This window comes from Pseudoalteromonas sp. AS71 (assembly GCF_038900275.1).
Classification (GTDB): Bacteria; Pseudomonadota; Gammaproteobacteria; order Enterobacterales; family Alteromonadaceae; genus Pseudoalteromonas.
In genome coordinates this window covers 1-57,671 of the sequence record NZ_JBBMQZ010000027.1, presented here as the reverse complement: position 1 = coordinate 57,671, position 57,671 = coordinate 1, and the positions used below count along the sequence as shown (strand labels likewise).

The window sequence follows — 57,671 nt, the reverse complement described above, 5'->3', positions numbered from 1 at the left end:
ATAGTTAACATAATAAAACCAAAAATTAACGCAATATAAACACATCTAGACTTAGGTTAAAAAATTTAGTGGATCAACTTCACTGTGTAAGTTGATCCAAGTTTACTTTAGCTAAAAACTAACCTTTTTAACTAGCTGCAATTTCCCATACCACAATAGAACCAGATATTTCATTTCCAACTATTAATAGTGCATTTCCTGTTGCACTTTGCTCTGCGGGAACAAATACCATTCCTTCAGGTGCTAAATCGCCTGTAATATTCGCTCCTTTAATTAAGCCTCTATTATAGAAGTAGTCTTCAAATTGCACATTGTATGGATTAGTAATGTCGTAAACCATAATGCCACCCATACGCTCTAAACCAATAAAGGCAAATGTACGATCGCCAATTTCACCAATAGTCAGCGCTTCGGGCTCTGCGCCTTTATCATCTGAACGTGAGTCACCTTTGTTTTCATCTTCATCATTATTAAATGACTCACCATGCACAGATGCTGTTATACGTGCTATATCGTCGCCTGAATCAAAAACCACCAGCGCGTTGCTATCCCAAATAGTAAAAGAACGTGCGCCATAGGCATAAAGCGATTCGTATCGTCGGTCGTTATTGGTATCGCCTTTTATTGTAGTTACTTTTAAGCGACCAATATCATCATCGTCATTATTTAAATAATCAAAGTTACTAGCAAGCGTTAAGTCTTCAACGCGGCTTTCATCTATATAAGCTAAGCAGCCATCGTCTTCATCGTAATCAAGTCCGCCCTTTGCTATACAGTCTGCTTCATCCGTTGTATCAAAAAAGTATTCTCTTGCGTCACCTTCGTTGGCAGTGACTATAAAGTTAGCGCCTTTCCAACTAAAGCTTGAGATAGTATCGGGCTGGTACATACCATAGAGCCCTGGGTATGATTTAAAATTAACGCCGCCATCTTTATCTGAGGCATCAAGTTGTAAGCTTGACCAATCTTTAAAACCTAAGCCCTTTAGCTCAAGACTGTTGTCTTGTAGGTTAACTATTGCAAGTGCATTGTTTTCTTGAATAGATACATAAGCATATTTGTTATCTTTAGAAATGCTAACGTACTCGGGCTCTAAATCCATAGCTACTGTGGTATTTATTAGATTACCGTTAATAGTACGACCATTTGGATTTGCAAAAACTACCCCTTGCGCTTCTAGTTCGGTTTGTTTGTTGTTATAGGCTTTAAAATCAATATTTATTGCTGTATCGGCTATTACATTATTTGTTATATCGATAATACTAATAGAACCTTCAGGATCTACGCTGTAGTCGCCACTTGGTTCACCTTCGTTAGCAACCACTGCCTTTGCGCCATCGTGGGTGAACGTCACCATGTCTGGTAAAAATCCGACCGTTACATTTTTAATAAATACAGGTGAGTCGCCGCTTATATCGTAAAAAGCAATTTGACCTGCATCACCGACATTTTCAGCAGCCATTGCAACCGCTAGTAAATTATTGTTTTCATCAATAGCAATGCTGTTTGCATCGCCTTGGTTGTGCTCGTTTAAAGGCAACGTAATGACCGAGGTTAAGTTTGTGGCGCTTATAACCCCTTCGTTATCTTTAACGAGTGCGGCACTATCAAAGGTGTCGGCGGGTAAAATATTAACAACAGCGTCATCACCTGAACTGTTAATAGCGTAAATCCATTTTTTAGATGCTTGATATGCAACTATTTCAGCTGCACCTTCAGGGCTTTGTGCATTTAATACACCTCTACCCACAAGGTTAATATTTAATGCTGAATTGGCATTTATACCATTTAACCCATTAGTTCCAGGTGTGCCCTGTTCTCCCTGTAATCCTTGAGAGCCGTTTTGACCATCGTCACCATCAAGTGAGCAACCAGTAAGAACAGATACAAGTGACAGCGCGATAATTGATTTTTTAAACATGTGATTTTCCTTAGTATTGTATTTGCTAAATATCAACACACCGGCATGACAAGATTATGGCAATTTTAATACAGCCTCTTAGCCTAAGTGATTAGCTTATACGCTAGCGGAGTTATTAAAATTAAAGCGGCCGTATAGCCAATCGTTTTTACAGTCGAGGAATACTCTCGTTTAATTGCAACCCCTAGCAAAGGTCTAAATACATCAATACGTGCAATACCCCATGCAATAACACCGCAAAAAGACCAAGTCCCTGTAATAATGATGAATGGCTCAACAACAGCCCCTAAACTTAAAGGTTGCAGTAAAAAACACAAAATAATCAATATGCTTTGATGCAATAAATAAAAGGGAAACACCCATGTATTGAGTTGCTTTAAATAGTAGATATTAAAATTTAAAAATCGGTGAGCGAGCGCAAGTACAAAAAATACACCTACAACACGTTGAATATTGTAGCTACCGCTTAAAATAAAATGAGGAAGAGTAAACACCTTCTGATAACTTAATATTATAAGTACAAACAAAACCGCAAAACTCAAAGCCAGTAATACCAAGTTTTTATTTAAGCAGTTCCAAAAATAAGTGTTTTTAGCAAGTATGTATCCTGCGAGTAGCAGTATTAAGCCGTTAGTTTCTCTGATTGAATCGCCAGTTAAGTAATGGCTTGTAAATAGTGTGGCAATAATAAGTAAGGTAATTAAAAACCCAAATGATATCCCCCCTTTAACAAAGGCTTTTAAAGGCGCAATAAAGGGCAAGCGTGCAAAAAGAGTTAAAACAATAATGATCAGCATAAATTGCCACAACGAGCGCAAATACCATAAGTGATTTACATCCACATTCGGCCACACACCAGACTGATAATTAATAAAAAGCGTATTGTTAGTCTCTATAAAAGCTAAATAAAATTGCCAATAGCTAATATCAATAACACCTTGCTGTGACATTTCTGCAAACAGCTGTAAAGGCACGACTAACCATAACCCCACCAGCAAGGGTAATAGTAAAAAAATAGAGCGGTATAAGGTGAAATGTAACCAAGACTTAAAGCTGCGTACTTTATCAATCATAAAACGCAGTGCTACGCCCGATATAAACCAAATGAGCAACATGCGCCAAGGTGAAAACACCAACATTAAATATTCAACATACTGTGATGTATAATTACTTTTAAAATGAAATCCCCAGTTTTCGCTATACAACATGCCAATGTGATAAAAAATTAGCGACGCAAATGCGATTACCCTAAGCCAGTCAAGACAATATTTACGCGAATTAATTAATGAAGGTTGTTGTACTTGAGTGCTCATGCTTTTACTACTTTATGTATGTTATGCGTTATTCATACCTAAAGATCTCGCTAAAACTATCTATAAGTGCTTATATTACAAGCAATAGTGATAAAAGGTGGTATACAGGGATAAGCGTGCCACATCAGCAATAAGCATACATTTATGAACCTACAGCACTTTCAACGTTTTCAAAGCATTTACGCATCAGTATTACTGTGTGCTTACGTATTAGTTAATAATACAGTAAACGCTACAACCCAAATAATGGAAGCCCAAAGAGAAGGGGCTTTAACTTTTTTAGTATGGGAGCCATTTGTTTGGGAGTATTCAAGTGCCTTGAGTACTTTGCTTATATTTCCTATTTTAATCTGGTTTTTAAGATACTTACCTTTTAATTGGCAAAACATTACGGCCTCATTAGGTATGTACTTTGGTGCCTCTATTATATTTAACGTGTTACACGTTGGTATTATGGTAGGAGTTCGTAAATTCATATATTTTTTGAATGATGGGTCTTACAACTTTGGACTTAGCTGGTTTGAGCTTATTTATGAATACCAGAAAGACGCTATAAGCTTTGTATTTTTCATCGTACTTATCAAAGTATATCAATATGTGGTGCAGCAGTTACTAGGTGAAGCCTCTTCAATTGAAGAAAGTGAGCTGCAAACAACATCGACCATAAACCGCTTATTAGTTAAAAAGCTCGGTAAGGAATTCATTATAAAAATAGAGGATGTTGATTGGCTTGAATCGTCGGGTAATTATGTAAACCTACATATAGGCTCACGTATATATCCGTTAAGGGCAACGCTTACAGCATTGAGCAAACAACTTGAAAAGCAGGGGTTTTGTAGAATTCACAGCAGCCATGGCGTAAAACTCGATAAAGTTGAGTCCATTACACCACTCCCCAGTGGCGACAGTGAAATAAAACTAACAACAGGTAAAGTACTTAATCTATCTAGACGCTATAAAGAGCAATTTAAACTTCAACTAAAATAAAAAGGCTACCTAAGTAGCCTCTATTGTTATTTTTTAACAGGTCGTTTCCAGCCAGTTAAATTACGCTGCTTAGAGCGTGCGATTGCTAGTTGATCATCTTCAACAGTACTGGTGATCACAGAGCCTGCACCAATTGTTGCAGTTGCACCTATATTTACTGGTGCAACGAGTGATGAATTAGAGCCAATAAAGGCATTATCGCCAATAATAGTTTTTGCTTTATTAACACCATCGTAGTTACAGGTAATAGTGCCAGCGCCAATATTCACTTTTTCGCCAATTTCAGCATCACCTAAATAACTTAAGTGGTTGGCTTTAGAGCCTTTACCTAATCGGGTTTTTTTCATCTCTACAAAGTTACCAATGTGCGAGTCTTCTTCCATTACAGCGCCAGGGCGAAGGCGAGCATAAGGACCCAGCGTACATTTATCAGCAACTGTGGCATCTTCAATCAGTGTATTAGCTTTAATGACAACGTTATCGCCAATACTACAATTTTTAAGTACGCAGTTAGGGCCAATTTGTACATTGTTACCAAGCGTGACTGTGCCTTCAAAAATAACGTTTACATCGATAAGTACATCTTCTCCGGTGGTAACTGTTCCTCGCACATCAATACGCGCAGGGTCAGCAAGTGTTGCGCCATTTAACATTAACTCTTCTGCTTGCCATGCTTGATAAGCACGCTCTAAGCCTGCAAGTTGTACGCGGTTGTTTGCGCCTTCAACTTCCATTGCATGGTCTGGCTGAGCTGAAGTGATCTCTACACCTTCACGGTGAGCCATAGCAACAATATCTGTAAGGTAGTATTCGCCTTGTGCATTGTTGTTAGATAGATTGCCTAACCATGTTTTTAAAAGCTTACCGTTAACCGCCATAATGCCGGTGTTTACTTCGCTAATAAGTAACTGCTCTGCACTTGCATCTTTTTGCTCAACAATACCAACAAGCTTGCCATTTTCACGCAGCATACGTCCGTAACCATTTGGGTTAACCAAATTAACTGTTAATACCGCTAAACCATTTTTAGGTGTTGTAGCTAATAAGCGCTCAAGCGTTGATTGCTTTGTAAGTGGTACATCGCCGTATAAAACAAGTACGGTGTCGTCGTCATTAATGTGTGGGTTAGCTTGAGCTACTGCGTGGCCAGTACCAAGTTGTTCTGCTTGGAGTACCCAATTTACATCGTTATCGGCAAGTTGTTTTTGTAATAGTTCGCCGCCGTGTCCGTAAACTAAGTTTGTAGTTGTTGCACCTAATGCCATCGCATTATCAATGACATGCTGCACCATTGGTTTACCTGCAACGTTGTGCAGAACTTTAGGTAGAGCAGAGCGCATACGAGTACCTTTACCCGCAGCAAGAATAACTGTTGTTAGAGCCATTAAAACAATTTCCTTTTTTCGTTGTTTTAGCTAAATAAGTTTTATGTTTGATCAGAAGATTACGTAAATCACTTCTTGTGCAAATACTCAGTAGGTTAGTTTATTAGTACTGAATCTTGACTGAAAAACACACTTAATTGAATGGCGTTATTGTAGCGAGGATTGGTTAAGGATATAAGTGTAAATGTGTAGATAACAATCTGATAAACCCATTATTTAGCATTTATAAAAAACGGCTATTAAATATCTAAATTATAGACACAAAAAAGCCCACTCAAAGTGGGCTTTTAAAAACCGGATAGGCTTACTTGTGACGTAATTGCTGAATTACGCGTAACTGAGCAACTGCTTCTGCCAGTCGCGTAGCCGCTTGCTGATAATCAAACTCAACAGCTGACGAATTCGCCATATGTTCTTCAGCTTCACGTTTAGCTTTTTGTACAGAATCTTCATCTAAATCTTCACCACGAACCGCAGTATCTGCAAGAATCGTGATGTGATTTGGTTGAACTTCTAATGTACCGCCAGCAACATATATCACATCTTCGTGACCAAATTGCTTAACTAAACGTACCATACCAGGTTTAAGGGCAGTTAGTAGTGGAGCATGGCCTAGGTTTACACCCAGCTCGCCTTCACTACCAGATACTTGAATCGATTCAACAAGACCAGAGAACAAGCTCTGCTCAGCGCTTACTACGTCAAGATGTACAGTCATAGCTGTCATACTACCCTCCTAGTTACATGCCTTTGGCTTTTTCTTGAGCTTCTTCGATAGAGCCAACCATGTAGAACGCTTGCTCTGGAAGGTCATCAAACTCGCCGTTTAAAATGCCTTTAAAGCCAGCAATTGTATCTTTTAGTGATACGTATTTACCAGACGCGCCTGTAAACACCTCTGCCACGAAGAATGGCTGAGATAGGAAACGTTGGATTTTACGTGCACGAGATACAAGTTGCTTATCTTCGTCAGAAAGCTCGTCCATACCTAGGATTGCAATGATGTCTTTAAGTTCTTTATAACGCTGAAGAACTGTTTGAACGCCACGTGCAATACCATAGTGCTCTTCACCAATTACTTGTGGATCAAGCTGACGTGAAGATGAATCAAGTGGGTCTACCGCTGGGTAAATACCAAGCGATGCGATATCACGTGAAAGTACTACTGTTGCGTCTAAGTGAGCAAAGGTAGTTGCTGGAGATGGATCTGTTAAATCATCCGCAGGTACGTATACCGCTTGGATTGAAGTAATTGAACCCGTCTTAGTAGAAGCGATACGCTCTTGAAGTACACCCATTTCTTCAGCAAGTGTAGGCTGGTAACCTACCGCTGATGGCATACGACCAAGTAGTGCAGATACTTCTGTACCAGCAAGTGTATAACGGTAGATGTTATCTACGAAGAAAAGTACATCGCGACCTTCGTCACGGAACTTTTCAGCCATAGTAAGACCAGTTAACGCTACGCGTAAACGGTTACCTGGAGGCTCGTTCATCTGACCGTATACAAGCGATACTTTATCAAGTACGTTTGAATCGTTCATCTCATGGTAGAAATCGTTACCCTCACGTGTACGCTCACCAACACCTGCGAATACTGAGTAGCCGCTGTGCTCGATTGCGATGTTACGGATAAGTTCCATCATGTTTACGGTTTTACCAACACCAGCACCACCGAATAAACCAACTTTACCACCTTTAGCAAACGGACATACAAGGTCGATAACCTTGATACCTGTTTCTAAAAGTTCAACTGAACTTGATTGCTCTTCGTAAGAAGGCGCTGCACGGTGAATAGACATACGGTCTTCTTCGCCGATTGGACCCGCTTCATCGATTGGCTCACCAAGTACGTTCATGATACGACCAAGTGTTGCAGTACCAACTGGAACTTGAATCGATTCACCTGTATTCATAACTAAAGCACTACGACGTAAACCATCAGTAGTACCCATAGCGATAGTACGCACTACACCGCCACCTAGCTGTTGTTGGACTTCTAAAGTCAAACCAGCTAAATCGCCATCTGTAACTCTTAGTGCGTGGTATACCGCTGGCACGCTATCTTGTGGAAATTCAATATCCACAACGGCGCCGATAATTTGGACGACCTTACCTAAACTCATGTCTATTCCTCTCGTTAATCTTTACCCGAAGCATTAAACTGCTGCTGAGCCAGAACAAATCTCACTAATTTCTTGTGTGATTGCTGCTTGGCGAGCCTTGTTATAAACAAGCTGTAGCTCATCCATAAGGTCACCTGCGTTATCAGTTGCAGCTTTCATTGCAACCATACGAGCAGCTTGTTCAGAGGCAGCATTTTCTACTACACCTTGGTATGCTTGAGACTCAATAAAGCGTACTAACAAAGACTCTAAAATAGCCTCTGGGTTTGGCTCGTATAAGTAATCCCATGTGTGAGCAGATACTTCTTCTTCAGCTTTTGGCAAAGGGAGTAACTGATCTATAATTGGCTCTTGCTTCATGGTATTAACGAACTTGTTATATACCAAGAATAAACGGTCTATTTTGCCTTCAGAAAATGCATCAAGCATTATTTTTACAGGACCAATAACATCTTGTACTGAAGGTTTATCTCCTAGGCCCGCTTTTTTAGCGAGTAGTTGACCACCAAAACGTTGGAAGAAACCAGCTGCTTTACTACCTAAAGTAGCAAATTCAGCATCAACACCTTTTTCTTTCCACGCTTTAACATCAAGTGCAACTTTCTTAAACTCGTTTGAGTTTAGACCGCCACACAGACCACGGTCTGTAGAGATAACAATATAACCAACTCGTTTTACTTCACGATCTTTTAAGAACGGGTGAGTAAAATCAAGATTTGCTTGAGCAACACGACCAATTACTTCACGTAATTTGTCAGCGTATGGACGGCTTGAAGCAACGCGTTCTTGCGCCCTTTTCATTTTAGACGCAGCAACCATTTCCATTGCGCTAGTGATCTTTTGAGTATTTTTAATACTCCCGATCTTGCTTTTAATCTCTTTTCCGCTGGCCATGACTCTCTCTCCGAATCAAGGTGTGCTTTAGTTTCCTAAAGCTCACCATTAATAACTAAATTACCAAGTTTGCGTAGACTTGAACTTCGTTAGAAGTTCTTTAAGCTGCGCTTCGATCTCGGCATTTAAGTTACCAGTTTCATTGATTTGAGCCACAAGCTCTGCGTATGTGCTACTTGCATAAGAAAGTAAAGCAGCTTCAAAGTCACCGATTTTCGAGATTTCGATGTCTTGAAGGAAGCCTTTTTCAGCAGCAAATAACGACAAAGACATATCAGCAACAGACATTGGCGCGTACTGTTTCTGCTTCATTAGCTCTGTTACACGCTCACCATGCTCAAGTTGAGCACGAGTTGCATCATCAAGGTCAGACGCGAACTGCGAGAACGCAGCTAATTCACGGTACTGAGCTAAGGCTAGACGGATACCGCCACCTAGTTTCTTAACGATTTTAGTTTGTGCAGCACCACCAACACGCGATACCGAGATACCAGCATTTACTGCCGGACGGATACCTGAGTTGAATAAGTCAGTTTCTAAGAAGATCTGACCATCGGTGATAGAGATAACGTTAGTCGGTACGAACGCAGAAACGTCGCCGCCTTGAGTTTCAATGATTGGCAATGCCGTCAATGAACCAGTTTTACCTTTTACTTCACCATTGGTGAACTTTTCAACGTAATCTGCGTTTACACGCGATGCACGCTCTAAAAGACGAGAGTGAAGGTAGAATACGTCACCTGGGTATGCTTCACGGCCTGGTGGACGCTTAAGTAGTAATGAAATTTGACGGTAAGCAACTGCTTGCTTAGACAAATCATCATATACGATTAATGCGTTTTCACCACGGTCACGGAAGTATTCACCCATAGTACAGCCCGCGAACGGTGCTAAGTACTGAAGTGCCGCAGATTCAGAAGCAGATGCAACAACTACGATAGTATTTGCTAGTGCACCATGCTCTTCTAATTTACGAACTACGTTTGCAATAGTAGACGCTTTTTGACCAATCGCAACGTACACACACTTAACGCCTGTGTCTTTTTGATTGATGATTGCATCGATTGCTAGTGCAGTTTTACCTGTTTGGCGATCCCCAATGATAAGCTCACGTTGACCACGACCAACTGGAATCATCGCATCAATAGATTTATAACCAGTTTGAACTGGCTCATCTACAGATTTACGCTCGATTACACCTGGTGCGATTTTTTCTACAGGTTCAAACCCGTCGTTATCTAGAGCGCCTTTACCATCGATTGGAGCACCTAGTGTGTTTACAACACGACCAAGTAGACCAGGACCAACAGGAACTTCTAAAATACGACCAGTAGTATATACTTTTACGCCTTCAGTAAGGTCAGCGTACGGACCCATTACTACTGCACCAATTGAGTCGCGCTCAAGGTTTAGTGCGATAGCATAACGGCTGCCAGGAAGCTCAATCATTTCACCTTGCATACAGTCAGCAAGACCGTGGATGCGGATGATACCGTCAGTAACAGATACAATAGTACCTTCGTTACGAGCTTCACTTACAACTTCGAACTTCTCAATACGTTGTTTGATCAGATCTGAAATTTCAGTGGAATTAAGTTGCATGCTCTTTTTCCCAATTACGATTGTAGTGTTGTAGCTAAGCGGCTTAATTTACCGCGAATAGTACCGTCGATTACAGTGTCGCCAGACCTAATAATAAGTCCGCCAACCACTGACGCGTCTTCACTACAATTCAGCTTAACTTTGCGTGCGAAACGTTTTTCAAGTGCCGCTACCAATGACTCTTGCTGCGCAGCAACAAGAGGAGTTGCAGAAATCACATCTACTTCGATTTCTTTATCGTATTCTGCTTTAAAATCAGCAAATAACTGTGCAACTTCAGGTAGAGCTATCAAACGTCCATTTTCAGCCATCACCTTAACTAGGTTCTGACCTTGTTCGTTGAGCTGCTCAGCACAAAGTTGAATAAATAATTCAGCTTGTGCAGTAGCTGTAGGCATACTCGCTAAAACAGATGATGCTTGCTCATTGCTGGCTACGTGGCCAGCAAAGAACAACATATCGTTCCAGCTTTCAAGAGTGCCTTTCTCAACGGCAAGTTCAAAAGCCGCTTTAGCGTATGGGCGAGCGATAGTAGTCAAATTAGACATGCTCATACCCTCCTAATTACAGCTCAGCGACAAGTTTTTCAACGATGTCACTATGTGCGGCTTGATTAATTTCACGCTCTAAAATACGTTCTGCACCAATCACTGCCAGCGTTGCTACTTGCTTACGTAGCTCTTCTGTTATGCGATTACGTTCAGACTCAACTTCAGAGTGCCCTTGAGCAATGATACTTTCACGCTCTTGCTGACCACGAAGTGTTTCTTCGTCAACAATTAGCACTGCACGCTTTTTAGCTTGATCAATGATATCAGCCGCTTGAGCTTTTGCATCTTTAAGCTGTTCAGCAGCTTTCTTTTGCGCAAGTTCTAAGTCTTTTTCGGCTCTATCAGAGGCAGCTAAACCATCTTCGATTTTTTTCTGGCGAGCTTCAATTGCACCGTTTAGTGGTGGCCATACGTATTTCATACAAAATAATACGAACACCGTAAACGCAATCAATTCACCGATAAGAGTGGCGTTTAAATTCACAACCGCTCCTCCTTAAATAGTAAGCTGTTCAAAAAATAAAATTAAAGTACGAACAACAATACCATAGCGATACCAACACCAATCATTGCTACAGCATCGATTAGACCAGCAAGAATAAACATCTTAACTTGTAGCGAAGGTGCAAGCTCAGGTTGACGCGCACATGCTTCAAGGAATTTACCGCCCATGTTACCAAAACCGATTGCTGTGCCGATTGCACCAAAACCGATTAGTAAAGCTACTGCGATGTATTTTAAGCCTGTTAATAATTCTAAAGCTTCCATTTATTTCTCCAAAGTTTCAATTGTAAAGTTAAAAGTAAAAGTAAAATTGTAAATCTAAAAATTAGTGATTATCTGAACTTGCCATGCTTAGGTATACAATCGTAAGCATCATGAATAAGAATGCTTGTAATGTAATAACTAGAATATGGAATACAGCCCAAACAAAGTGCAACGGTAGTTGCATAAAACCGATAGCGCCGATCAAGATGAAAATCAACTCGCCAGCATATAAGTTACCAAACAAACGTAGTGCTAATGAAAACGGTTTAGAAACGAGTGCAATCAGTTCAAGTAATAAGTTAAATGGTATCAAAATAATTTGAACAAACATGTTATTTGAGCTGAACGGATGAAGCGTTAACTCTTTAATAAACCCGCCAATACCTTTTATTTTGATTGAAAAACCAACCATTAGTATAAATACACCCAGCGCTAGCGCTGAAGTCATATTAATGTCAGTCGTTGGTACAATTTTCATGTACACATCGTGTGAATCCATGCCAAATGCAGTCTCACCAACGAAACCTGCAAATGCTGGAAGGAAATCAACTGGTATTAAATCCATTAAGTTCATTAAGAACACCCAAACGAAAATCGTTAAGGCTAATGGTGCAATAAGTTTGCTTTTACCATGGAAAGTATCGCGTACGTTGTCACCAACAAATTCTACGATTATTTCAATAAAACACTGAAATTTTCCAGGTACACCTAGTGTTGATTTTTTAGCGGCACTACGAAAGATCCATAAAAATATAAGACCTAAACCGATAGACCATGCAAGGGTATCTATATGCCATGTCCAGAATCCACTGTCCGTACATGCTTTATTGAAGGCGAGACCTGTATCGGTCGAACACATCTTAGCATTGGTCAAATGGTGCTGGATATGGCCAGATAGAGTAACTTCTTCTGCTGCCATGTTATATCCCAAAAGTTAATGTTTAAAAAAAACGGGTGCGAACAATCCAGTAAAGAGCGCCAGTATATAAGTACTAAAAAAGGGTAATAAAATTACCGGAAAATGCTTCAGTACTAGCGCAAACAATACAATTGTTAGCATAAACTTTAATCCGTTGCCGCGTTTCAACGAGGCATACGCTTGATTTGCTCGACTTGCACCCATATATCTGAATGCATAGAGTGCAAATACAAAGTGCGGAAGTACTGCTACAGCTCCACCAGCGAGTGATGAAAACGCGGCATTGACCCCCGAACTAAAAAAAATAATTACAGCAGCAACTAATGCTACAACACCCTGAAGGCAAATTAACTTTAATACGGCAAGTCGATATGGACTCGCTAACTTATCAGTCACGTTTAGTTAACCTTTATTGCGTTCTAATTGTTAGGGTGTGAAAACTGGCGAAATTATACTTAATCCTGCCAGTTTTGCAACTTGAGTAGATGCTTTGTAACACGAAATAGCTACAAATGTCCCTTTTTAGACATGTAGAAAACTAATGGTGGGTATTGTCGTGATTGATACGATTTAAAATGCCGTCAAGTTCATCTAGGTTAGTATACGAAATAACCAGTTTACCTTTGCCTTTTTTATTGTAGTTAATCTCTACTTTAGCACCTAGGTTTTCAGCGAGTTGTTGTTCTAACTGCTTAACATCTGGATCTTTTTCGGTTATTTCTTTGGCAGGTATAGGTTCTAAAATTGAACGTACGAGCTTTTCAGTTTCTCGAACTGTTAATGCTTTAGCGACAGCTAAACGAGCAGCATCTGACTGCGCTTCACCTTCAAGAGCCAAAAGACAACGAGCATGGCCCATTTCAATATCGCCATGCTCTAACAGAATTTTTACATCGCTATTTAGATTATTTAAACGAAGTAAGTTAGTTACTGTGGTACGTGATTTGCCCACCGCATCAGCTACTTGTTGATGTGTTAATTCAAATTCTATTAGTAAACGGTTAAGTGCAACTGCTTCTTCCATAGCATTTAAATCTTCACGCTGAATATTTTCTATCAGTGCGATTGCAACAGCCGCTTCATCAGGTACATCTTTAATAATACAAGGTACTGTTTCAAGCTTAGCTATTTGCGCTGCGCGCCAACGACGTTCACCAGCAATAATTTCAAAGCTATTATGTGCAATAGGGCGCACAACAATAGGTTGAATAATACCTTGTGAGCGAATAGAACTAGCAAGCTCTTCTAGCGCCTCTTCAGACATGTCTTTACGAGGTTGGTATTTACCAGAGTGTAAAAACTCTATTGGAAGTTTTTGTAATTCACTGTTATTTGGCCCAGCTGCATTTTTTACAGCTTCAGTCACGTTTGATGTGTCTTGTTCCTTGCTTGCGCTCGGTGCAGGCTTTGACGAACTTAAAAGTGCATCGAGTCCTCGGCCTAAACCTCGTTTTTTAGCAGACATGTTATTTTTTTACCTCAAAGTTAGGCGACAACGGACGCTGTTTTTTCTTTTCTGCGTAACATTTCACCAGCGAGTGCTAAATAAGCTTTAGCGCCACTTGATGCCCGGTCATAGTACATAGCAGGAGTACCAAAACTAGGTGCTTCAGCTAAACGAACATTACGCGGGATCACCGTACGGTATACTTTATCGCCAAAATGTTGTTTTAATTGTTCTGATACATCATTTGCCAAACGGTTACGCGGGTCGTACATAGTACGAAGTATGCCTTCAATTTGTAAGCTAGGATTCACTAACTTAGCAAGCTGCGTAATCGTATCCATTAATGCAGTTAACCCTTCAAGTGCATAATACTCACACTGCATTGGCACTAAAATAGAATCAGCAGCGGCCATTGCATTAACAGTTAACATATTTAGAGAGGGTGGACAGTCGATAAAAATAAATTCGTACTGGTCCTGAATTTTTTCAAGTGCGTTACGTAAACGCACTTCACGGGCAAACAATTCCATCAATTTAACTTCTGCAGCGGTTACATCACCGTTTGCAGCAATCATATGGTATTCACCAGACGTTTCTTTGATGATAACGTCTTCTATAGGTTTATCTTCAATAAGTAAGTCGTAAATAGTTGGCACGTCGCCATACTTATCCACGCCACTCCCCATAGTCGCATTACCTTGCGGATCGAGATCAATTAACAGCACTTTACGTTTCGTTGCAGCCATAGACGCAGCGAGGTTAACAGCGGTTGTAGTTTTACCCACTCCACCTTTTTGATTTGCTAATGCGATGACTTTTGCCACGGTGTCTCTGATCCCTAGTCTTTAGAAAGAATAATTAAATGTCGTTGTGCATCTAACTTAGGTACTTCTAATGCAATTTTTTGCTCAAACTTAACGCCTGCAGGCAGTGACTCTAGCTCTTCGCTAGGGAACACGCCTTTAAGTGCTATAAATTTACCCGAATGATCGATTAAGTGCGAACACCAGTCAACCATATCTTGTAATGAAGCAAATGCACGACTTAGTACGCCGTCTAATTTAACACTTGATTGATATTCTTCAACTCTTGACTGAACCGGGGTTACATTATCAAGACCAAGCTCATGTTTAACATGCATTAAAAATCGTACACGTTTACCTAAGCTATCTAATAACACAAAATGTGTATTAGGTAATGCAATTGCTAATACGATACCCGGTAATCCAGGACCCGTTCCAACATCAATATAATGATGACCGGGTAAGTGAGGCGCAACAACTAAGCTATCCATAATATGCTTAATCATCATTTCTTCAGGTAAGCGTACTGAGGTTAAGTTATAAGCCTTATTCCACTTATTCAATAACTCGACGTAACGAACTAGCTGTTGCTGTTGTTTTTCTGTTAGCGCAATATCAGTTTGCGCTAACAATGTAGTTAATTGTTGCTGTAACACTATGTACCCTTACCGTTACGCGGATTTGCGTAATAAGCCTTGCTTCTTCAGATACACTAATAATAGCGAAATCGCTGCTGGGGTGATACCAGAAATACGCGATGCTTGACCAATAGTGTCAGGACGCGACTCAATAAGCTTGGCAACTACCTCATTTGACAAACCAGATACGGTTTTATAATCAAACTCTTTTGGTAAAATTGTTTGCTCATGACGAAGCTGTTTGTTGATCTCATCTTGTTGACGCGCAATGTAACCTGCGTACTTAGTATGGATCTCAACTTGTTCAAGTGCCGCTTTGTTTGTAAATTCAGATCCTAACCCTTCTATAGCCATAAGATCGTTATAACGAATCTCTGGGCGACGAAGTAATTCTTCTAAACTTGCTTCACGTGTAAGCGGTGTTTTCAGTAATGCATTTACTTGATCTACAACGGCGTGATCTTTATGAATCCACGTATCTTTAATGCGTTGCTTCTCTTTTTCGATGATTTCCATTTTTTCGTTAAATGCCTGCCAGCGTTCGTCATTTACTAAACCTAGCTCACGGCCTTTTTCAGTTAAACGAATATCAGCGTTATCTTCACGAAGTAATAAACGGTATTCGGCACGACTGGTAAACATGCGGTATGGTTCTTTTGTACCCAATGTTGCTAAGTCGTCGATTAATACACCCACGTAAGCTTCATCACGACGTGGTGTCCAAGAATCTTTGCCTTGCACTTTTAGTGCAGCATTCATGCCTGCAATTAAGCCTTGTGCACCTGCTTCTTCATAGCCAGTAGTACCATTAATTTGACCCGCAAAAAATAAACCTTCAATAAATTTAGTTTCTAAAGATTGTTTTAAATCACGTGGATCAAAGTAATCATATTCAATTGCGTAGCCAGGTCGACAAATATGTGCATTTTCAAAACCTGTAATCGATTGCACAATCTCAAGTTGTACATCAAACGGTAAACTAGTCGAAATACCATTTGGGTATAATTCGTATGATGTTAAACCTTCAGGCTCAACAAATATTTGATGTTTATCTTTATCTGCAAAACGAACAATTTTATCTTCAATTGAAGGGCAATAACGTGGACCAATACCTTCAATAACACCTGAGTACATAGGTGAGCGATGTAAGTTTTTGCGAATAACATCATGTGTTTTTTCGTTTGTGTAAGTTATGTAACACGGTATCTGTTGTGGGTGATCAGATTGTTTACCCATAAACGAAAACACAGGTGTTGGCGTATCACCAGGCTGTGCTTCCATTTTTGTAAAATCAACAGTACGTGCATCAATACGTGGTGGCGTACCTGTTTTTAAACGATCAACTCTAAATGGATGTTCACGTAAGCGATCAGCTAAAGCGATTGAAGGGGGATCGCCTGCACGACCGCCTTTATAATTTTCTAAACCAATATGAATTAAGCCGCCTAAAAAAGTACCCACGGTTAAAACAACACTTGGTGCACTAAAACGTAAACCCATTTGAGTTACTACGCCAGTAACACGATCGTTTTCAACAATAAGATCATCACATGATTGTTGAAAAATCTTAAGGTTATCTTGGTTTTGTAATGTTGTTTGAATAGCCGCTTTGTACAAAGCGCGATCTGCTTGTGCTCGTGTAGCACGAACAGCAGGTCCTTTTGAAGAATTTAGTGTACGAAATTGGATCCCGCCTTTATCAATGGCCTGTGCCATTGCACCACCAAGTGCGTCGATCTCTTTTACCAAATGACCTTTGCCAATCCCACCAATTGCTGGGTTGCAAGACATTTGACCAAGGGTATCCATATTGTGAGTCAGTAGCAGGGTATTCATCCCCATGCGGGCAGCTGCTAATGCGGCTTCAGTGCCAGCATGTCCACCACCTACTACGATAACGTCAAAATTTTCGTGAAAAATCATTAATGGGATCCTACTTAAATCAAACCGGTAAACTTCAAAAGGGAGCGTATTCTACCTAGAAATTGGCAGAAGATAAATGATTAAACAAAGGGCAAGATCTAAGTATGTGATCTCTAATAATATAAAGGATCTTTTAAAGAGATCTTTTATTACTATTACTACTACTGATCGACTTTTCTGTTGATAAGGTTTAGATCTTCATTTAAAACATGAAATTAGATCAGATCTAAAGGTGTTAATATGATCGGATCATCCAGCAAATAAGCTCTGATCAAAAAGGCACTTTATGCACAGGGTTGAATCAGTTGGATCTTATCCAATGGATAAGCATGCTTTAAAACGCAGTTTATTCAATCTTTATCCACAAAACCTATTAAATTATTAGTAAATTGTGGGTAACTTTATATATAACTTTTTACTTGATCTATCTATTTTATGCCTGTTTGAGTTATCCAAGAGTCTAACCATGTTAATGCAGTGTCTTCTGGTAGTGCTTCATCGAGAATATTAAGCTCTAAACGTTCAGCTACTTTTATAGCGCCTTTTTGAGTTAATAAGGCATCTATATTACGTCCTGCTAGGTTATAAGTATCATAACTAGTGTCGCCTAAAGCGATTACAGAATATTTTAATTCAGATAAATCATCTGCTTGAGCTACATCTTCAACAAAACTAATAAGATTTTCAGGGTAATCACCTGCACCATAAGTTGATGTGCAGATTAACCAAATAGTATTTTGCTGATCAATATCGCTAAATTCAGGTTGATCATGCAGTTGCGTAGTAATACCAAGGTTATTAAGCGCGTCGCTTAATTGCTCTGCAACATACTCGGCCGATCCCATTTGGCTGCCGACAATAAGATTTACTGAACTCATGAATATTAGTGATCACATTGGTTTTAATTACCGCCTATGATAACTGAGTGAGGATAACAGTAAAGTTAAGAGTGCTTTTTTGTATAACTATTTTTGCGGTAATTTTACACTCAATCAAAATTGTCTCTTTAAGTTATTGATAATGCGATGTTTAACAAATTATCTTTAAATGTAATCTTCTGATCAAGTTGTTGATAACAGTGGGGAAAGCTCTGCTTAAAGTGTTTTTTTAGGTTGTTTTATATTCGCTAAGTTATTGATATTACTTGTCAGTAAAAAATTAAATTGTAAATATCCCAATTAAAAATACTTGTTGATCATAATGTGGATATAAAGCCTGTTGATAACCTTAAATTTAGATCGAAAATAATTTTTAAAAATGATCTAATAAAGCAGATCTAATGAAATTAATTAAAAATAAGTTCATAAATAGATAAATTTCAATTGATCATGAGGTTTTTGCGGCTGATTTACCTAGTTTTGGTATTTATCTGAGTTGAAAATTAGATATTGTGGATAAGTGATCTCGGTATTTTTAATTTTATGCGAATTTAGAGCTGCTATTTTTATTAATTTTGCTGGTGGAGTTAGCAGATCAAAAGTTTTGAATACTTAACAGTTGAGTTATTTTATTTAAAAATCACAGTGATTATCAAATTATAGATTGTCAAAAGTAAGCTTTTTAGAGTACTAATCAGTGTTTTTTAGCTCTTTAATTGAGCGAATAACATCATTTTTTGCGTGTATGAGATGTGTTTTAGTGCATTTTTGTGAGCTAAAGTAAGTATAAGAAAGCCATTTATAACTACTTTTTGTACGACATATAACGCTATTAAAGCGTGCGCTTGTTTAAAAATGTAACGATTTTAACCTAATAATAGGTGTGATTTGTGCTATTAACTCCTCAATAAGCACTCTCATTATTGTCTACTCTATATAATCAGAGCTCTCTGGCACGTAATAAAGATAGTTTTGGATATGATTTTATTGGCAGTAATTTGCAGGCATCAGGTGTATAAATACATATTTTAAAATGAAATATTTTACATAAAAAAAGAGCACCTAAGTGCTCTTATAATAAAAATATATCTGTAATAGTGTGTTTATTTACCAATACAAAACGAGCTAAATATTTTGCCAAGTAAGTCGTCTGAGGTAAATTCACCAGTTATTTCGTTTAAATACTGCTGTGTTAAACGCAGTTCTTCAGCGAGTATTTCACCAGCAATGTGCATTTCTAACTGTGTTTTACCCGTTTCTAAATGATACGCAGCACTCTCTAGTGCATCTAAATGACGGCGACGGGCCATAAAGCCACCTTCTGTTGCGCCTTGGAAGCCTATACAAGCTTTTAAATGCTCGCGAACGAGTTCAATGCCGTCAGCATTTTTAGCACTTAAGCTAATGACCGGGTATTGTTGCTCTTGCTCCATTCCTACTATGTCGCCCGATAAATCAGCTTTATTTCTGATGACCGTAACCCCCATACCTTCTGGTAATTTTGCCATAAATTCAGGCCAAATTTTGTGCGGGTCTGTATCTATAGTATCAGTGCCATCAAGCATAAATAAAACGCGATCGGCTTGGTTTATTTCATCCCACGCACGCTCAATACCTATTTGCTCTACTCTGTCTGGGCTTTCGCGTAGGCCTGCTGTATCTATAATATGCAGTGGCATACCATCTATATGTATATGCTCTCGTAGTACGTCCCGAGTGGTACCGGCTATTTCTGTTACGATTGCGGCTTCACGACCGGCTAGAGCGTTAAGCAGGCTTGATTTACCCGCATTAGGGCGACCTGCAATAACAACACGCATGCCTTCGCGCATGATGCTGCCTTGCTTGGCTTGATTGGTTACAGTGTTAAGCTGAGTAATAATAGCGTCTAAGTCGCCTGACACTTTACCATCTGATAAAAAATCAATTTCTTCATCAGGAAAATCTATTGCCGCTTCTACATACATACGTAAGTGAATTACTTTTTCTACGAGTGTTTCTATGTGCTTAGAAAATTCACCTTGGAGAGACTGTAGGGCGCTTTTAGCGGCTTGCTCGCTAGTGGCATTAATTAAGTCGGCGATGGCTTCTGCTTGTGTTAAATCAAGCTTGTCATTCATAAATGCACGTTCAGAAAACTCACCAGGCTTTGCTAAACGAACGCCCTCTATTTTACTAATTTCTTTAAGTAACATATCCAGCACTACAGGGCCGCCATGGCCTTGTAATTCAAGTACGTCTTCACCAGTGAATGAGTTTGGGCCTGCAAAGTAAATGGCAATACCTTGATCAAGTTGCTCGCCAGCAAGGCTTTTAAATGGCACATAATCGGCGTAGCGGACTTTAGGTATTTTACCTACTACTTTTTCGGCGACACTTTTAGCAAGGCTACCTGAAACGCGAATAATACCAACACCACCACGTCCAGGTGCTGTTGCTTGTGCTGCAATTGTATCTTGATTGATCATGCTATTAATTTACCAACGGTGAGTAACTTTATGCCCGTATTGTAACCTATCGATTTATTGGTAGCGAATAGCTGTGGTGAAAAACAGGCAATAAAAAAGGCGACCGAAGTCGCCTTTATATAAGTAATATACTCAAACCATCTTGATGTGGCTTGGGTATAGGCAATTAGCCTCTTACTTTAATTCCTTTCTTTTCCATGCCACGGTAGATGATTAACATCTGGACAATAGAAATAAGGTTAGACACTAACCAGTAAAGAACTAGACCAGATGGGAACCATAAGAAGAATACAGAGAAGATAACCGGCATAAAGGTCATCATTTTTTGCTGCATTGGATCAGTAACCGTCATAGGTTGTAGCTTTTGCGTCACAAACATACTCGCACCAAATAATATCGGTAATACGTAGTACGGGTCTTGTGCAGAAAGGTCAGTTAACCAAAAAATAAATTCAGCATGGCGAAGTTCAGTAGACTCTAAGAATACGTAGAACAAGGCTAAGAAAATTGGCATTTGTAGCAAAATAGGGAAACAGCCACCCATAGGGTTAACTTTTTCTTTTTTGTACATTTCCATAGTTGCTTGGCCGAACTTTTGACGGTCATCACCAAACTTTTCTTTAAGAGCTGCCATTTTAGGCTGTAGGGCACGCATTTTTGCCATTGAAGTGTATTGCGCTTTAGTTAGCGGGTACATTAACGATTTTACGATAATAGTGATGGCAATAATTGCTACACCCCAGTTACCTAAAATGCTGTGTAACCATTTTAGCAATACAAATAAAGGTTGCGAAATAAACCATAACCAACCGTAATCTACAGTTAAGTCTAGGTCTGGGTGAATCGCTTCAAGAATATCTGATTCTTTCGGGCCCATATAATAAGTAGCAGTTAGTGTTTGCTCACTACCTGCTTGAATATTAACAGCAGGGTCTTTAGCACCAATAATAGCGGCATTACTTTTCGTAATTAAGCTATAAATAGTATTTGATTGATCCTGCATTGGAACCCAAGCACTTACAAAGTAATGCTGTATAAATGCAACGTAGCCACCTTGTGTGCTTTTATTTAGGTTTTTATCAGCCATATCAGAAAAACTATACTTTTCGTAAGGTTCTTCATCAGTACCGTATGCAGCACCTAAATAGTTTTGATCAACCATGCTGCCTTTTTCTTGTACAGTACGCTTAATTTGCGTGTATAGCTGAACTTGAAGAGGTGTGCTGGTGGTGTTGTTAATTTTGTATTCTAAGCCTACGTCATACTGACCTTTTTTGAATACATACGTTTTAGTAAAATTAACACCATTACTATCAGTAAACTGAAGTGGAACGCGAAGCACATCACCCGTTAAGGTATATGACTTTTGTTCGGTACTATAAGTAGGGCGACCATTCGCTGATCCGTCAGGGCCATTTAAACCAATTAAGCCACTTTGTGAAAAGTATTGTCTACCTTCAATAAGTTCACCAAGGAGCATAAAAGGCGTTTCACTGCCTTTTGTCTCTTCGTATTGAAGAAGGTCTGTTTCAACAATGTCACCGCCTTTGGTGTCAATTTTAACTTTAAAAACGTCAGTCGTAATTTCAATAACTGAACGCTTAGCTAAAGTTGCTGAAGCAGGTAACTCTGAATCTGACGATGAAGGAATATAATCATCCGACTCTGGTGAATTTGCTTGTAGTGTTTGTGTTGTGGCACTTGGATCGACTTTAGGCTTGTTGTAATCATTATCCCATTCTTGGAACAATAAAAACGACACTAGCATTAGGCCAATTAATAAAAACGTGCGTTGCGATTCCATAACAGCTCTTATTTCTCGTGTTGGTGGTTAATATGGGTTAATTTTTCAGGAACGGGGTCGTCTCCGCCTGAATGTAAAGGATGGCATTTTAGTATGCGTTTTAAAGCTAACCAACTACCTTTTATAAACCCATGCAAATTAATTGCTTGAATTGCATAACTAGAGCAGGTTGGATTAAAACGACAATGCGGACCTAACAGCGGGCTAATCCACTTTTGATAACCGCGGATAAATAACACTAAACAAAACTTCGGTAAAGCAACAAGTGGTTTAAGTAACCTCATGATGTTTATGCCCCTACTTAAGTTTAGTGAGATAGATATCATGTGTTTAAAGACTCAATTAGAAAATTTAAATGCATGATTAAAAGGTGAGCTAAAGATACATTAATTAACCCTGCAATTCTATTGCAATTAGGTTTGTTTATTAGATTTAGCTGATTTGTTTGGGCGTTTCTTAAAAGGTGGCGGTTTAGGTGCACCTGGTTTACAGCGTTCGTTAATTTTTCGCCATAATTTAGTAAGTTGTTTGGTTATTTCTTCATTAGACTGCTCATCAATACCATTTTTGACCATAAGCACAATATCAATATTATCGATGCTGTGTTGATTTAAACGAAAACTTTCGCGAGCGAGACGTTTAATACGGTTTCGTTGGCATGCCTTTTTTACACGTTTTTTAGCAACAGTAAGACCTAACCGAGGTTTTTCTTGGTCATTTGGTTTAGCTAATAGAGTAAAGAAAGGAGTTGCAGCCCGAGCGGGTTCATTAAATATGCGAGAGTAATGCGAGGGAGTTAACAGACGTAACTCCCTGCCAAAGCTAAAGTCTTCCACTTATAAATTAAGCAGAAAGAACTTTGCGGCCTTTAGCGCGGCGACGTGCTAATACTTTACGGCCATTTACAGTTGCCATGCGAGCACGGAAGCCGTGTGCACGTTTGCGTTTTAAAACGCTAGGTTGAAAAGTTCTTTTCATAACAATCTCATCCGATCGGTTAAAGTTAAAACATCCTATACAGGTCGCGATCCTGGCATAGGTGCCATTGCGAGCGCGAGATATTATAGTGTAAGTAATGTAAAGTCAATCATAATTACGTTAAGGGTATATAACCCATCTACTACTATATGAGAGATCATATAAGGCGATCTGTTAGGATCATCATAAATAAGAAGTTTTCCACAGCCCTTGTATAAAAAGTGAATAAAAGCGGGGGAAAAGTAAATTGGATCGTAAATTTGGTTCGCGATCTTGGTGTTATTTTGTTATGATCTCCTCTCAGGATCTAAAATAAAAACTGTTTTAAATCAGCTTGTTAATGATTTTATACATCGATATCAACAATTTTATAAAAATCAATCTTTTACTTGTGGATAAAGTGTCTTCATAATACGCGGTCTTGGGTCGCTTATTGGACCATTTGAACGCAATAAATGTATGATTTACAATCATTAATGATGTGCGGGAATAAAAATTATATCTCTGGGAGTTTAACTGTGTATCTGTCGGTTTGGCAAAGTTGTTTATATGTATTGCAAGATGAGTTGCCTTCGCAGCAATTCAGTATGTGGGTAAGACCGCTACAAGCAGAAAGTACCGAAGATACCTTGACGATTTATGCACCTAATCGCTTTGTGCTTGATTGGGTGAGAGAAAAGTACCTAAATAGAATTAACGAATTACTAGTAGAAATTTGTGGTGTTGAAGCACCAAAACTACGTTTTGATGTAGGTAGTAAACCTTTATTAAATGCACAAGCTGCACCGGTTATAGAAACTCAATCGGCACCAAGTGCACACGCTTCAGCAAAACAACAGCCTCGCGAGCAAAAGCCAGTTGTTGAACCTGCACCTAAGTCAGGTTACAAATCTAACATTAAAGAAAACTATACTTTTGATAGCTTTGTTGAAGGTAAATCAAACCAATTAGCAAAAGCTGCGGCCACACAGGTTGCCGACAATCCTGGCTCTGCTTTTAACCCTGTATTTATATACGGTGGCACTGGTTTAGGTAAAACTCACCTATTACATGCAGTAGGTAACGGCATTATGGCAAATAAGCCAGATGCTAAAATTGTTTACATGCATTCAGAACGCTTTGTTCAAGATATGGTAAAGGCACTTCAAAATAATGCGATAGAAGAATTTAAGCGTTATTACCGTAGTGTTGATGCATTGATGATTGATGATATTCAATTTTTTGCTAACAAAGAGCGTTCACAAGAAGAGTTTTTTCATACCTTTAATGCATTGCTTGAAGGCAACCAACAAATTATTTTAACCTCTGACCGTTATCCTAAAGAGATTGAAGGCGTTGAAGACAGGCTTAAATCACGTTTTGGTTGGGGATTAACAATCGCGATTGAGCCACCAGAGCTTGAAACGCGTGTTGCTATTTTGATGAAAAAAGCCCAGCAAAGTAAGATTAACTTACCACACGAAGTTGCCTTTTTTATTGCAAAAAAATTACGCTCGAATGTACGTGAATTAGAAGGTGCACTTAACCGTGTAATCGCTAATGCGAACTTTACGGGTCGTCCAATTTCTATCGACTTTGTAAAAGAAGCGCTACGCGATTTACTTGCCTTGCAAGATAAACTGGTTACCATAGACAATATTCAGCGCACTGTTGCTGAGTACTATCGAATTCGTATATCAGATCTGTTATCTAAGCGCCGCAGCCGCTCTATAGCGAGGCCGCGTCAAGTAGCTATGGCATTATCTAAAGAATTAACTAATCACAGCTTACCTGAGATTGGTGACGCATTTGGTGGACGCGATCATACGACCGTATTACATGCATGTCGTAAGATAAAATCACTACGTGACGAAAGCCACGAAATTAAAGAAGATTACCAAAATTTAATAAGAACATTGTCATCTTAGGGCTGACTTTATTATGCAAATAACAATATCAAGACAACAATTTTTAAAGCCATTGGTGCAAGTGTCTGGCGCAATAGAGCGCAAACACACGTTGCCAATTTTATCTAACGTATTGTTAGTGGTAGAAAACGGACAACTTTCAATGACGGGTACTGACCTTGAAATTGAACTAGTTTCTGGTGTATTTGTAGGTGATGATATTGCCGATACAAAACTAACGTTACCCGCTAAAAAGTTACTCGATATTTGTAAAAGTCTACCTGATGGTTCAGACATTACTTTAAGCTTGCAAGAGCATCAATTACTTTTAACTAGTGGTAAAAGCCGTTTTTCATTAACGACTTTGTCTGCTGATGATTTTCCTAATTTAGAAGAGTGGGATGGAGAGGTTGAATTTCAACTTACTCGCTTAGAGCTTCGTAAGTTACTCGAAAGCACGCATTTTTCAATGGCAAATCAAGACGTACGTTATTACTTAAATGGTATGTCGTTTGAAGTAGATAATACCGATATAAAAACAGTGGCGACAGATGGTCACCGTTTGGCTATAGCGCAAAAGCAATTAACGCAATCGCTTAATACGCAGCGCCAGCTAATTATACCTCGCAAAGGTGTGCAAGAAATTATGCGTCTTATGGTCGCTGACGACGAATTGGTAACAATTCAGTTTGGTGCCAACCATATTCGTATCATCGATCTTGAGTTTACATTTACAAGTAAACTAGTTGATGGGCGCTTTCCTGATTACCGTCGAGTATTACCACGCGGTGGGGATAAGGTAATTACAGCTAACCGTGAATGGTTACGAAATGCGTTTCAACGAGTGTCTATTTTATCTAATGAAAAGTTTCGTGGTGTACGCTTAAACTTATCAAACGGTTTATTAAAAATTACGGCTAACAACCCAGAGCAAGAACAAGCTGAAGAAGTTGTTGAAGTAAGTTACGAAGGTGCTGACCTAGAAATCGGGTTTAACGTGTCTTACGTATTAGACGTACTAAACACACTAAAAACAGAAGACGTACTATTTACATTAGCTGACTCAAATAGCAGTGCATTAATTGAAGGTGCAGGCGATGAAGAAGCAATGTATGTTGTTATGCCTATGCGTTTATAAGATTATAAATACATAATGAGCTTAAGTCATTTGAGCCTCAAATATTTTCGTAATATTGAGGCACTGACGCTAGAACCAGTCAATGGCGTTAATATAATTTATGGTGAAAATGGCAGCGGAAAAACCAGCCTTTTAGAGGCTATTTATTACCTTTCTCACGGCAAATCTTTTCGTACTCCAAAACACAAAAGTATTATCGCGCATCAGCATGAGCAGTTTGTAATTCACGGGCGCAAAACAATTCACGACTTATCTATTCCTATTGGCATTAGCAAAACTCAAACGGGTGAAACTAATTTAAAAATCCAAGGAAAAGCGAGCCGTAAAATATCCGAACTAGCTCAACTCATGCCAGTACAAATTATTACACCAGAGAGTTACTCCTTATTTTTTGGTGGGCCGAAAGAGCGTAGAAAGTTTTTAGATTTAGGTTTGTTCCACGTGGAACATGAGTTCTTTTTTTTGTGGCAATCGTTTAATAAAGTACTTAAACAGCGTAATGCATTGTTAAAAACTAAGCCTAAGAATTATTTTGACCAAATTAAGTTTTGGGACAAAGAATTTGTTAGACTGGCTGAAGAAATAAATAAATTAAGATTGGCGTATATAAGTAGGTTTAAGCAGCAGTTTTTTGATAAAATGTGTGCAGAATTAACGCTTGTACGTGATTTAGAAATGACCTTTAACGCAGGCTGGAAAGAGACCGAATCTCTTGCAGATGCGTTAGAGCAAAACTTTGAGCGAGATGCTCGCCAAGGGTTTACGAGTAAAGGCCCTCATAAGGCCGATTTTAGTTTTAGTGTCGCTGGCAACAGCGTGGAGAATACATTCTCACGCGGTCAATTGAAGCTATTATTGTATGCGTTAAAAGTTACGCAAAATAGCTTAATTGAGTCAGAGACAGATAAGCAATCTATATTGCTAATAGATGATCTACCTTCAGAGTTAGGCGAAGATACAAAAGAGAAAGTGGGACAATTACTTGCTCACTGCAGTTCTCAAATTTTTATCTCTTCAATTTTGTCTGAAAGTATTTCTGCTGTGGTGGAACCCATGCAACGAGAACTACAAATGTTCCACGTGAAACATGGCAACCTAATAACAAGATAAGTGGGATTAACCATGTCTGAGAATTATGACTCGTCGAGTATTAAAGTACTTAAAGGATTAGACGCAGTAAGAAAGCGTCCTGGAATGTATATTGGGGACACCGATGATGGCACAGGCTTACACCACATGGTGTTTGAGGTCGTTGATAACTCGATCGATGAAGCCTTAGCAGGTCATTGTGATGATATTTATGTAACGATTCACTTAGACGGTTCTGTCTCAGTACGAGATAACGGTCGTGGTATTCCAACTTCTATCCATGAAGAAGAAGGCGTATCAGCAGCCGAAGTTATTATGACGGTACTTCATGCCGGTGGTAAGTTTGATGATAACTCTTATAAAGTATCAGGTGGCTTACACGGTGTTGGTGTTTCTGTTGTAAATGCACTTTCAGAAAAGCTAAAACTTACAGTTCGCCGTGAAGGTAAACTTCATGAGCAGTTTTACACTATGGGCGTTCCAGATGCACCTCTAGCTGTTATTGGTGACTCTGAAACTACGGGCACTGAATTACGTTTTTGGCCAAGTGGTGAAACATTCACAAACTTAGATTTTCATTACGAAATTTTAGCTAAGCGTTTACGCGAGCTTTCATTCCTAAATTCAGGTGTGAGCATCATTTTAAATGATGAACGTGAAGAAAATAAATCTGATCACTTTAAATACGAAGGCGGTATTCAAGCTTTCGTTGAATACTTAAACCGTAATAAAACACCTATACATAAAGGTGTATTCCATTTTACTCACGAACGTGAAGAAGATGGTATTAGCGTTGAAGTATCAATGCAGTGGAATGATGCATACCAAGAAAACATTTACTGTTTCACAAATAATATTCCACAACGTGATGGTGGTACTCACTTAGCCGGTTTTAGATCAGCGCTAACACGTACACTTAATAACTACATGGAAAAAGAAGGCTTTAACAAAAAAGCTAAAACAACCAGTAATGCTACCGGTGATGATGCCCGTGAAGGCTTAACGGCTGTTGTTAGTGTAAAAGTTCCTGATCCTAAGTTCTCATCACAAACTAAAGACAAGCTAGTTTCAAGTGAAGTTAAGTCTGCAGTTGAACAAGCAATGGCTGAAAAATTCACTGAGTTTTTATTAGAAAACCCAACTGATGCTAAAATTGTTGTAGGTAAGATTATTGATGCCTCACGTGCTCGTGAAGCGGCGCGTAAAGCCCGTGAAATGACTCGTCGTAAAGGTGCAATGGACTTAGCTGGTTTACCAGGTAAGTTGGCTGATTGCCAAGAAAAAGATCCTGCCCAATCTGAACTATATATAGTGGAAGGGGACTCTGCTGGCGGATCAGCCAAGCAGGGACGTAACCGTAAAAACCAAGCTATTCTTCCACTTAAGGGTAAAATCTTAAACGTAGAAAAAGCACGTTTTGATAAAATGTTATCTTCACAAGAAGTAGCAACACTAATTACTGCATTAGGGTGTGGTATTGGTCGTGACGAATATAATCCTGAGAAATTACGCTATCACCGTATCATCATCATGACCGATGCGGACGTGGATGGTTCTCATATTCGTACGTTACTATTAACATTCTTCTATCGTCAAATGCCTGAAATTGTAGAACGCGGCTATATTTATATTGCTCAACCACCACTTTATAAAGTGAAAAAAGGTAAGCAAGAGCGTTATATTAAAGATGACCCTGCATTAGTTGAATACCTAACATCGCTAGCTCTTAATGGTGCTGCGTTGTATGCAAGTACAGATGCACCAGCTCTTGAAGGTGAAGCACTAGAAGAAATCGTTCACGATTATCAAAACACAGTTAAAGTAATTGAGCGTTTAAAACGTAAATACCCTAACACGGTAATGGAACGCTTAATCTATCAAACAGAGTTAAAAACGGATGACCTTTCTGACGAAGCGAAAGTAATTGCTTGGACAAAAGAGTTAGTTGATGACCTAGTTGAACGTGATGAAGATGCGACTATTTTCCATGCAGGTACAGAGCATGACACTGAGCGTAATATGTATTACCCGGTTGTGAATATTCGTCAGCACGGTGTTGATAAAGCGCACGTACTTCATTATGACTTTATTGCGTCACGTGACTACCAACGCATTGCTGTGACTGGTACTCATATCGCAAACATCCTTAGTGAAGGTGCATATATTCAACGTGGTGAGAAAACAAAACCTGTTGATAACTTTGTGGATGCTTTGGAATGGTTGATCACAGAATCTAAGCGTGGGATCTATATTCAACGCTATAAAGGACTAGGCGAAATGAACCCTAGCCAGCTGTGGGAAACAACAATGGATCCTAGTGCTCGTCGTATGTTGCAAGTAACTATTGAAGATGCTGTTGGCGCGGATCAATTATTTGCAACCTTAATGGGCGATCAAGTTGAGCCTCGTCGTGAGTTTATTGAAAATAACGCACTACGTGTAGTTAACCTAGACGTGTAAAAATATTACTTACATTGAAAAAGGAGCCTAATGGCTCCTTTTTTATTTTTTCAATTACACAAACTGCTTAAAACCTGAGTGTACACACGGTATACTAAGGGTAATTTTCACGCTACTTCTTAGATAGTTAAAAGCCAAATATGCAAAAATATGACGTAAAAACCTTTCAAGGTTTGATCCTGGCTTTACAGGATTATTGGGCGCAGCAAGGCTGTGTCATTATTCAACCACTTGATATGGAAGTGGGCGCCGGGACATTTCACCCGCAAACATTTTTAAAGTCTATTGGCCCAGAGCCAATGTCGAGCGCGTACGTTCAGCCTTGTCGTCGTCCTACGGATGGCCGCTATGGTGAAAACCCAAATCGCTTACAACACTACTACCAATTCCAAGTTGTTTTAAAGCCATCGCCAGATAACATCCAAGAGCTTTACTTAGGCTCTTTAGCGGCTATGGGTATCGATACGCTAACTCACGAAGTTCGCTTTGTAGAAGACAACTGGGAATCACCTACGTTAGGTGCGTGGGGCCTAGGTTGGGAAATTTGGTTAAACGGCATGGAAGTAACGCAGTTTACCTACTTTCAACAAGTTGGCGGTATTGAGTGTTCACCAGTAACAGGTGAGATTACTTACGGCCTAGAGCGTTTAGCAATGTACATTCAAGGCGTAGATAGTATTTATGACCTAGTATGGGCAGACGGTCCACTGGGGCGTGTAACCTACGGCGACGTGTTCCATCAAAATGAAGTAGAGCAGTCTACTTACAATTTTGAACACGCAAACGTAGAAGACTTATTTGCTCAGTTTGATAAATGTGAAGCAGAGAGCCAAAAGTTAATTGAAGCAAACTTACCACTACCGGCTTACGAGCAAGTAATGAAAGCATCGCATGCATTTAACTTGCTAGACGCGCGCCACGCAATATCGGTAACCGAACGTCAACGTTATATTTTACGCGTTCGTGCGTTATCAAAAGCGTGTGCACAAAGTTACTATGACAAACGCGAAGCGCTTGGTTTCCCGCTGTGTAAGGATAAGTAAGTATGTCAGCACAAAATTTATTAGTAGAAATTGGCACCGAAGAGTTGCCACCAAAAGCACTGCGTAAATTAGCAGAAGCTTTTGCTGCAAACTTAACAGCAGAGCTAGAAACACTCGAATTAGCACACCAAGGCGTAAGCTGGTATGCATCGCCTCGTCGTTTAGGTTTACAAGTAAAAGCGCTTGAAGCTAAACAACAAGACAAAGAAGTTGAAAAACGTGGTCCAGCGACTAAAGCCGCATTTGACGGTGACGGTAACCCAACAAAAGCAGCAATGGGCTGGGCACGTGGTTGTGGTATTGAAGTAAAAGACGCACAAACACTCGAAACAGACAAAGGTGCATGGTTATTGCACATTGCTAAAGTAGCAGGGCAAGAAACCAAATCGCTAATGACAGGTGCAATTACTAAAGCGTTAGCTAAATTACCAATTCCTAAACCAATGCGTTGGGGCGCGAATAAAACACAATTTATTCGTCCTGTGCATACGGTAACTATTTTGTTTGGTGATGAGCTACTTGAAGGCGAGATCCTTGGTAAGAAAATAACTAATCAGCTTCAGGGTCATCGTTTTCATCACCCAGAAAAAATTGGCATAAACCATGCGGATGACATTTTTGACGTACTTAAATCTGCTTACGTTATTGCCGATTACGAACAACGTAAAGCGCAAATTCGTACGCAAATAGAAGAGGCCGCAAAGGCAGTTAATGCTGTTGTTGCAATGGATGAAGATTTACTAGAAGAAGTAACATCACTTGTAGAGTGGCCAGTTACTTTAACGGCAACATTTGAAGAAGCATTTTTAGATGTACCAGCCGAAGCGTTAATTTACACCATGAAAGACGATCAAAAATATTTCCCGTTATTAGATCAAAACGGAAAACTTTTAAATAAGTTTTTGTTTGTATCTAACATAGAAAGTAAAGATCCAAGTGTAGTTATTTCTGGTAACGAAAAAGTAGTGCGCCCGCGTTTAGCAGATGCACAGTTCTTCTTTGAAACAGATAAAAAGAAAACACTAGAAAGCCGATTAGAATCGCTTGATAGCGTATTGTTCCAAAAACAACTTGGTACGCTTAAAGATAAGTCTCAGCGTATTAGTGAGCTTGCAGGTTATATTGCTGAGCAATTAGGTGCTGATAAAGTGCTAGCACAGCGTGCAGGCTTATTAAGTAAAACTGACTTAATGACAGAAATGGTAATGGAATTTACCGACGTACAAGGTGTAATGGGAATGCATTACGCTCGCCACGACGGTGAAGCCGAAGATGTAGCCATAGCACAAAACGAGCAGTACATGCCACGCTTTGCAGGCGACAACTTACCTACAAACTTAATTAGCTGCGCAGTAGCGATTGCTGATAAGTTTGACACGCTGGTGGGTATTTTTGGTATAGGCCAAGCACCTAAAGGTGACAAAGACCCATTTGCGCTTCGTCGTGCTGCTATTGGTGCACTTCGCATTATGGTAGAAAAAGAACTACCACTTGATATTTTAGACCTAGTAGCTAAATCGCAAACATTATTTGGCGACAAGCTAACTAACTTAAATGTATCAACTGACGTATTTGAATTTATGCTAGGGCGCTTTCGTGCTTGGTATCAAGACGAAGGAATTGAAGTAGACGTAATTCAAGCTGTGCTTGCACGTCGTCCGACTAAACCTGTTGATTTTGATCGCCGTGTTAAGGCCGTAAGTCACTTCCGCACATTAGACGCAGCAGAAGCGCTTGCAGCAGCTAATAAGCGTGTAGGTAATATTCTAGCTAAAAACGACATTACCAGCCAAGGTAGTGTTGATGAGAGCTTATTAAGCGACGACGCTGAAAAAGTATTGGCATCACAAGTAGCAAAATTTGCCACTGACCTTGCACCACTTTATGCAGATGGAAACTACCAAGAAGCATTAAGCCAATTGGCAGGTATTCGACAAAGTGTTGATAACTTTTTTGACAACGTAATGGTTATGGCCGACGATGAAGCAGTTAAGCAAAATCGTCTTGCGCTATTAAGCCAGTTAAGCGGATTGTTTTTAGGTATTGCAGATATTTCTGTTTTACAAAAATAACACCGATTAGCAATTTTAAAAGCCAGCGTTTTGCTGGCTTTTTAGTTTTCACTGTATGCAAAGGAAACCCCATTGATGATTTCTATGAAACGAATTTTAACCTTAGCAATTGCTGGTTTACTTACTGCCTGTACAAGCCAAATTTCGATTAACGATGTATTGCCACAGCAAGAGCTAGATAAAACAATTTATCTAAGAGGCGACTTTACGCTTTGGGACGCTGAACCTCAGTATCAGTTTTCGCCAGTTGGTCCTGCGCTTTATCAAGCAGAAGTTAAATTTTCTAGCCCTGGTAAAGTGTACGAATTTAAAATAGCAGATGCCGATTTTAGCGAAGGTTATAACTGTGGTTATAGCGACGAACAGCCAGAGGGGCAAAGCCTAACACTCGGCCAGCCAGCTATCGCAGACTGTAATACTATTTATAACTACTTTAGTTTCACACCTGCAATAAAAGGCACGTACATAGTAAGTATTGACTACAGTGACTACGACAAGCCACAAGTAACGATAACGAAGAAGTGATAGCTGGATTATAAAGCTGCCCGAGTGAATTAATCGATTTGTGACAAGGACGTTGTAGTGTTTATTCAGCATTAACACCAAGGGGTTTCGTAGGTTGGGTAGAGTGAAGCGAAACCCAACATGTGTGGCGAATAAAACTATTTTGGTGGTTATTAAATACGTTGGGTTTCGCAAAACTCAACCTACGTTATTTTAAAGCCCTTTCTTCACCACATATCTATACGGTGCTTCTTCTGCATCTTTAGCCACCAGCGTGTGATCCATAAACGTACAAAAACTCGGAATGTCGCGAGTTGTTGATGGGTCATCAGCAGTTATTAATAACGTTTCACCATCACTCATTTTACGAATAGCAGCACGTACCATCATTACTGGCTCTGGACAGCGAAGGCCTATGGCATCTAATTGGTGATCGGGATTATCAAAGCTCATAATAAATTGGCCTGTTTAATTAAAGTGATTGCTTAGGTATAGCAATTAATAAGTTTGGCAGTTTAACGCAATTTCAAATGTAATTTAACTATTTTACTTAATGCTTTTAGCAGTTTCAAAATGCTTTATTTAATAATACGCCCGATCACATAATTACGCTGTTACATGCTTGTTTGATAAAGGTCGTTTTCATAAATTGAAGCTAATAAAAAAGGCGAACTGAATAAAATCAGTTCGCCTTTTTAATCACCAAGATGGTTTTACATGTTTAAACTAATTAGTCTTGAACACGTTCAAATACAGTTGCAATGCCTTGGCCTAAACCAATACACATAGTTGCTAAACCGTATTGTACATTTTTGTCTTCCATTAAGTGAATAAGCGATGTGCTAATACGCGAACCCGAACAACCCAGTGGGTGACCAAGTGCGATTGCGCCGCCATTTAAATTCACTTTTTCGTCAACAACATCCATTAACCCTAAATCTTTCATTACAGGTAATGATTGTGCTGCAAAGGCTTCGTTAAGTTCTACTACGCCTAGGTCATCAATTGTAATACCGGCTTGTGCAAGTGCTTTTTTACTTGCTGGTACTGGGCCGTAACCCATAATTGATGGATCGCAACCAGCGACTGCCATTGCTTTAATACGCGCACGAATTGGTAAACCAAGTTCTTTTGCTTTTTCTTCGCTCATTACTAACATTGCAGATGCGCCGTCAGAAAGTGCAGAAGACGTACCGGCTGTTACCGTACCCGATGCAGGATTAAATACAGGGCGAAGCTTTGATAGACCTTCTACTGTTGTTTCTGGGCGAATTACTTCGTCGTCTTCAACTAAGATAAGCGAACCATCTGCATCGTGACCTTCCATTGCTAAAATTTCGCGACGGAAACGGCCTTCAACTGTGGCAGCTTGTGCACGTTGATGTGAACGGTAAGCAAATTCATCTTGCTGCTCACGGCTAATGCCATGAAGTGTTGCAAGGTATTCTGCTGTTAAGCCCATAGAGCCAGACGCTTGTGCAATTGATGTTGCTAAGCCTGGATGAAAGTCGTTGCCGTGAGTCATAGGTACGTGGCCCATGTGCTCAACACCACCAATTAGGTAAGTGTCGCCAGCGCCTGTCATTATTGCGCGTGCTGCGTCATGCAATGCTTGCATAGAAGAGCCACATAAACGGTTAACCGTTACAGCAGGTACGCTGTGTGGGATACCGGCAAGTAATGCTGCGTTACGTGCTACGTTAAAGCCTTGCTCTAATGTTTGCTGTACACAACCCCAATAAATATCGTCAATTGATGCTGGATCAACTGCTGGGTTGCGATCAAGTAAGCCTTTCATTAAATGTGCGCTTAAGTCTTCAGCACGTTTATGTTTGAATACACCACTTTTAGAGCGACCCATTGGTGTGCGGATACAATCTACAATTACTGGATTATTCATGATATTAACCTTCCACCTTATAGAAAACACGACCTTCTTCGGCCCACTTGCGAGTTTGTTCAGATACTTGGTAAATCGCACCTAGGTGAGCGTATTTGTCTGCTGCTGCAACAAAGTTAGCTAAACCAGTTTGATCTAAGTAACGGAACGCGCCGCCTCTAAATGGAGGGAAACCAACACCGTAAACTAATGCCATATCTGCTTCTTGCGGCGAGGCAACAATGCCTTCTTGCAAGCAAAGTAGCACTTCGTTGATCATTGGAATCATACAACGGTCGATGATTTCTTGTTTATCAAATTCTTTTGGTGCGTCTGTAATTGGGCTTAGTAGCTCAATTGCTGTCTCGTCATGAGACTTTTTAAGACGACCGCGACGATCTGTTTCGTATTTATAAAAACCGGCTTTGTTCTTTTGACCAAAACGTTTTTCGTTAGCAAAAATAGTTACAGGGTCTTTATCCGCACGAGCCATACGCTCAGGGAAACCGTCAGCCATGACGCCAGTACAATGGAATGCTGTATCAATACCTACAACATCAAGTAAGTAAGCCGGACCCATAGGCCAGCCAAATACGTTTTCCATTACTTTATCTACTTTTGCAAAGTTAGCGCCTTCAACCACTAACTTGCTAAAACCTGCAAAGTAAGGGAATAAAACACGGTTTACAAAAAAGCCTGGGCAATCGTTAACAACAATTGGCGATTTACCTAATTTAAGCGCGTAATCAACTACTGCATTAATAGTTTTATCTGATGTTTTTGCACCACGGATAATTTCTACTAATGGCATTTTTGGCACTGGATTGAAAAAGTGCATACCACAGAAGTTTTCTGGCTTATCTAGCGCTTGGGCTAGTAAATCAATACAAATAGTTGATGTGTTTGAAGTAAGTACAGTGCCTTCTGGCATGTTTTTTTCAAGATCCGCTAGTACTGCTTGCTTAACTTTAGGGTTTTCTACAACGGCTTCAACAATAATGTTGGCACTTTGTAGATCTGACTCGTTAAGTGTTGGCTTAATTTTGCTAAGTGTTGCCAACATTTTTTCCATTGGCATGTGGCCACGCTTAACTTTTGCACCTAATAGCTTAGACGCTTCACCCATACCTAAATCAAGTGCATCTTGTTGGATGTCTTTCATTATAATAGGCGTGCCTTTATAAGCAGACTGGTATGCAATACCGCCTCCCATAATACCAGCACCTAATACAGCGGCTTGCTTAATTTCGACATCGCTGTGCTTAGCAAATTTACGTGCCTTACCTTTAATGTATTGGTCAGCTAGGAAAATACCTGTTTGTGCAGCTGCTTCTGGTGTACGTGCTAATTTAGCAAAGTTAGCGTTTTCGATTGCCATTGCTTCATCGCGAGTACAGTTTGCCGCTGCTTTAATAGTACGTACAGCCATAACCGGTGCAGGATAGTGGCCTTTGGTTTTACCCATTACCATACCTTCTGCCATAGCAAAGCTCATGCCTTGCTCAACACGGTTTAATTTAAGTGGTTGTAGTTTTACGTTGCGTTTTGCTTGCCAATCTAACTTGCCAGAAATCGCTAGCTCAAGTGTTGATACACTTGATTCTAAAAGTTTGTCAGCACTAACTACCGCGTCAAACGCACCTACTTTAAGGGCATCTGCTGCGCGATTTTCGGCGCCTGAGGTAATCCACATCATTGCGTTATCGGCGCCAATGATACGTGGTAAGCGCACTGTGCCACCGAACCCTGGCATTATGCCAAGTTTAACTTCTGGTAGGCCCATTTTAGCTGTTTCGCTTGCCACACGATAATCGGTAGCAAGTGCCCACTCACAACCACCGCCAAGTGCCATACCGTTTATAGCGCTTAGAGTGGGAAATGGTAAATCTTCGATCGCATCAAAAACGTCGGTTGCGTTTTTGATCCACACTACTAATTCTTCTTCAGGTTTAGTAAAAGTAGGTAAAAATTCGAAGATATCGGCACCAATAATAAAGTGTTCTTTATCACTGGTAAAAATCATGCCTTTAATATCAGTATTGGCGGCTAATTCTTTTAATGCTGCTGCGCAATCTGAAAGAGTTTTTTGAGATAGTGTGTTTACAGAACCTGCAACACAAAACTTAAACTCGGCGATGCTTTCCTTTAGGAAGCTAACTTCAAAGGAATCGCTTTTATATAACATTATTATTCTCCCTAGTTGACGAACTAAGACTGGTACGATGAGTTTGCATTTCAATCAGTGTGCTTGCTTTAAATTAAAAATGCAACGAAAAATTTAACTCGGTTACAATCGACTGGTTAAAATATAGCTGGTTTGGTGCTAAGGTGGTTGAAAAGTTTTTATTCACTACTTTAATTTTTTATTAAAGGACATTATGAAAAAATATTTATTAAGGGTTGCGGCAGCTGCATTCATTTTCCCTCTTTATTCTGCCGAGGCAAGTATCGATAACGAGGCATTTTTAGATGCCGAAAAAAAAGTAAGGTACGGAAGCTATCAAGACTTTAAAGAAGCGGTTAGTGGCTTAAATCATCCGTTGAAACCTTACGTTGAAAAAACATATTGGCAGCGCCATCCAAATATTAAGTATCAAGCAGAAATAGAAGACTATTTAAACATATATCAACATACTCCGCTTGAGTGGCCGGTACGCAAAGCGTGGTTAGAGTATTTAAAAAAGAAAAACAAAAAAGCAGCTTATATTCGTAATTATCGTGAAACGTCTAATACTGGGCTTACCTGTACTTATCTAGATTTTCAGCTGGATTTGGGCGCACCTGAAAAAGCAATATTTAATCAGGTAACTGACCTATGGGCTGTGGGTAAGTCGCAGCCAAACGAGTGCGATAGTTTGTTTTCACAGTGGCGCAAAAAAGGCTACATGAAAGAAGAAATCGTTTGGAAGCGCGTTACACTCGCTGCAGATGGCGGTACGCAAAGCTTATTACCTTATTTAAAAACGCTGTTACCTAAAAATGAAAGCTACTTAGGAGATTTATATTTAAAAGTACGTAAAGATCCAAGCGCTGCAGCTGGATTATATAGATATAAAAATAAGTCGGCTAAAGAAGGCCAAATAGCACTTTATGGTGTTAAGCGTCTAATATGGCGCGATAAAGAGCTTGCTTTGAAGGCGTGGGAAAAGTTAGAAAAAATATTTAAGTACAGTGACGAGGAAAAAGCGGGTGTGTATTACACCTTTGCATTGTCACTTGCTTCAAGCGGGCATAAACAAGCGAGCTTTTGGCTAAATAAAGTGCCAAAAGAGCGACTAGACAGCAAGCTTATTCAGTGGCAATTGGGCAATATGCTTAAAATCCAAGATTGGGAAGGGATAGCTGCGTTTTTTACGGGTAAAGAAAACTTAAGTCTTGGCCAGCAATATTGGTTAGCTTATAGCTATGCTAAACGTGGTGAGCAGCAAAAAGCAGACGATATTTGGAAAAAAGTAGCGGCTAATCGTGATTATTACGGCTTTTTAGCAGCAGCTCGTTTGGGGTTGCCCGTTGATTTAAATAATCAACCTTTAGCTGTTGATCAAATGCTTGTAGATAAAGTAAGTAGTGCGCCAGGCTTTAAACGTGCAAAAGCACTTTATGATATTGAGCGCTTTACGTCGGCGCGCCGGGAGTGGAATTATTTAACGGATACGTCTAGCGATGAAGAAAAGCTGGCAGCATCACAGCTATCTACCGATCTCGGTTGGCACGACAGTACTATTTTTACTTTAGCAAAAATTAAAGCATGGGATAACGTAGAGCAACGCTTTCCATTTGCGTTTCAAGATGTATTTGAGCGCTACAGTAAGCGCAGTAAAATAGATGTTGCCTGGAGTATTGCTATTGCAAGGCGTGAAAGTTCTTTTGCACCAGATGCTCGCTCGCATGCTAATGCGCGTGGTCTAATGCAGTTATTACCAAGTACGGCGGACTATGTAAATAAAAGCAGCGTCACGAGTAGTCGTTTATATCAACCTAAAACAAATATTAGGTTGGGTACGAGTTACCTACAGTACTTGAAAAAGAAAAACCACGGTAACGAAGTGCTGGCTACGGCGTCTTATAATGCAGGGTATCATCGTATAAAGCGTTGGTTGCCTGATGAAGCTATTCCGGCTGAGTTATGGGTAGAGCTTATTCCGTACCGTGAAACCCGTGATTACGTAAAAAATGTATTTGCGTATAGACAGGTTTACCATACTAGAATGGGTCGAGAGGGCAATGTACTCGCACCGTTACTGGAAATGAAAATGGGCGGTTAGTAAACATAAGTTTAAAGTAGGGGGATATTTAATGCGTTTAGATATCCCCTTTTTTGAGCGCTTTGCGGATAATACCAATTTTATTAAAACATGATCATTCTAGCGTATTAAATAACTCAATAACTACGTTAAAAATTATTTATATAGAACAACTATGTATCATAATTTTAGCCTTGTTATTAAGCTATTTTCTTATCGCTATAATAGATCATTAATTTAATGCAATTGGTATAAGTGGTAGACTCAGAGCAAGTTAAATTTAACAGATGGATTAACAATGGATAAATTAGCCGTTTTATACGCCGAACATATTGCAACACTGCAACAGCGTACTCGTACAATTTGTAATAGCGAAGGGTTAGAAGGATTAGTAATTCATTCAGGCCAAGCTAAGCGCCAGTTTTTAGATGATATGTATTATCCATTTAAAGTTAATCCACAGTTTAAAGCGTGGTTACCGGTTATTGATAATCCTCATTGCTGGATTGTGGTGAATGGTAGCGACAAGCCAAAACTAATATTTTATCGCCCGGTAGATTTTTGGCATAAAGTGCCAGATGAGCCTCGCGACTTTTGGGCTGAGTACTTTGATATAGAGCTATTACTGCAACCTGATCAAGTTGAAAAGTTATTACCATACGATAAAGCTAAGTACGCTTATATGGGTGAGTACATTGAAGTAGCACAAGCACTTGGTTTTAGTATTATGAATCCAGAGCCTGTACTTAACTATTTTCATTACCACCGCGCTTATAAAACGCAGTACGAGCTTGAGTGTTTACGCAACGCTAACCGCATTGCAGTAGATGGACATAAAGCTGCACGCGATACATTTTTTAATGGCGGCAGTGAGTTCGATATTCAGCAAGCGTACTTAATGGCTACACGTCAAAGCGAAAATGAAATGCCGTATGGCAACATTGTTGCACTTAACGAAAACTGCGCTATTTTGCACTACACGCACTTTGATCCAAAAGCGCCACAAACACATAACTCATTTTTAATAGATGCCGGTGCAAACTTTAACGGTTATGCCGCTGATATTACTCGTACGTATGATTTTAAAAAGCAGGGTGAGTTTGCCGAGCTTGTACAAGCTATGACGGTTCAACAAATCGAACTAGGTAAAGGTTTGAAGCCGGGTATGCTTTATGGTGATTTACACGTTGAATGCCATAACCGTATCGCACAAATACTTAGTGACTTTAAAATTGTTAACCTACCCGCTGAGGAAATTGTAGAGCGTAAAATTACCTCTACTTTCTTCCCGCATGGACTAGGGCATCACCTAGGTTTACAAGTGCATGATATGGGCGGTTTTATGAGTGACGAAAAGGGCACGCATCAGCCATCGCCTGAAGGGCATCCGTTCTTGCGTTGTACTCGCCTGATCGAAAAAAACCAAGTGTTTACTATTGAACCCGGTTTATACTTTATTGATTCACTGCTTAGTGATTTAGCGCAAACCGATAATAAACAGTTTATTAATTGGGAAAAGGTTGAGTCATTCAAACCATTTGGCGGTATTCGTATTGAAGATAACATTATTGTTCACGAAGATAGCCTAGAGAATATGACGCGTAATTTAGAACTCGATTAATTCTAGTTAACACTAATTAATTTATACACGTTAAAATACGTACATTACTTAAAGGGGCCTTTTGGCCCCCTTTTTACAAGTTTAAAATATGTCTGAATATAAATATCCTGCTGCTGACGTTTTTCACCAAGAAGAGATTAAAAAAAGTACGTTTATAGTCCACATTGCACATACCCCCGATTTAAATTCAGCCAAAGCATTTATTAAAAGCATTGAAGACAAGTATAGCGATGCGCGTCATAACTGCTGGGCACATGTAGCAGGCAACCCCGGTGGTAGTCATGTTTATGGTTTTTCGGACGATGGTGAACCAAACGGCACTGCAGGAAAGCCTATGTTAAATGTACTGGTGGGTTCAGGCCTTGGCGAAATCACAGCTGTGGTCACACGTTACTTTGGCGGTATAAAATTAGGCACAGGCGGATTAGTACGTGCTTATGGTGGCTCATTAAATAATGCATTAGTAAAATTGCAAACAGTGCTTAAAGTTCCCAGTGTTGAAATTACAGGGAGTAGCGAGTACAGCATGCAAGGTGCGATTGAGCAGTTATTAAAAACAAAGTATCAAGTGCTTAATATTGATAAGCAATTTACTGCTAATATTGAATGGGTGATTACAATAGATAGCCGCGAAGCTCAGCAAGCAATCAAAGATATTTTTGATTTAAGTCACGGCGCAGTTGAGTTAACTATTAAAGAGTAATAACCTAGACAAATTGCATGTAATGCATACTGACCCTATTTAATTTGGTTGATACTACTCAGCCTGAATTTACTAATAATAAAAGCGACAAGCTAAATGCAATTTCGTACCATCATAAAAATTCTTGGCCAACTTGTTGCGCTGTTTAGTATTACCATGGTGCCGCCGGCACTGGTGTCTTTAATATATAAAGACGGTGGTGGTGTTCCTTTTGTTTTAGCATTTATCTTTAGTGTTGTTATTGGCATGATGGCTTATTACCCAAACCGCCATGAAAACGGTGACTTAAAAGCGCGTGAAGGCTTTTTAATTGTTGTCCTGTTTTGGCTGGTACTTGGGGCGTTTGCGTCCTTGCCGCTTATATTTTTACAAGAACCTAATTTATCGCTCGCCGATGCGGTGTTTGAAGCATTCTCTGGCTTAACCACCACCGGCGCTACAGTACTTACCGGTATTGAGTACCTACCCAAGTCGGTGTTGTTTTATCGCCAGCAACTCCAGTGGTTTGGCGGTATGGGTATAATCGTACTCGCTGTTGCTATACTCCCCATGCTAGGTGTTGGTGGTATGCAGTTGTACCGCGCCGAAATACCAGGGCCTGTAAAAGATTCTAAAATGACCCCGCGAATTGCCGATACAGCAAAGCATCTTTGGTATATATATGTGTCGCTTACGATTGCTTGTATGCTGGCTTATTGGGCTGCGGGAATGGAGTGGTTTGATGCTATATGTCATGCATTTTCAACGGTCGCGATAGGTGGTTTTTCTACTTATGATGCATCCATGGGGCACTTTGATAGCCCTGTAATTAACTTTATTTGTGTGTTCTTTTTAATTATTGCCGCCGTTAACTTCTCCCTGCACTACGCCGCAGTGGCTAGTCGTAACATACAAGTTTATATTCGAGACCCTGAGTTTAAGGTGTTTTTGTGTATTCAATTAGCGCTGGTGGTTATTTGTTTTACTGTGCTTTCCTCTAATGAAATATTTGCTAATGGCGATGAAACTCTCGATCAGGCATTATTTCAGGCTGTTTCAATGAGTACAACAGCAGGCTTTGCTACTGATAACTTTTCAACATGGCCTTTGTTTTTACCTATTTTACTTATATTTTCGAGCTTTATTGGTGGCTGTGCAGGCTCTACCGGTGGTGGTATGAAAGTAGTGCGTGTGTTCCTACTTTACCTGCAGGGTGTACGTGAGCTTAATCGTTTGGTGCATCCTCGTGCCATATATTCAATCAAGCTGGGTCGAAAGGCGTTGCCAGATAAAGTAGTAGAAGCCGTATGGGGCTTTTTCTCTGCGTATGCATTGGTATTTATTATTATTATGTTAGCGCTTATGGGCACGGGTATGGATAACATAACTGCATTCTCAGCCACTGCGGCTTGTTTAAATAACTTAGGCCCAGGTTTAGGGGATGTAGCCTCGCATTATGGGGCTATAACCGATGGTGCTAAATGGTTGCTTACCATTGCAATGGTGTTTGGCCGCTTAGAAATATTTACTTTATTAGTGCTATTTACGCCTACATTTTGGCGTGGGTAAAAAGCCAATAAATTCATCATTGGGAAAGGGATATGCCAACAAATTTAGAAAAGCTAAAGCATATAGGTGTAGGCAGCTTAGTCGACCTAGAAATATTAACACCTACAAGCAGTAAGCGTGTTAAAACTGAATTAGTTGGTTTACTCGATAAACAGTTCATTATTTTAAACTATCCTAATGCCAAGCGTTTGCCGGCCGCGACTGACTATTTACGAGATGGCGTAATGGTTGTTGTAAGAGCGCTTATTGAAGGCAGTGGTGGGCAAGTTATAGCGTTTCGCCAACAAATTATGTCGGTAGCTTCTCACCCGGCTAAGCTCGTGTTTATTAACTACCCTAAGCAAGTGCAGTTATTTTCACTACGCTCGCAAACGCGAATACCTACCTTGCTACCTGCAAAACTAAAACTAAGTGACGACAGGGTACTTGAAGGCCTTATTAAAGATATTTCACTTACCGGTGTAATGTTTGATATTAGAGGCGATCAGCAAGTTGAAAGCATTAAAGATATGCAATGCACTGTCATACTTAATAGCAGCGATAAAGACTTTGAAGGTGAAGTTTGCAGTGTTAAAGAGCATGCCGAAGGTGTGCACTGTGGGATTAAGCTACTAGCAAGCGAGGATGAAATGAAAACCTTTATGAAAGAGCATTTTATAGACCCTTCTGCACTCGAACCTACCGTCGAATAAATAGCTTTCGCTTATTTGCAACAAAAAGGCGTTTTATGTCAGTGCTTATAAAATATTTTTTATTATTTTCATAATTAAAAATATTATTAATATAAAACAATACATTAAGTTTTGTTTTTGGCAGCTTATTTTGTGTTATTAAATCTACCTCGTTAAAATTTATCTCAATTACTCTTTAAAACCACTCATTTTAAAACCATGCATTTAAAAATGTATCTTTTTATATAAACATAACTATATGTTTTTAATCGTTTTAATATATCCACTATAAAGTGCGTTGCTAAAAGGCAACAGTAATTACTTTAAAAACCCCTTCTTTTTATGCCTTTTACATTTAACTATCTGAAACTTAATAGCTTTTAAATGTTGGCATCTAAGTTGTAATAGTCTAGGTGTACTGAACGAAATCGTGATTCAAAGTGAAATACTTAATCGCACACACATAAATTTGAAGGATACATATTATGAAAAGCATTAATAAAACTTTAGCACTTATCGCATTAGCATCATCTTCAGCCGTTTTTGCTGCAACAGACTTTGACACACTTGATGTTGATGGCAGTGGCACAATCAGCCAAGCAGAAGCATCAGTAGATGCGAAGTTAATGAGCATGTTCTCAGAGCTTGATACTGACCAAAATGGTGAGTTATCAAAAGAAGAATTTTCAGAAGCATAATTTAAAAGTATTTGTCCTGAGTTGCCAAAGACAACCTAAGTAGGCAAGGAGCTTACGAAAGAGGATAACAAGGAAGTGAAAATTACGTTTTAAGTTAAACGAAGCAATTTTTTTGATAGAACATTGAAGGATTAAGTTATGAAACATTTAAATAAAGCATTAGCACTTATCGCACTAGCATCTTCTTCAGCTGCATTTGCAGCATCAGATTTTGACAGTCTTGATATCGATGGTAGCGGCACAATTAGCCCAAGCGAAGCTGCAGTAGATACAGACTTAATGGCTGAATTTATTGAGCTAGATACCGACGGTAGCGGTGAGCTTTCTAAAGAAGAGTTCGCTAATTACTAATTAATCTTTTTCAGGTTAAACATTTTTTCACAGTCAGGGATCTTTGAAAAGGACTTCCCATCTTACTAGGAATATTATTATGAAAACATTAAATACAACACTTGCAGTTATCGTTTTAGCATCTTCATCAGCAGCATACGCAGCAGTCGATTTTTCTTCTTTTGATGCAGATGGCGATGGCGTAATCTCAATGGAAGAAGCAAAGGTTAACCCTCAGCTTGTAAAAATCTTTGATGATTTAGATACCGATGGAAATGGTGAGATTTCTAAAGAAGAGTTTTCAAAAGTACAGTAAGCAAACGCTTCATACTCCACTAAAGCCGCCTTAGTCAGCGGCTTTTTTGCGTTTAAAAACAATGATTATAGGAATATAGCGCTTACTTGGAAGAGCTTTTCTACAACGGTAATATGTTTTTTGTCGATTAAAAACATGATGACATGATCGCCCGACATAATAATTGTATCGTCGTGGGCTATCAGCACATCGTCATTACGTACTATTGCCCCAATAGTTGTTCCTGCAGGAAGTTTTATATCGGCAATCGCACGACCAACCACTTTAGATGTGTTTTCATCACCATGAGCAACGGCTTCAATGGCTTCTGCTGCGCCTTTACGCAGTGAATACACGTTAACAATATCACCACGGCGTACGTGCGTTAATAGCGCAGATATAGTGGCTTGTTGTGGTGATATGGCAATGTCTATTTCGCCGCCTTGGACTAAATCTACGTAGGCACCACGCTGAATAAGTACCATGGTTTTTTGTGCGCCCATACGTTTAGCAAGCATGGCTGACATAATGTTAGCTTCATCGTCGTTGGTTACGGCAATAAATACATCGACTTGTTCAATATGTTCTTCTGAAAGAAGTTCTTGATCAGATGCGTCACCACAAAAAACGACCGTGTTATCGAGCATTTCTGAGAGTTGTTCAGCGCGTTCTTTACTGCGCTCAATTAATTTAACGGTGTGGTTTTTCTCAAGTGAGCGGGCAAGGCCAGCGCCAATGTTACCGCCACCAGCTATCATAATTTTTTTGTAAGAGCGTTCAAGCTTTTGCAGCTCGTTCATTACTGCGCGTATATGTTTTGTAGCGGCAATAAAGAATACTTCATCATCTGCTTCAATAACGGTTGTACCTAATGGTTTTATTGCTTTACCTTGACGATAAATAGCGGCAACACGAGTTTCTACATTAGGGATGTGTTCTTTAAGTGCAGATAACGCATAACCCACAAGTAAACCGCCATAGTAAGCTTTCACTGCTACTAATGAGAGCATGCCATCAGCAAACTGCAACACTTGCAGAGCACCAGGGTAGTCAATTAAACGGCGGATATACTTAGTGACCAGTGCTTCGGGAGCAATGTAATGATCGATAGGTAAATCATCATTTTGAAAAAGCTTTTCGCGGTACTTTAAATATTGCTCCGAGCGAATACGGGCAATCTTAGTGGGAGTATTAAAAATACTGTACGCCACTTGGCATGCAACCATGTTCACTTCATCTGAACTGGTTACGGCTATAATCATATCGGCATCTTCAGCGCCAGCACGGCGTAATACATCAGGATGTGCGCTGTGGCCCATAACCCCTTGTAAGTCGTACTTATCTTGAAGTTCACGTAATCGGTTACCGTCAATATCAACAACAGTAATCTCGTTTTGTTCGCCAACTAAGTTTTCAGCAAGCGTAGCGCCAACTTGCCCGGCACCGAGTATAATTATTTTCATTATTTACCCGTGGTATTGACCATAATTTAATTAAAAAAATAGCCATTTAATATTTCATAAATGGCTAACTATTTAGTGTACGGCTATTAGGCTTTTTTAACTAGCTTAGCGTAATAAAATCCATCACTTTCACCGGGCAGTAACTGCAAACCTGGCGTTGTTACGGTATCGTTTTCGTGTAGAGGTATATGTTCTACATCATCGTTATTAGCTAAAAACTTAGCAACTTGCTGTTGGTTTTCTTGTGGAAGAACCGAACACGTAGCATATACCAATGTGCCACCTGGTTTTAACAGTGGCCAAATGCTATCAAGAATATCGCTTTGTAATTTAGATAAGTCTTCGATGTCAGATGCGCGACGTAACCATTTTATGTCAGGGTGACGGCGAATTACGCCAGTGGCCGAACAAGGCACATCAAGTAAAATACGATCAAATAATTTTTCATCCCACCAGGTATGTGGTTGCGATGCATCGCCACATTGAAGATCTGCGCCTAAGCCAATACGCGTTAAGTTTTGCTTAACACGTTCAAGGCGAGTTGCATCGCTATCAAGTGCAAGTACTTCTGCATCAGCAAGCTCTAATATATGACACGTCTTACCGCCAGGTGCTGCACAGGCATCTAAAATGTAGTCATCTGCTTTAGGTTCTAAAAAGCGTGCTGCAAGTTGTGCTGCGGCATCTTGTACTGAACATGCACCCGTATCAAACTCAGGCAATGAAAATACATCGCGTGGCTTAGCAAGCTTAATCCCATCTACAAAATCTGGGTTTAAGGTGTGTTCAATATCATTAGCGCTAAGCATATCGCTGTATTCTTGTGTACTAAACTGCGATTGATTTACACGTAACCACATAGGTGCTTGTTGTTGGTTTTCTGCAAGTATTTCTTCCCAGCTATCTGGATAGGCTTCTTTAACTTGTTTGATAAACCAATTTGGGTGGTTGTATAAGCACACAGGGATCAGCTTTGCTTTTTCTTCAAGCTCTGCTTGTTGGCGCTGAAAACTACGTAAAATGGCGTTTATTAGCCCTTTTAATCCTAAAGCGCGAAGTTGAGCCAGTGCGTTTACAGTTTCTGAAATAGCAGCATGCGGTGGTACGCGCATATGCTGTAGCTGATAAATACCTACGTACAATAAAAACTGAAATATTCTACGTTTACCTTTTAATGGCTGCTCTACTAAGTGTTGGCAGTAATTTTCAAGGCTCGGTAAATAGCGTAAAACGCCATAACAAATTTGCTGTAGTAACGCTTTATCTTTAGGCGGCAAGCCTTGGCTGGCAAATGGAAGTTCTTGATTAAGCGATGCGCCTTTATCAACGACGTTATATAAAGTTTCAGCGGCAAGCGCTCTTACGTTTGGAACATTACTCATTGTTTTCGCCTAATATTGTGCCAGGGGTAACCCAGTCACTACGACCATTTAAAAAGTCGTTAATTGCCATTGGTTTTTTACCTTGCGGCTGTAATTGCGTAATACATAAAGCGTGTTCGCCACACGTCACTACTACGCCATTTTTGTCGCTTGATAAAATTTGCCCAGGATCACCTAATTGCTGCACAACCTGCGCTTGATAAATCTTTACTGTTTGCCCACCCATTTGGGTAAAGCACACTGGCCATGGATTAAAAGAGCGAATGTTGCGCTCAATTTGCAGCGCACTCATAGACCAGTCGATATTAGCTTCCTCTTTAGAAAGCTTTTTAGCGTAGTTAGCAAGTTCATCATTTTGAGGTTCAGGGGTGATCTCGCCATTAGCTAATTTATTAATGGTTTCAATTAATGCGTCTGGTCCTAGCTCAGCAAGTTTTGTGTATAAGCTTGCGCTAGTTTCTGTCGTGCTAATAGGGCAGCGACTTATATGTAGCATATCGCCGGTATCTAGCCCTTCATCCATTTGCATTATTGTTACGCCGGTTTGTTCATCACCAGCCCAAATTGCGCGTTGAATAGGTGCAGCACCGCGCCAGCGCGGTAATATAGAACCATGCACATTTAAACAACCTAAACGCGGGGCTTCTAATATAGCTTTAGGTAAAATTAAGCCATACGCTACAACAATCATAATATCGGCATTTAAGCTTGTTAGCTCTGCTAGTGCTTCATCATTTTTTAATGACTGTGGCTGAAAAACCGGTAAGTTGTGCTCAAGCGCTAGCTCTTTAACTTCACTGGCTTTTAATTTTTTACCACGACCAGCAGGGCGGTCTGGCTGGCTATATACACCCACTATTTGGTGCTCGCTTTGTATCAGCGCTTGTAAATGACGTGCTGCAAAGTCCGGCGTACCGGCAAATATAATGCGTAATGGTTGAGTCACTGAGTTTTCCTAAGGTGCTTATTACTGATCTGCAAATTTGGCTTCTTTTTCAAGCTTTTTACGAATACGTTGGCGCTTTAATGGAGATAAGTAATCAATGAACAGCTTACCTTGAAGGTGATCTAGTTCATGTTGAATACAAATAGCCAATAATTCATCTGCATCTAGTAAAAATTCTTCACCGTTTTCGTTAAGTGCAGCGACTGTTACTGTTTCTGCGCGATCTACTTTTGCATACGAGTTAGGTACTGATAAACAGCCTTCTTCGCTAACGGTAGAGCCGTCTTTTTTTATGATTTGTGGATTAATTAATACCAGTGGCTCATTGCGCTCTTCTGATACATCAATAACAACGATTCGTTGATGAATATCTACTTGCGTGGCCGCAAGACCAATGCCATTTTCATCGTACATTGTCTCTAGCATGTCTTTTACAATTTGGCGTACTGTGTCATCAACTTGTACAACATCTTTTGCTACAGTACGTAAACGTTCATCTGGAAATCTTAAAACTTCTAACCTAGCCATAGTTACCTTTTTCACTTGTGCTTAATTTAGGGTATTGTATGCTCTTATTTTAGCCATTCGCGTTCACCTTTAACAGGTTTTGGGCAATAATAATGAAAAAACAATACAAGGAAGCTCGATGAAATCTCCACTACTTGCAATCATGCTTACGTTAAGCGCTGCGTTTCCCGCAGTTGCTGATGTACTTAAAATAAAAAAAGGCGCACCAAAACAGTATGTTGTAAAAAAAGGCGATACACTTTGGGATATTTCTGGCATCTATTTAGATGAGCCTTGGCTATGGCCTGAACTTTGGCAAATGAATCCACAAATTGACAACCCACACCTAATTTACCCCGGTGATGCATTAGCGTTGATATACGATGCAGATGGAAACCCACGTTTAGTGATAAATAAAGGATATAGAAAGCTATCTCCTCAGGGTCGTATTACACCAAAAGGGCGTGATGCTATTACTACTTTGCCGCTTGAAATGATCAAACCTTATATCAGTTACGAGCAAGCAATGAACAGTGACGATATTAAAGGTAAACCTTATATTTTAGGTGCAAACGAAAATACTAAAACACAAACGCTAGGCCATATTTTATATGTTAAAGGCGACTTACAAGTACATAAAGCATATGCCATTTACCATAAAGGTGACCCCTACACTGACTTAACCGGTGAGGTGTTAGCAACGCGTGCATCTTATGTGGGTATAGCACGTGCTTTTAGAGCGGGCGATGAGAAAAATGGCGTGCCTTCATCATTACTTGTTGAGTCTGTTAAACGAGAAATTCAGCAAGGTGATTTTTTAATGCCGGCAATGGAAGGCCAAATGCTTCCTGCGTACTTTGATATACACCGTCCTTTAGAACCTGTAACAGGTAATATTATTGCTTCACCACGCGAAGTTAGAGAATTCAGCACAATGGATGTTGTGGTGCTAAACTTAGGCAGTGAACAAAATATAGAAGCGGGTCATGTATTAGATCTAGAGCGTCAATCACCAACGGTTATTGATGGTCCTCGTGGCCCTCGTTACCCAGAAGATTCTAGTAAATATGAGAAGCTTTTATCTGATGTGAGCCAATTATTTGGTGATGAGTCTGACGAACAAAACACAACGTGGACCATGCCTAAAGAAAAAGTTGGTGAGCTAATTGTCTTTAAAGTGTATGACAAAGTAAGTTATGCATTAATAACTAAAAACCAGCACCCAATTCGCATTGGAGATATTGCAGTTATTCATTAAGAAGTAGCGAGTCGGTGCTCTAGGAGAGAGCATGGATCAGTCATCTGGCAAGCTAGCCCACTGGCTTGCCTTTTATATGTGTAAAGGGTTGGGTATAAAAACCCTTTTAGCACTATCTACAAACTATTCCCTTGGGTCGTTATTCGACTTACCTCATGACAAGCTTTTACAGCTAGGATTAACCGCTAATCAAGCGAGTAATTTACTCAACACTAATTGGCAACAAATCAGTCATTATGAGCAATTAATTGCGCAGCAGGGCATTACCGTAGTCTGTATTTTTGATGCGCTTTATCCAGAAGATCTCCGGCAGATTGCCAGTGCGCCTTTATTACTATTTTGCAGGGGAGATGTCTCGTTATTATCAACTCCACAAATTGCAATTGTTGGCAGTCGTAATGCTACACCTACCGGGCTTGAAATAGCCTCAGAATTTGCATACGAGTTAACTTTGGCGGGTATTACGGTTACTTCAGGTATGGCGCGAGGAATAGATGGTGCAGCACATAAAGGCTCTCTTGCTGGTACGGGGAAAACCATAGCGGTGCTTGGTACTGGGGTTGATATTTACTACCCCAAACGCCATAAACTATTAACAGACCAAGTTTTAGAAAGCGGTTTGCTGGTGAGTGAGTTTTTACCAGGCACAGCTGCTCATGCGCACAACTTTCCGCGCCGTAATCGTATTATTTCTGGGTTATCGTTAGGAGTGCTTATTGTTGAAGCTGAAATTAAAAGTGGTTCGTTAATTACAGTACGCTATGCGCTTGAACAAAATAAAGAGGTATTTGCAGTACCGGGTTCTATTAAAAACCCGTTAGCGCAGGCAAGTCACTTTTTAATAAAGCAAGGTGCTAAGCTGGTAGAAAACGTGGCTGACATTCTTGATGAGGTGAGTTTTACTTACGACAATAATGTATTTAATAAAGAGCAGCCGATTCAAGCCAATTCTCAATGTGAGGTTTTAAATAGTATTGGCTTTGAAGTAACCAGTGTAGATGACATTGTGCGTCGTGCGCAGTGGCCAATAGATAAAGTACTCAGTAGGTTGCTCGATTTAGAATTAGACGATCAGATTGAGCGAGTGTTAGATGGTTACATCAAGTTAAGCGCAGGAAGGTAATATGTTTGATATTCTTTTGTATCTTTTTGAAAATTACATTCATAGCGAAGCAGATATATTTGCAGAGCAAAATGAGTTAACCGATGAGCTACTGCGTGCTGGCTTTAATAAGCCTGAGATATTTAAAGCTCTTGATTGGTTAGAGCAACTAGCCGATTTACAACACAGCGATGAGTCTCCTTATCTTATCGATAACCCTAAAGATGCAGTTCGTATATTTACCGATAGCGAATGCCAAAGGCTCAATGCTGAGTGTCGTGGTTTTTTAATGTTTATTGAACAAATAGGCGTAATTAACAATGTAACACGTGAAATGGTAATGGACTGTTTAGCCTCTCTCGATAAACCAACTATAAGCCTAGAAGACTTAAAGTGGATTGTACTTATGATCTTGTTTAACGTTCCTGGCTCTGAAGAGGCATATGAGCAAATGGAAGATTTGATTTTTGATGAACCCAGCGAACTTCTTCATTAGAGATAATTATCTTGATTGTACTCAAATTACTTAAAAGGATAAGCACGGCATTGCTTGTATCTTTAAGTGGTTTGGGTATATTAGGCGAAAATTCACCAACCTATTAGGATCACCATGAGTAAAATCGACCATTCGCTTTTCTCGGCGAACAAGCACGCCCTCGAAAAAGAATACGAGATATGCCCACAGTGTGGTTCAGAGTTAGTGATCCGCAATAGTAAATCAGGCCCTTTTTTAGGATGCGCAAGTTATCCCAAATGCGACTTTATTAGGCCGCTGGCACATCACGACAGTAACGAAATCAAAATATTAGAAGATTCTGCATGTCCTGAGTGTAGCAAACCGCTGGTGGTTAAAAATGGCCGCTATGGTATGTTTATTGGGTGTACGGGTTATCCAGAGTGTCATTATATTGCTAACGAAAATGAAGAAAAGCAAAGCGAAGATACTTTGCCTAGTTGCCCTAAATGCAAAAAAGGTCATTTAGTCGCGCGCAGTAATAAGTTTGGTAAAGTATTTTATTCTTGTGATTGCTACCCAAGTTGTAAATACACGCTTAATAATAAACCGGTTGAACATCCGTGTCCTGAATGTGACTGGCCTATCGTCATAGAAAGAAATATGGCAAACGGCATATTATTGCAATGCCCACAAAAAAGCTGCATGCATAAGCTCACCCCAACTGAATAACGTTTAATTATATCTGGAGACTACTTTGTCAGACCTTTCAAATACGCCCACTGCAATAACATGCTTAACGCAAGGCGAAGTTATTTTATACCCAACAGAAGCTGTATATGGTTTAGGTTGTGATCCAGATAATCAACAAGCCGTTGAGGCACTATTAGCTATTAAGCAGCGCCCGGTTGAAAAAGGGCTTATTTTAATCGCTGATAACTACGGACAATTATTAAAATACGTAGATGATGCAAAAATACCAATGGATAAACGCGCTGATATTTTTTCGAGTTGGCCTGCTGCAATTACATGGGTTATGCCTGCATCTAAAAATACGCCTAAATGGCTCACAGGGCAGTTTGATACCATCGCGGTAAGAGTAACAAACCATCCAACAGTAAAGCGTTTGTGCCAAGAGTTTGGCAAGCCATTAGTATCAACCAGTGCAAACTTAACCGGTCAAGAAACGGTAATTAGTATTGAGCAAGCCAAAGCGCAATTTGCAGAACAAGTTGGCTTTTACGTTGATGAAGCGTTAGGTGGTAATACTCAACCAAGCACAATAAAAGACGCCATGACTGGCAAAATATTTAGAGGTTAATATGCAAAGCGAATTATTAAATCAAGTAAAAGCATACTTTATGGCTTTGCAAGACACTATTTGCCAAGGTTTGGAGGCTGCAGATGGCAGTGCTAAATTTATAGAAGATAACTGGCAGCGAGCAGAAGGCGGTGGTGGTCGTACACGCGTAACCACTAATGGCACTGTAATAGAGCAAGGCGGAGTTAATTACTCTCATGTATTTGGCGCTTCAATGCCTGGTTCGGCAACAGCGCACAGACCAGAGCTTGCAGGGCGCAGCTTTCATGCGTGTGGTGTGTCGTTAGTTATTCACCCTAAAAACCCTCATGTACCAACAAGTCATGCCAATGTGCGCTTTTTTATAGCCGAAAAAGAAGGCGAAGAGCCAATATGGTGGTTTGGTGGCGGGTTTGATCTCACTCCTTTTTATCCAGTATTAGAAGACGTACAACATTGGCATCAAGTTGCTCACGACATTTGTGCGCCTTTTGGCAGCGACGTTTATCCAAAATACAAAACCTGGTGCGACGAGTACTTTTATTTAAAGCACAGAGATGAGACTCGCGGAGTAGGCGGTTTATTCTTTGACGATTTAAACGAACTTGGTTTTGAAAAGAGTTTTGCGTTTATGCAATCGGTGGGTAATGGATTTTTAGATGCCTATTTACCTATTATTGAACGCCGTAAAAATGACGAATACACAGAGCAACAACGTGATTTTCAGCTTTATCGTCGCGGGCGCTACGTTGAGTTTAATTTAGTATGGGATAGGGGCACTTTATTTGGATTGCAAAGTGGCGGGCGCACTGAGTCTATATTAATGTCTATGCCACCACTTGCACGCTGGGAATATAACTATAAACCAGAACCAAGTAGCCCAGAAGCTAACCTATATCAGTATTACTTACGCCCGCAAGAGTGGTTAACGAGTCAACCAAGTGAGCTGATAGCCAGAGAATGGCAATTATAACAATTACACAGTAATCAAAAAGGCGCTAATCAGCGCTTTTTTGCATTGTGGCTAAATACAAATTTAATGTTGATTGATCATGTGCGTTGCTAGTTGAGAGAATGATTGCTTTAAGCCTTCACGTAACAATGGGTTGTCTATTTCTATATCCAGCGTTTTATTCATGCAGTACATCCATTGATCACGCAATGCTTTATCTACAGTAAAAGGCATATGTCTTTTACGTAGCATTGGCTGGCCATGTTTTTCAGTAAATAGGTTCGGCCCGCCTAACCAACCAGATAAAAATTCAAAAAATACTTGGCGAATTCGATCTAATGGCAGAGGATGCATATCATATAACGGTTTAGCGTATTCATCTGACTCCATTATGTCGTAGAATCGATTGGAGATAGCACGCGCCCCTTTCTCTCCACCTATTATTTCATACGGTGTTTTTTCAGGAGTAGGAGCCTGTTGCTCGGGAGCTGGCTTAGATTTAGAGAAAAGTCGTTTAATCATATAATTTATCATCGTTAATAGGCAGTTTATGCTGCAAAGAGGTTGCTTTAAAATGGACAAATATGCGGTTTTTGGAAATCCAATTAAACATTCAAAATCCCCCGCGATACATAAACAATTTGCTGTATCACTTGGTGAGCAAATCGACTATCGCGCAATATTAGCACCTATCGATAACTTTGAAAAAACAGTATTGTCTTTTTTTGGGCAAGGTGGTGTTGGTGCTAACGTTACGATGCCATTTAAAGAGCAAGCCTATGCAATGGCTGATGAGCTTACGCCATTAGCTAAAATTGTAGGGGCTGTTAATACATTAAAAAAACGAGATGATGGCACATTACTCGGTGATAACACCGATGGTGTGGGCTTTGTAAATGATTTACTCGCTAATAAAGTAGCCATAACTAATAAACGCATTTTAATCATAGGTGCGGGCGGTGCTGCTCGAGGGGTTATTTTACCTTTGTTAGAGCATAACCCTCAGGAAATAATAATAGTTAATCGCACAGCACAAAAAGCCAAAGAACTCGCAGAGCTGTTTACTCAATATGGACCAGTATCTGGCTTCGGCTTTAGTGATTTACCAGTAAGCGATTACTCACTAATTATAAACTCTACATCTAGCAGTATGAATGATGAGCTTCCAGCTCTTGATGAAAAACACATAACTAACTGTGAAGTAGCTTATGACATGTTTTATTCACTGCAAAATACCATTTTTATGAATTGGGTTGCACAGCATAATATTAACGCTAAGCTTTTAGATGGCAGTGGAATGTTAGTTGGTCAAGCTGCTCAAGCATATTATGTATGGCGTAATAAAATGCCAAAAATACTTCCCGTAGTGGATGCGCTTAAACAAGGGGTGCTTAAATGAATCAGGCAATACAATTTATAGATAGGCTAGAATTTAGAGAGCCTGATCATCAGTTAGTATTTTTTGCACAAGTTAGTGGCATGCTGGTGGAGTGTGTAATACAAGTAAATACACTTAAATTAACAGACGAAAGCCATGCAACAGAGTATTTTGAAAAGTACCGTTTTGATTATGAGGAGCGTGCCGAGGAACTCATCGAAGAGGAGAGCTATAACTCGGCAGGCCAAATTGAAGTAAGCTTATTAACTTAAGTTAGCGATTTCAGCTAAGTATTCATCTTTAAGTAATACATAGTTATCGGCAGATATTTTTAAAAAGGTAAGTTCTTGCTCTGTAAGAAGGCGGGCTTGCTTAGCTGGGCTTCCTACATATAAGTAACCAGACTCTAAACGTTTGTTTGGTGGCACTAAAGAGCCGCCGCCAATAATTACATCATCTTCAACAACCACGTTATCCATAATAATAGCGCCCATACCTACAAGTATACGGTTCCCTAATACACATCCGTGCAGCATTACCTTATGACCAACAGTTACATCGTCACCTATAATAAGTGGGTAACCATCAGGATTGCTTTTAGTTGCGCGAGACAAATGCAATACACTGCCATCTTGTATATTTGTACGCTCACCAATACGTATATAGTTAACATCACCACGTGCAGCTACTAACGGCCACACACTACTATTGTCACCTAAAGTAATGTTACCAACCAAAACCGATGAATCATCAACATAAACAGACGTATTAAATGAAGGAGTAACACCTTTATAAGAACGAATTGCCATAGTTAGTACCTTTTAGATCATGATTATTAGTATTTGAGTGTATCAGCAAGGTGATTTTTGTACCATACAGTGCACTGTTTGGTTACAAAACTATCAGTTTCAGGGTGTTTAGTTCAGATACTAACCGAACAGCATCTTTTTTTACTTTTTCTTTAAAAAAGTGCTTGCGTAAAAATATGATCTCCCTATAATGCGACCCCACTGAGACGGGAAACGCCAACGCATAGCGAGGCAGGAACAACTCAGAGAGTTAAATAAAACTTCGGTTTTAAATCTTCCAAAAGAAAGTTTAAAACAAAGTGTTGACTCGAAAAATAAAGGGTGTATTATTCGCATCCCTTGAGTCGCTAAAGCGACTCAAAACGTTCTTTAACAATATAAAGCAATCATCTGTGTGGGCACTCGTACAGGTTGAGTTCTAACAGCCAAGCTACTTCGTTCTTTATTGAGCAAGTAGCGAGGCAAACAAATTAGAGTCTCAATTGAAAACTGAGTGACCAACAGAATAGTTATTTAGGTAATTATTCGGCACAG

Annotated in this window: 55 protein-coding genes; 24 read left to right on the top strand and 31 right to left on the bottom strand. The window is 39.7% G+C overall.

From position 1 onward, the window contains the following. Positions 1–127: 127 nt before the first annotated feature. Positions 128–1,921: a choice-of-anchor I family protein gene (locus WNY98_RS17870; protein WP_342878564.1), complete on the bottom strand. Its 1,794-nt coding sequence runs from the start codon at positions 1,919–1,921 to the stop codon at positions 128–130. 83 nt (positions 1,922–2,004) lie between these two features. Then, positions 2,005–3,234: an acyltransferase family protein gene (locus tag WNY98_RS17865; protein ID WP_342878563.1), complete on the bottom strand. Its 1,230-nt coding sequence runs from the start codon at positions 3,232–3,234 to the stop codon at positions 2,005–2,007. A gap of 144 nt (positions 3,235–3,378) precedes the next feature. On the opposite strand from WNY98_RS17865, the gene WNY98_RS17860 reads away from it, so the two are divergent. Continuing rightward, positions 3,379–4,221 carry a LytTR family DNA-binding domain-containing protein gene (locus tag WNY98_RS17860; protein ID WP_342878562.1) on the top strand — a complete coding sequence of 281 codons (843 nt, stop codon included), beginning with the start codon at positions 3,379–3,381 and terminating at the stop codon, positions 4,219–4,221. 26 nt (positions 4,222–4,247) lie between these two features. Here the strand turns inward: WNY98_RS17860 and glmU are convergent, their stop codons facing one another. The 20 genes from glmU to rpmH all read right to left on the bottom strand — a co-directional run bounded on the left by glmU (position 4,248) and on the right by rpmH (position 23,405). After that, positions 4,248–5,606 carry a bifunctional UDP-N-acetylglucosamine diphosphorylase/glucosamine-1-phosphate N-acetyltransferase GlmU gene (gene glmU / locus WNY98_RS17855; protein WP_197186258.1) on the bottom strand — a complete coding sequence of 453 codons (1,359 nt, stop codon included), beginning with the start codon at positions 5,604–5,606 and terminating at the stop codon, positions 4,248–4,250. Between the two features lie 304 nt (positions 5,607–5,910). After that, on the bottom strand, positions 5,911–6,333 hold the full coding sequence (locus tag WNY98_RS17850; RefSeq protein WP_007377666.1) for a F0F1 ATP synthase subunit epsilon: 423 nt from the start codon (positions 6,331–6,333) through the stop codon (positions 5,911–5,913). A 13-nt stretch (positions 6,334–6,346) separates the two neighbouring features. Continuing rightward, positions 6,347–7,732: a F0F1 ATP synthase subunit beta gene (atpD, locus tag WNY98_RS17845; RefSeq protein WP_024599969.1), complete on the bottom strand. Its 1,386-nt coding sequence runs from the start codon at positions 7,730–7,732 to the stop codon at positions 6,347–6,349. 33 nt (positions 7,733–7,765) lie between these two features. Continuing rightward, on the bottom strand, positions 7,766–8,626 hold the full coding sequence (gene atpG, locus WNY98_RS17840) for a F0F1 ATP synthase subunit gamma (protein ID WP_008172041.1): 861 nt from the start codon (positions 8,624–8,626) through the stop codon (positions 7,766–7,768). Between the two features lie 60 nt (positions 8,627–8,686). Continuing rightward, positions 8,687–10,228, bottom strand: coding sequence for a F0F1 ATP synthase subunit alpha (gene atpA / locus WNY98_RS17835; protein ID WP_024599968.1), 1,542 nt, complete (start codon positions 10,226–10,228; stop codon positions 8,687–8,689). A 14-nt stretch (positions 10,229–10,242) separates the two neighbouring features. Then, entirely contained in the window at positions 10,243–10,776 is a 534-nt protein-coding gene (atpH, locus tag WNY98_RS17830) for a F0F1 ATP synthase subunit delta (RefSeq protein ID WP_024599967.1), read from the bottom strand. A gap of 16 nt (positions 10,777–10,792) precedes the next feature. Continuing rightward, complete coding sequence (gene atpF, locus WNY98_RS17825; protein WP_004335264.1) at positions 10,793–11,263, bottom strand: F0F1 ATP synthase subunit B; 471 nt, start codon at positions 11,261–11,263, stop codon at positions 10,793–10,795. 41 nt (positions 11,264–11,304) lie between these two features. Then, on the bottom strand, positions 11,305–11,547 hold the full coding sequence (atpE, locus tag WNY98_RS17820) for a F0F1 ATP synthase subunit C (protein ID WP_007585980.1): 243 nt from the start codon (positions 11,545–11,547) through the stop codon (positions 11,305–11,307). A 61-nt stretch (positions 11,548–11,608) separates the two neighbouring features. Continuing rightward, positions 11,609–12,466: a F0F1 ATP synthase subunit A gene (gene atpB, locus WNY98_RS17815; protein WP_004335244.1), complete on the bottom strand. Its 858-nt coding sequence runs from the start codon at positions 12,464–12,466 to the stop codon at positions 11,609–11,611. A gap of 15 nt (positions 12,467–12,481) precedes the next feature. After that, positions 12,482–12,862 (bottom strand): ATP synthase subunit I, encoded by a 381-nt coding sequence (locus tag WNY98_RS17810; protein WP_024599965.1) that lies wholly within the window; start codon positions 12,860–12,862, stop codon positions 12,482–12,484. Between the two features lie 142 nt (positions 12,863–13,004). Then, positions 13,005–13,931, bottom strand: coding sequence for a ParB/RepB/Spo0J family partition protein (locus WNY98_RS17805; protein WP_197186260.1), 927 nt, complete (start codon positions 13,929–13,931; stop codon positions 13,005–13,007). 20 nt (positions 13,932–13,951) lie between these two features. After that, positions 13,952–14,737 carry a ParA family protein gene (locus WNY98_RS17800; RefSeq protein ID WP_004335235.1) on the bottom strand — a complete coding sequence of 262 codons (786 nt, stop codon included), beginning with the start codon at positions 14,735–14,737 and terminating at the stop codon, positions 13,952–13,954. A 14-nt stretch (positions 14,738–14,751) separates the two neighbouring features. Further along, the gene (gene rsmG / locus WNY98_RS17795; RefSeq protein ID WP_342878561.1) at positions 14,752–15,372 is read right to left on the bottom strand and encodes a 16S rRNA (guanine(527)-N(7))-methyltransferase RsmG; all 621 of its coding nucleotides are present in this window, start codon (positions 15,370–15,372) and stop codon (positions 14,752–14,754) included. A 15-nt stretch (positions 15,373–15,387) separates the two neighbouring features. Beyond that, positions 15,388–17,277, bottom strand: a complete 1,890-nt coding sequence (mnmG, locus tag WNY98_RS17790) for a tRNA uridine-5-carboxymethylaminomethyl(34) synthesis enzyme MnmG (protein ID WP_024599963.1) — start codon at positions 17,275–17,277, stop codon at positions 15,388–15,390. 428 nt (positions 17,278–17,705) lie between these two features. Further along, on the bottom strand, positions 17,706–18,155 hold the full coding sequence (gene mioC / locus WNY98_RS17785; protein WP_170072867.1) for an FMN-binding protein MioC: 450 nt from the start codon (positions 18,153–18,155) through the stop codon (positions 17,706–17,708). Between the two features lie 1,103 nt (positions 18,156–19,258). After that, positions 19,259–20,623 carry a tRNA uridine-5-carboxymethylaminomethyl(34) synthesis GTPase MnmE gene (mnmE, locus tag WNY98_RS17780; RefSeq protein WP_007584209.1) on the bottom strand — a complete coding sequence of 455 codons (1,365 nt, stop codon included), beginning with the start codon at positions 20,621–20,623 and terminating at the stop codon, positions 19,259–19,261. A 166-nt stretch (positions 20,624–20,789) separates the two neighbouring features. After that, positions 20,790–22,427, bottom strand: a complete 1,638-nt coding sequence (gene yidC / locus WNY98_RS17775) for a membrane protein insertase YidC (RefSeq protein WP_170072868.1) — start codon at positions 22,425–22,427, stop codon at positions 20,790–20,792. 8 nt (positions 22,428–22,435) lie between these two features. Then, positions 22,436–22,711: a membrane protein insertion efficiency factor YidD gene (gene yidD, locus WNY98_RS17770; RefSeq protein ID WP_024599961.1), complete on the bottom strand. Its 276-nt coding sequence runs from the start codon at positions 22,709–22,711 to the stop codon at positions 22,436–22,438. Positions 22,712–22,840: 129 nt separating this feature from the next. Then, the gene (gene rnpA / locus WNY98_RS17765) at positions 22,841–23,263 is read right to left on the bottom strand and encodes a ribonuclease P protein component (RefSeq protein WP_007584204.1); all 423 of its coding nucleotides are present in this window, start codon (positions 23,261–23,263) and stop codon (positions 22,841–22,843) included. 7 nt (positions 23,264–23,270) lie between these two features. Next, positions 23,271–23,405, bottom strand: coding sequence for a 50S ribosomal protein L34 (gene rpmH, locus WNY98_RS17760; protein ID WP_004335215.1), 135 nt, complete (start codon positions 23,403–23,405; stop codon positions 23,271–23,273). Between the two features lie 518 nt (positions 23,406–23,923). On the opposite strand from rpmH, the gene dnaA reads away from it, so the two are divergent. From dnaA to WNY98_RS17725, 7 genes are all read left to right on the top strand, one after another. Then, positions 23,924–25,312, top strand: coding sequence for a chromosomal replication initiator protein DnaA (gene dnaA, locus WNY98_RS17755; protein WP_010555148.1), 1,389 nt, complete (start codon positions 23,924–23,926; stop codon positions 25,310–25,312). 13 nt (positions 25,313–25,325) lie between these two features. Then, the gene (gene dnaN, locus WNY98_RS17750) at positions 25,326–26,429 is read left to right on the top strand and encodes a DNA polymerase III subunit beta (RefSeq protein ID WP_024599960.1); all 1,104 of its coding nucleotides are present in this window, start codon (positions 25,326–25,328) and stop codon (positions 26,427–26,429) included. Positions 26,430–26,444: 15 nt separating this feature from the next. Further along, a complete protein-coding gene (gene recF, locus WNY98_RS17745; RefSeq protein ID WP_024604765.1) occupies positions 26,445–27,539 on the top strand; it encodes a DNA replication/repair protein RecF in 1,095 nt (364 codons plus the stop codon). A 12-nt stretch (positions 27,540–27,551) separates the two neighbouring features. Then, positions 27,552–29,978 carry a DNA topoisomerase (ATP-hydrolyzing) subunit B gene (gene gyrB / locus WNY98_RS17740; protein ID WP_024599958.1) on the top strand — a complete coding sequence of 809 codons (2,427 nt, stop codon included), beginning with the start codon at positions 27,552–27,554 and terminating at the stop codon, positions 29,976–29,978. Positions 29,979–30,118: 140 nt separating this feature from the next. Continuing rightward, positions 30,119–31,021, top strand: coding sequence for a glycine--tRNA ligase subunit alpha (gene glyQ / locus WNY98_RS17735; RefSeq protein WP_007377648.1), 903 nt, complete (start codon positions 30,119–30,121; stop codon positions 31,019–31,021). A gap of 2 nt (positions 31,022–31,023) precedes the next feature. After that, the gene (gene glyS / locus WNY98_RS17730; RefSeq protein WP_342878560.1) at positions 31,024–33,093 is read left to right on the top strand and encodes a glycine--tRNA ligase subunit beta; all 2,070 of its coding nucleotides are present in this window, start codon (positions 31,024–31,026) and stop codon (positions 33,091–33,093) included. A gap of 75 nt (positions 33,094–33,168) precedes the next feature. Next, complete coding sequence (locus tag WNY98_RS17725) at positions 33,169–33,618, top strand: hypothetical protein (protein ID WP_342878568.1); 450 nt, start codon at positions 33,169–33,171, stop codon at positions 33,616–33,618. A 192-nt stretch (positions 33,619–33,810) separates the two neighbouring features. Here the strand turns inward: WNY98_RS17725 and tusA are convergent, their stop codons facing one another. The 3 genes from tusA to fadB all read right to left on the bottom strand — a co-directional run bounded on the left by tusA (position 33,811) and on the right by fadB (position 37,661). Continuing rightward, positions 33,811–34,050 (bottom strand): sulfurtransferase TusA, encoded by a 240-nt coding sequence (gene tusA, locus WNY98_RS17720; protein WP_007377644.1) that lies wholly within the window; start codon positions 34,048–34,050, stop codon positions 33,811–33,813. A gap of 277 nt (positions 34,051–34,327) precedes the next feature. Beyond that, entirely contained in the window at positions 34,328–35,497 is a 1,170-nt protein-coding gene (gene fadA / locus WNY98_RS17715; RefSeq protein ID WP_024604770.1) for an acetyl-CoA C-acyltransferase FadA, read from the bottom strand. A gap of 4 nt (positions 35,498–35,501) precedes the next feature. Next, positions 35,502–37,661 carry a fatty acid oxidation complex subunit alpha FadB gene (gene fadB, locus WNY98_RS17710; RefSeq protein ID WP_024599953.1) on the bottom strand — a complete coding sequence of 720 codons (2,160 nt, stop codon included), beginning with the start codon at positions 37,659–37,661 and terminating at the stop codon, positions 35,502–35,504. A gap of 193 nt (positions 37,662–37,854) precedes the next feature. Here fadB and WNY98_RS17705 point away from each other — a divergent pair, with 193 nt between their 5' ends. The 8 genes from WNY98_RS17705 (at position 37,855) to WNY98_RS17670 (ending at position 45,607) form a co-directional block, all read left to right on the top strand. After that, on the top strand, positions 37,855–39,741 hold the full coding sequence (locus tag WNY98_RS17705) for a transglycosylase SLT domain-containing protein (RefSeq protein WP_342878559.1): 1,887 nt from the start codon (positions 37,855–37,857) through the stop codon (positions 39,739–39,741). 277 nt (positions 39,742–40,018) lie between these two features. Further along, a complete protein-coding gene (pepQ, locus tag WNY98_RS17700) occupies positions 40,019–41,341 on the top strand; it encodes a Xaa-Pro dipeptidase (protein WP_024599951.1) in 1,323 nt (440 codons plus the stop codon). A gap of 88 nt (positions 41,342–41,429) precedes the next feature. Continuing rightward, complete coding sequence (locus tag WNY98_RS17695) at positions 41,430–42,044, top strand: YigZ family protein (protein ID WP_197186265.1); 615 nt, start codon at positions 41,430–41,432, stop codon at positions 42,042–42,044. 96 nt (positions 42,045–42,140) lie between these two features. Beyond that, positions 42,141–43,592 (top strand): TrkH family potassium uptake protein, encoded by a 1,452-nt coding sequence (locus tag WNY98_RS17690; protein WP_007584186.1) that lies wholly within the window; start codon positions 42,141–42,143, stop codon positions 43,590–43,592. 32 nt (positions 43,593–43,624) lie between these two features. Further along, positions 43,625–44,284 (top strand): flagellar brake protein, encoded by a 660-nt coding sequence (locus WNY98_RS17685; protein ID WP_024599949.1) that lies wholly within the window; start codon positions 43,625–43,627, stop codon positions 44,282–44,284. A gap of 464 nt (positions 44,285–44,748) precedes the next feature. Continuing rightward, the gene (locus tag WNY98_RS17680) at positions 44,749–44,961 is read left to right on the top strand and encodes an EF-hand domain-containing protein (protein WP_024599948.1); all 213 of its coding nucleotides are present in this window, start codon (positions 44,749–44,751) and stop codon (positions 44,959–44,961) included. 138 nt (positions 44,962–45,099) lie between these two features. Further along, positions 45,100–45,312, top strand: a complete 213-nt coding sequence (locus WNY98_RS17675; protein WP_024599947.1) for a calmodulin — start codon at positions 45,100–45,102, stop codon at positions 45,310–45,312. Positions 45,313–45,391: 79 nt separating this feature from the next. Continuing rightward, the gene (locus WNY98_RS17670; protein WP_024599946.1) at positions 45,392–45,607 is read left to right on the top strand and encodes an EF-hand domain-containing protein; all 216 of its coding nucleotides are present in this window, start codon (positions 45,392–45,394) and stop codon (positions 45,605–45,607) included. 65 nt (positions 45,608–45,672) lie between these two features. Here the strand turns inward: WNY98_RS17670 and trkA are convergent, their stop codons facing one another. The 4 genes from trkA to def form a co-directional block, all read right to left on the bottom strand. Beyond that, the gene (trkA, locus tag WNY98_RS17665; protein WP_024599945.1) at positions 45,673–47,049 is read right to left on the bottom strand and encodes a Trk system potassium transporter TrkA; all 1,377 of its coding nucleotides are present in this window, start codon (positions 47,047–47,049) and stop codon (positions 45,673–45,675) included. Positions 47,050–47,135: 86 nt separating this feature from the next. Then, on the bottom strand, positions 47,136–48,431 hold the full coding sequence (gene rsmB / locus WNY98_RS17660) for a 16S rRNA (cytosine(967)-C(5))-methyltransferase RsmB (protein ID WP_342878558.1): 1,296 nt from the start codon (positions 48,429–48,431) through the stop codon (positions 47,136–47,138). Beyond that, positions 48,424–49,377: a methionyl-tRNA formyltransferase gene (gene fmt, locus WNY98_RS17655; RefSeq protein ID WP_342878557.1), complete on the bottom strand. Its 954-nt coding sequence runs from the start codon at positions 49,375–49,377 to the stop codon at positions 48,424–48,426. Before fmt ends, rsmB begins: the two co-directional genes overlap by 8 nt. A gap of 21 nt (positions 49,378–49,398) precedes the next feature. Then, the gene (gene def / locus WNY98_RS17650) at positions 49,399–49,905 is read right to left on the bottom strand and encodes a peptide deformylase (protein ID WP_342878556.1); all 507 of its coding nucleotides are present in this window, start codon (positions 49,903–49,905) and stop codon (positions 49,399–49,401) included. Positions 49,906–50,023: 118 nt separating this feature from the next. Between def and WNY98_RS17645 the strand changes: the two genes are divergently transcribed. The 6 genes from WNY98_RS17645 to hemF all read left to right on the top strand — a co-directional run bounded on the left by WNY98_RS17645 (position 50,024) and on the right by hemF (position 54,971). After that, entirely contained in the window at positions 50,024–51,142 is a 1,119-nt protein-coding gene (locus tag WNY98_RS17645) for a LysM peptidoglycan-binding domain-containing protein (RefSeq protein WP_342878555.1), read from the top strand. A 31-nt stretch (positions 51,143–51,173) separates the two neighbouring features. Then, positions 51,174–52,265, top strand: a complete 1,092-nt coding sequence (gene dprA / locus WNY98_RS17640) for a DNA-processing protein DprA (RefSeq protein WP_342878554.1) — start codon at positions 51,174–51,176, stop codon at positions 52,263–52,265. Between the two features lies 1 nt (position 52,266). Beyond that, complete coding sequence (locus WNY98_RS17635) at positions 52,267–52,740, top strand: DUF494 family protein (RefSeq protein WP_342878553.1); 474 nt, start codon at positions 52,267–52,269, stop codon at positions 52,738–52,740. 114 nt (positions 52,741–52,854) lie between these two features. Continuing rightward, entirely contained in the window at positions 52,855–53,430 is a 576-nt protein-coding gene (locus WNY98_RS17630; protein ID WP_004335155.1) for a topoisomerase DNA-binding C4 zinc finger domain-containing protein, read from the top strand. A 25-nt stretch (positions 53,431–53,455) separates the two neighbouring features. Next, on the top strand, positions 53,456–54,019 hold the full coding sequence (locus tag WNY98_RS17625) for an L-threonylcarbamoyladenylate synthase (protein ID WP_010555163.1): 564 nt from the start codon (positions 53,456–53,458) through the stop codon (positions 54,017–54,019). Between the two features lies 1 nt (position 54,020). Next, positions 54,021–54,971 carry an oxygen-dependent coproporphyrinogen oxidase gene (gene hemF, locus WNY98_RS17620; protein ID WP_024594982.1) on the top strand — a complete coding sequence of 317 codons (951 nt, stop codon included), beginning with the start codon at positions 54,021–54,023 and terminating at the stop codon, positions 54,969–54,971. 63 nt (positions 54,972–55,034) lie between these two features. On the opposite strand, the gene WNY98_RS17615 is transcribed toward hemF, so the two are convergent. After that, positions 55,035–55,472 (bottom strand): group II truncated hemoglobin, encoded by a 438-nt coding sequence (locus WNY98_RS17615; RefSeq protein ID WP_004335148.1) that lies wholly within the window; start codon positions 55,470–55,472, stop codon positions 55,035–55,037. A 52-nt stretch (positions 55,473–55,524) separates the two neighbouring features. On the opposite strand from WNY98_RS17615, the gene aroE reads away from it, so the two are divergent. Together aroE and WNY98_RS17605 are read left to right on the top strand one after the other, a co-directional pair. After that, positions 55,525–56,349, top strand: a complete 825-nt coding sequence (aroE, locus tag WNY98_RS17610; protein WP_024599936.1) for a shikimate dehydrogenase — start codon at positions 55,525–55,527, stop codon at positions 56,347–56,349. Next, positions 56,346–56,600, top strand: coding sequence for a DUF1488 family protein (locus WNY98_RS17605; RefSeq protein ID WP_024599935.1), 255 nt, complete (start codon positions 56,346–56,348; stop codon positions 56,598–56,600). The genes aroE and WNY98_RS17605 overlap by 4 nt, the downstream gene beginning before the upstream one ends. On the opposite strand, the gene WNY98_RS17600 is transcribed toward WNY98_RS17605, so the two are convergent. Beyond that, on the bottom strand, positions 56,592–57,137 hold the full coding sequence (locus WNY98_RS17600) for a gamma carbonic anhydrase family protein (RefSeq protein ID WP_342878552.1): 546 nt from the start codon (positions 57,135–57,137) through the stop codon (positions 56,592–56,594). The two genes, WNY98_RS17605 and WNY98_RS17600, sit on opposite strands and share 9 nt — an antisense overlap. Between the last annotated feature and the right edge of the window lie 534 nt (positions 57,138–57,671).

Coding starts and splice junctions, on each gene's coding strand:
- WNY98_RS17870 (WP_342878564.1), bottom strand. CDS start 1,921: ATGTTTAAAAAATCAATTATCGCGCTGTCACTTGTATCTGTTCTTACT.
- rsmB (WP_342878558.1), bottom strand. CDS start 48,431: ATGAGTAATGTTCCAAACGTAAGAGCGCTTGCCGCTGAAACTTTATAT.
- trkA (WP_024599945.1), bottom strand. CDS start 47,049: ATGAAAATAATTATACTCGGTGCCGGGCAAGTTGGCGCTACGCTTGCT.
- WNY98_RS17645 (WP_342878555.1), top strand. CDS start 50,024: ATGAAATCTCCACTACTTGCAATCATGCTTACGTTAAGCGCTGCGTTT.
- WNY98_RS17725 (WP_342878568.1), top strand. CDS start 33,169: ATGATTTCTATGAAACGAATTTTAACCTTAGCAATTGCTGGTTTACTT.
- WNY98_RS17690 (WP_007584186.1), top strand. CDS start 42,141: ATGCAATTTCGTACCATCATAAAAATTCTTGGCCAACTTGTTGCGCTG.
- WNY98_RS17675 (WP_024599947.1), top strand. CDS start 45,100: ATGAAACATTTAAATAAAGCATTAGCACTTATCGCACTAGCATCTTCT.
- dprA (WP_342878554.1), top strand. CDS start 51,174: ATGGATCAGTCATCTGGCAAGCTAGCCCACTGGCTTGCCTTTTATATG.
- atpB (WP_004335244.1), bottom strand. CDS start 12,466: ATGGCAGCAGAAGAAGTTACTCTATCTGGCCATATCCAGCACCATTTG.
- recF (WP_024604765.1), top strand. CDS start 26,445: ATGAGCTTAAGTCATTTGAGCCTCAAATATTTTCGTAATATTGAGGCA.
- atpD (WP_024599969.1), bottom strand. CDS start 7,732: ATGAGTTTAGGTAAGGTCGTCCAAATTATCGGCGCCGTTGTGGATATT.
- mnmG (WP_024599963.1), bottom strand. CDS start 17,277: ATGATTTTTCACGAAAATTTTGACGTTATCGTAGTAGGTGGTGGACAT.
- fadB (WP_024599953.1), bottom strand. CDS start 37,661: ATGTTATATAAAAGCGATTCCTTTGAAGTTAGCTTCCTAAAGGAAAGC.
- WNY98_RS17805 (WP_197186260.1), bottom strand. CDS start 13,931: ATGTCTGCTAAAAAACGAGGTTTAGGCCGAGGACTCGATGCACTTTTA.
- WNY98_RS17630 (WP_004335155.1), top strand. CDS start 52,855: ATGAGTAAAATCGACCATTCGCTTTTCTCGGCGAACAAGCACGCCCTC.
- dnaN (WP_024599960.1), top strand. CDS start 25,326: ATGCAAATAACAATATCAAGACAACAATTTTTAAAGCCATTGGTGCAA.
- yidC (WP_170072868.1), bottom strand. CDS start 22,427: ATGGAATCGCAACGCACGTTTTTATTAATTGGCCTAATGCTAGTGTCG.
- atpG (WP_008172041.1), bottom strand. CDS start 8,626: ATGGCCAGCGGAAAAGAGATTAAAAGCAAGATCGGGAGTATTAAAAAT.
- WNY98_RS17600 (WP_342878552.1), bottom strand. CDS start 57,137: ATGGCAATTCGTTCTTATAAAGGTGTTACTCCTTCATTTAATACGTCT.
- WNY98_RS17670 (WP_024599946.1), top strand. CDS start 45,392: ATGAAAACATTAAATACAACACTTGCAGTTATCGTTTTAGCATCTTCA.
- WNY98_RS17680 (WP_024599948.1), top strand. CDS start 44,749: ATGAAAAGCATTAATAAAACTTTAGCACTTATCGCATTAGCATCATCT.
- rpmH (WP_004335215.1), bottom strand. CDS start 23,405: ATGAAAAGAACTTTTCAACCTAGCGTTTTAAAACGCAAACGTGCACAC.
- glyQ (WP_007377648.1), top strand. CDS start 30,119: ATGCAAAAATATGACGTAAAAACCTTTCAAGGTTTGATCCTGGCTTTA.
- WNY98_RS17850 (WP_007377666.1), bottom strand. CDS start 6,333: ATGACAGCTATGACTGTACATCTTGACGTAGTAAGCGCTGAGCAGAGC.
- glmU (WP_197186258.1), bottom strand. CDS start 5,606: ATGGCTCTAACAACAGTTATTCTTGCTGCGGGTAAAGGTACTCGTATG.
- WNY98_RS17635 (WP_342878553.1), top strand. CDS start 52,267: ATGTTTGATATTCTTTTGTATCTTTTTGAAAATTACATTCATAGCGAA.
- def (WP_342878556.1), bottom strand. CDS start 49,905: ATGGCTAGGTTAGAAGTTTTAAGATTTCCAGATGAACGTTTACGTACT.
- mnmE (WP_007584209.1), bottom strand. CDS start 20,623: ATGATCAATCAAGATACAATTGCAGCACAAGCAACAGCACCTGGACGT.
- atpH (WP_024599967.1), bottom strand. CDS start 10,776: ATGTCTAATTTGACTACTATCGCTCGCCCATACGCTAAAGCGGCTTTT.
- mioC (WP_170072867.1), bottom strand. CDS start 18,155: ATGAGTTCAGTAAATCTTATTGTCGGCAGCCAAATGGGATCGGCCGAG.
- WNY98_RS17685 (WP_024599949.1), top strand. CDS start 43,625: ATGCCAACAAATTTAGAAAAGCTAAAGCATATAGGTGTAGGCAGCTTA.
- WNY98_RS17605 (WP_024599935.1), top strand. CDS start 56,346: ATGAATCAGGCAATACAATTTATAGATAGGCTAGAATTTAGAGAGCCT.
- atpE (WP_007585980.1), bottom strand. CDS start 11,547: ATGGAAGCTTTAGAATTATTAACAGGCTTAAAATACATCGCAGTAGCT.
- WNY98_RS17695 (WP_197186265.1), top strand. CDS start 41,430: ATGTCTGAATATAAATATCCTGCTGCTGACGTTTTTCACCAAGAAGAG.
- gyrB (WP_024599958.1), top strand. CDS start 27,552: ATGTCTGAGAATTATGACTCGTCGAGTATTAAAGTACTTAAAGGATTA.
- WNY98_RS17865 (WP_342878563.1), bottom strand. CDS start 3,234: ATGAGCACTCAAGTACAACAACCTTCATTAATTAATTCGCGTAAATAT.
- WNY98_RS17615 (WP_004335148.1), bottom strand. CDS start 55,472: ATGATTAAACGACTTTTCTCTAAATCTAAGCCAGCTCCCGAGCAACAG.
- pepQ (WP_024599951.1), top strand. CDS start 40,019: ATGGATAAATTAGCCGTTTTATACGCCGAACATATTGCAACACTGCAA.
- atpA (WP_024599968.1), bottom strand. CDS start 10,228: ATGCAACTTAATTCCACTGAAATTTCAGATCTGATCAAACAACGTATT.
- WNY98_RS17860 (WP_342878562.1), top strand. CDS start 3,379: ATGAACCTACAGCACTTTCAACGTTTTCAAAGCATTTACGCATCAGTA.
- tusA (WP_007377644.1), bottom strand. CDS start 34,050: ATGAGCTTTGATAATCCCGATCACCAATTAGATGCCATAGGCCTTCGC.
- hemF (WP_024594982.1), top strand. CDS start 54,021: ATGCAAAGCGAATTATTAAATCAAGTAAAAGCATACTTTATGGCTTTG.
- aroE (WP_024599936.1), top strand. CDS start 55,525: ATGGACAAATATGCGGTTTTTGGAAATCCAATTAAACATTCAAAATCC.
- fadA (WP_024604770.1), bottom strand. CDS start 35,497: ATGAATAATCCAGTAATTGTAGATTGTATCCGCACACCAATGGGTCGC.
- yidD (WP_024599961.1), bottom strand. CDS start 22,711: ATGAGGTTACTTAAACCACTTGTTGCTTTACCGAAGTTTTGTTTAGTG.
- glyS (WP_342878560.1), top strand. CDS start 31,024: ATGTCAGCACAAAATTTATTAGTAGAAATTGGCACCGAAGAGTTGCCA.
- WNY98_RS17705 (WP_342878559.1), top strand. CDS start 37,855: ATGAAAAAATATTTATTAAGGGTTGCGGCAGCTGCATTCATTTTCCCT.